The sequence below is a fragment of the Nocardioides islandensis genome (assembly GCF_015352455.1).
In the GTDB taxonomy this organism is placed as follows: Bacteria; Actinomycetota; Actinomycetes; order Propionibacteriales; family Nocardioidaceae; genus Nocardioides; species Nocardioides islandensis.
In genome coordinates, this window is the sequence record NZ_JADKPN010000007.1 from 168845 (window position 1) to 225283 (window position 56439).

Genomic DNA, 56439 nt, shown 5'->3' on the forward strand with positions numbered 1-56439 from the left:
CTCGTGGTGGCGACGAAGATCCTCGTCGCGCGTCCCGACCCGGGCGGCAACATCGCCACCATCGGCGGCGCCTATCCTTCTGGCCACACCGCGGTCCTGATGGCCGTCGCGGGCGCCGGTCTCCTGGCGATCATCTCGCGGCCCGCATGGTGGTCCTGGGTGTCCCCGGTCTTGGGCGACGCGATGATGGCCTTCTGCCTGGTCGTGCAGACCACGCACTGGCTCAGCGACGTCGTGGGGGGCATGCTGGCCGCCTTCACCGTGCTCGGGCTCAGCGCGTGGGTGAGCTCGCAGTGGGATGTCCGCCGGCTCGGGTGGCAGCGACGGCGCCAGTCGCCGAGCCGCCAGAACCCCGCAGCCTCGTCCGGGCGGCGCTGACCAGCCAGCCCGCGACCTCCGCCAAGCACACCCACCTTTCGCGGGTGGACAGCGGTGCGGCCAACACCGCGCGCACGAAGCCGGCGGCGTACTCGACGTACATGCGGGCCATCGGGTGAACCAGAGGGTTGCTTCGGCCGACCCCCATCTTGGTGGCCCTCGCGCGCCGGGAGCCGTGCGAGGCCTGGGCTTCGTGCTGGCGGTTGGAGAACAGCACTCGCGGGACCTGGACGAACGGTCCGGCCAGGGCCAGCTCCGCCACGAAGGTGCGGTCGGAGTTGTAGTAGTCCTGCTGCGGTCGGACGCTGCGGAGGACCTCGGTGCGCACGATGCCGTAGAAGTCGGTGCCGCCGGGCGAGACGCGCAGCACGCTGCGCAGCCGCGCGCGAGGCGAGGGGTTCGCGGTGTCCAGCGGGTAGGGGTCGGCGGAGATCACCTCACCCTGCCCGTCGATGGTGCGGTGCCAGCTGTGCGCCAGCACGGCCTCCGGGTGTGCCTCGAGCGCCTCGACGCAGGCCCGGAGCAGGTCCGGGTCGTAGCGGTCGTCGTGGGAGGCGAACTTGAAGTACGGCGCGCGGGCCAGCGCCACCACCGCCCTGTGGTTGCCCACGGCACCGAGGTTGCGGGCCTGGCGGACGTAGCGGATGCGGGGATCCCGGGCGGCGTACTCCTGGCAGATGGCGGCCGTGGCGTCGGTGGACGCGTTGTCGGAGATGATCAGCTCGAAGTCCGTGAGCGTCTGCGCGAGCAGGTCGTCCAAGGACTGCCGCAGGTAGCGCTCGGCGTTGTAGACGGGCAGCCCGATGCTGACCCGGGCTGCCGACGTCATGTCGCCCGCGCCTTCAGGTGCACCCACAGGTGCCATCCGAGGCGCCCCGCACCGGGCAGGCCGTGCACCGGCAGGGGTGGCGCGTGCATGTAGGTCTGGTGAGCACGCTCCACGACGAAGTCGGGGAAGTCGCGTTCCACGTCGCGGAGGTCGTAGACGCGGGCGAACGGGTTCAACGGCCCGTCGGTGCTGCGGTGCACGAAGTTGTCCAGGGCCAGGTAGTGCCCCAGCCCGGCCTCCTCGGCGTTGGCGAGGTGCCGTCCGAGCATGGTGTCCGGCGCGACCCGGCTGCGCACCGGGTAGGCGGCGAGCAGCGCGGCCCGGCGGACCAGGCGGATGCTCACCTGGTAGTTGAGGGACCGGCGCGCGTAGAGCATGACCACCAGACGGCCACCGGGCTTCAGCACGCGGTGGATCTCGGCCTGCGCCTGGCGGATGTCCGGCACGTGGTGCAGCACCCCGTGGGAGAAGACGATGTCGAAGCTGTCGTCGGGCCACGGTGTGGCGAGCACGCTGCCTTGCCGGAGGTCGTCGTACGCCAGGTCCCGCAGCGCCAGCCGGGTGCGCACCCGGGCGACGGACTCGGGGGTCAGGTCCAGGCCCGACCAGCGGGCACCCCGCTTGATGAGCTGCTCGGACTCGGCCCCCTGGCCCAGGCCGACCTCCAGCACCCGCTGCCCGCGCCAGTCGACCTCGTCGAGACACTCGAGGATGTGCCGCTCCTGGCGGTAGCGCCAGTGGTCGTAGCTGGCGAAGAACTTCTCGTAGTCGTCGTCGAAGCCCTCGTGCAACCCGCCGACGATGTCGTCCCCGCACGGATGGGTGTTCCAGAAGTCCTGCACGCGCGCTTCGTCCACGTGGCCCCCTCGGCTGCGGCCCGGCGAGCTCCCCCTGGCGCGCGCACGACCGCAGGTCATTCTAAGCCGGGAGCCACGGCGCGACCCAGTGGTCTGGTCCACGCAGTCGGGGCGCGACCGGCCTGCTGATCAGCTCCGCGTGCTGCCGGCGTCCTGGTGGTAGGGCGCGGACCGCCAGGTCGACCAGGACACCTGCGGCCCGAGCAACCGGATCATGAAGCGCCACGGTCCGTGGTAGGCGTTGGCGCGCCAGACGTTGTCCTGGGCGAGCGAGATGGCATCGGGCACGACGTACTTCAGGTACGGCGCCCACTCGGGCACCGTGCCGTAGGTGGACACCAGGCTCATGAAGCCGCACCCGTGCTCCACCGTGCACCCGGGGATCTTCGTGGGGTCGAACTCGAACGTGTTGCGCACGACGCGCAGGTGCTGGGTCTTCCACCGGCAGTCGTCGATGTAGGGCGCGGTGCCGATGAGGTCGGGGTCACCGCAGCGGGCCACGGTCGCCACCCCGGGGTTGACCAAGGTGCTGTAGTCCGCACTGACGTTGTAGGGCGACCCCGCGAAGCGGCCGGGGTGCTCCCAGGCCATGATCCCGGACCAGTTGTCCACGAACAGGTTCCCGGAGATCCGCAGGTGGCGTCCGTAGAGGCTGCCGGCGCGCTGGTCGCTGCCCGACTCGGAGATGTAGATCGCGGGCGTGCCGTCGAGCGACTCGAGGCCGATCTTCCAGCCGTTGCGGACGAAGGTGTTGCGGCGGATGAGCGCGTTGTAGCTGATCTCGTAGAACAGCCCGACGTCGTCGTTGTTGGCGATGTAGTTGCCCTCGAAGAGGAATCCCACGTTGTCGGTGTCGGCCCATAGGCCCGGGCCGTGGTTGTCGTGAACGTAGTTGTCGACCACGCGGGCGCCACGGGTGTCCCAGAACTTGCCGCCCCCGGCGCAGCCGCAGCCCGGCTGGAGGTTCTCCCAGTCGGCGGTGTTGTTGCCCACGATCTCGTTGCCGCGCAGCACGACGTCGTGCGCCGGCCCGTTGGACTCGTGGGCCGCGAAGCCGTACTCGCCGTTGTCGCGCAGGCAGTTCTTCACCACGCGGGAACCGTCGGCCAGGAAGACCCCGGCGCCGGCGTTCTGCTGGATCGTGCTGTGGTCGACGACCCAGTCGTTCCCCGACCCGCTGTTGACCACCGTCTCGCCCGGGTTGTCCTGCACGCTCTGCCCGAAGTTCTCGATCGTCAGGTGCGAGATCCGTACGTCGTGGGCGCTGCTGCTGAAGGCGTAGCGGTTGACCCGCCGTCCGTCGAGGACGGCGCCCGGCGCACCGATGTAGACGTTCCCGTTCTTGGGCTGGACCTGGTCGAAGGCGCCGCCCGGGATGATGTGCCGGCCGGGCTCGAGCCAGAACGTGGTGCCGGCCGGGGCCCGCGCTGTCAGCCGTTGGAGGCTCTGCGAGGTGCTCACCTTCCTGGCGCCAGCCGGCTTGGACGCCGGGCCGTCCAGCTGTGCCGTCCCGCAGACCGCGCGCGGAGCACCGGCCCCGGCGGACCGAGCCGAGACACCAGCCAGGGGGGCGGCGCGGTGCTGGGTGACCGGAGACGCGACCGCACTCGTCGACAGTGCCCCGAGCGACGGTGCGCCGGCGGCCAGGGCGGGCAGGACACCGAGGAGGCCCACGACCCCGGCCAGGAGCGAGATGGACAGCCGCCCGCGTCGCGGCCCCGTGTGGCGCTCGGTCATGCTGGTCACCTCGGTGCCTGGGAAGCGCGGTCCTCGCGACGCTAACACGCCGGCCGCTCCGAGTGGTCTGGACGTCTCGGGAGGAACCTGCCCGTGGGCCTACCTCGTCCGCGACCCGGGGCCGCACAATGATCCAAGGTCGTCCCGCCAGGGGGGAGGGGATGACCGAGGGGGGCTCATGGAGGTCGTGCTCGTGCGCGGCGGTCTCGGGATGCGGATGCGGTCCGACGCCCGCTTCCTGCCCCGACCGATGACACCCGTCGCCGTGCGGGCCGTGCCGTGGCACGACCTGCGGCGCGGCCCTTCGGCGTACGACCGACGGGTCCGCGTCATCGACCAGCTCTCGCCCGCGACGGTCCACTGACCCTCGCGCACCGATTGGAGACACCCGTGGAGACCAGCGAGCGCAGACACAAGACGATGAACGGCGTCGCCGTCGGCGACGTGGTCCAGGTACGCCCGCCGGAGGAGATCCTCTCGGGGCTCGACGACCGGGGCGAACGGGAGTCGATGCCGTTCATGCCCGAGATGCTGAAGTTCGCGGGGCGTCGGTTCGTTGTCGAGTCGATCTCGCACAAGACCTGCGACACGGTCAACTGGACGGGGATCCGCAAGGTCGAGAACACCGTGCACCTGTCCGGGGTGAGGTGCGACGGGTCCGCGCACGGTGGGTGCCAGGCGGGCTGCCTGATCTTCTGGAAGACCGACTGGCTGACCCGGGTGTCCGGCACCGGAGAGGTCGAGCCGGACTCCGTGGCGAACGCCGAGGTCGCGGCACCGGCCGAGGGGCCGGCGCCGACCGGGTGCACGGCCGAGCGGCTGCAGGAGGTCGCGCACGGGGCGTGCCGGGACGACGTGACGCCGTCCGACGGCCCGGTCTACTCCTGCCAGGCCACCGAGCTGCCGCGCTTCGTCGGCGCGGAGATCCCACGCTGGAACCTGCGTCAGTACGCCGACGACGTGCAGTACGGCAACGCGTCCTCGCGCAGCGTGCTGTGGGGCATCCTGGTCGGCTTGTTCAACCTCGGACAGACTGCCTCCAGCAAGCTCCTGCCCCGGTGGCTGCGGGTCAGGGCCGGGGTCAAGTACCCCTTCATCGTGCCCTCGGCCGAGCGGATGGCGGCGGCCAACCTCGGCCTGGAAGCCGGCGACTGGGTGCGGGTCAGGAGCGCCGAGGAGATCGGGAAGACGCTCGACAAGAACTACCGCAACCGCGGGCTGTACTTCGACCGCGAGATGCTCAAGTACTGCGGCCGGACCGTCCAAGTGCTGCGCAGGGTCGACCACATCATCGAGGAGCCGACCGGACTGATGATCACGATGAAGACCCCGTCGGTCATCCTGGCCGGGGGCATCTGTGCGGCCGACTACCACCGGAGCTGCCCGCGGGCGATCTACGCGTACTGGCGGGAGAGCTGGCTGGAACGCGTCCCCGCACCCGAGCCCGCCGACCGGGCGATCGAGCCGCAGGCTGCTCAGGGCTGAGTGATGCCACGACCCATCGGGGGTCCCCGCGATGGCGACGCGACCACCTCTGGGAGGGTATCCGGGTCGACGCGCTAGGCGTGACCGTCGAACATCGATGTGACCGAGCCGTCCTCGAAGACCTCCTTGATCGCCCGCGAGAGCAACGGGGCGATGGAGAGCACGGTCAGCTTGTCGAAGTGGTTCTCCGGCGGGATCGGGAGGGTGTTGGTGACCACGACCTCGGTCGCCGAGGAGTTCTTCAGCCGGTCGACCGCGGGCCCGGACATCAGGGCGTGGGTGGCGGCGATCACGACGCCCGCGGCGCCGTCGGCCATCAGGGCCTCGGCGGCCTGCACGATCGTGCCGCCGGTGTCGATCATGTCGTCGACCAGCACGCAGATGCGGTCGTCGACGCGGCCGACGACGCGGTTGGCGACGACCTCGTTGGGCCGGTCCTCGCGGCGGGTCTTGTGGATGAAGGCCAGCGGCGCGCCGCCGAGGCGGGCCGACCAGCGCTCCGCGACCTTGATGCGGCCGGCGTCGGGGGAGACGACGGCGAGCTGCTGGCCGGCGTACTTCTCCTTGACGTAGTCGGCCAGGATCGGCAGCGCCATCAGGTGGTCGACCGGTCCGTCGAAGAAGCCCTGGATCTGGTCGGCGTGGAGGTCGACGCAGATCAGCCGGTCGGCACCGGCGGTCTTGAAGAGGTCGGCCATCAGCCGCGCCGAGATGGGCTCGCGGCCGCGGTGCTTCTTGTCCTGGCGGGCGTAGCCGTAGAACGGCTGGACGACGGTGATGCGCTTGGCCGACGCGCGCTTGAGGGCGTCGACCATGATCAGGTGCTCCATGATCCACTCGTTGATCGGAGCCGTGTGGCTCTGGATCACGAAGGCGTCGCAGCCGCGGACCGACTCCTCGTAGCGGACGTAGATCTCGGAGTTCGCGAACTCGTACGCCGACGTCGGCACCAGGCGGGTGCCGAGCTGCTGGGCGACCTCCTCGGCGAGCTCGGGATGCGCTCGACCGCTGAAGACCATCAGGTTCTTCTTGGTGGTCTTCTTCAGTCCGCTCACGCGCATCTCTCCTGGATAGCCAGCCGGACGGGGAAGGTGGGACTAGTGTCCCCCACCCTGGTCGTCGGACGCACGCCCGGGTCCGCGGTGGGCCTCCTCGGCCGCCTCGGCCTGCGGCGTACCGGCCCGTTTGCTCGGCACCCAGCCCGGCAGGTTGCGCTGCGGACCGCCCGAGACGGCGAGCGCGCCGGGCGGGACGTTGCGCCGCACGACGGTGCCGCCACCGGTCGAGGAGCCGTCCCCGAGCTCGACGGGGGCCACGAAGGTGTTGTTGGAGCCGCCGCGGAACCAGCGACCGACCTTGGTCCGGTGCTTGGCGATGCCGTCGTAGTTGGCGAAGATCGTGCCCGCGCCGATGTTGGCCTGCTCGCCGATCTCGGCGTCGCCGACGTACGACAGGTGCGGGACCTTGGCGCCGTCACCGAGGTGGGCGTTCTTGGTCTCCACGAAGGTGCCGATCTTGCTGCGCGTGCCCAGGATCGTTCCCGGCCTCAGCCGCGCGTAGGGACCGACCTCGGCGCCGTCGCCGATGACGGAGAGCTCAGCGTGGGCCCGGACGACGCGGGCACCGGCGCCGACCTCGCAGTCCTTGAGCGTCGTGTCCGGACCGATGACGGCGTCCTCCGCGACCACCGTCGCGCCGAGCAGCTGGGTCCCCGGGAGGATGGTGACGTCCTCGGCCAGCTTCACGTCGGCGTCGATCCAGGTGGTCGCCGGGTCCATGACGGTCACCCCGTCGCGCATCCAGCGGGTGACGATCCGCCGGTTCAGCTCGCGGCCCATCTCGGCCAGCTGCACCCGGTCGTTGGCGCCCTCGGTCTGGGCGACGTCGTCGATCGGGAAGGCCCCGACGGTGAGCCCGTCCTCGCGGGCGATCCGCACGGTGTCGGTCAGGTAGTACTCGCCCTTGGCGTTGTCGTTGGTCAGCCGCGGCAGCGCGCCCACCAGGAACTCGGCGTCGAAGGCGAGGATCCCGGAGCTGATCTCAGCGATCTCGCGCTGCTGGGGCGTCGCGTCCTTCTCCTCGACGATCCCCTCGACGTCGCCCTCGTCGTTGCGCAGGATCCGCCCGTAGCCGAACGGGTCGGCCACGATGCCGCTGAGGATGCTGACCGCCTGCTCGGCGGCCCTGTGGTCGGCCACGAACTTGCGCAGGCTCTCTCCCTCGAGCAGCGGGGTGTCGCCGGTCGCCACGACCACGGTGCCCCGCGACGTACCGCTCGTCTCCATCGCCACCCGCACCGCGCCGCCGGTGCCGTCGAGCACCTCCTGCACCGCCAGCACGACGTCCGGCACCAGCTCGCGCACGTGCGTCGCCACCTGCTCGCGCTGGTGCCCGATGACCGCGACCACCCGATGTGGCTCGAGCGTGCGCACGGCCGCCAGCACGTGACCGATCATCGTGCGTCCCGCGATCGGGTGCAGGACCTTCACGGTCTTGCTCTTCATGCGGGTGCCGCCGCCGGCCGCCAGGACCACGACGGTCAGCTCGTGCTCGTTCATCGGGCGTTCGCTCATGCTCCCCGGGTAGGAGTCGAACCTACGTCGCTAGTCCTGATTCAAAGTCAGGCGGGCCCTGCCGGCAGACCAACCGGGGATTGCTTGCCTCGGCAGAATAGGCCCGCGCCGCCCCGAGCCCCGCCCCGCCCGCCTGGGAGGCGCCTTCCCCAGAGTTGAGTATTGGACGCGACGACCTCCGACCGCCTGCGCACGCCCAACAAGGCTGAGCCCGGCAGATCCGAGGCGGGTCCGCCGACTCTTGAGGGGGGGTGCCGGTGAAGGTCGCCGTCTTCGGGCTGGGCTACGTCGGCACCGTGACCGCCGCCGGGCTGGCGCACGCGGGGCACTCCGTCGTCGGCGTCGACGTCGACGCCGCGAAGGTCGCCGCCATCAACGTCGGCGAGAGCCCCGTGGTCGAACCCGGCATCGTCGAGCTCCTGGCCAGCGGTGCCCGCAACGGCAGCCTGCGCGCGACGACGTCGGTGGCCGAGGCCCTAGCGAACGCCGAGCTGTCGCTGATCTGCGTGGGGACGCCGTCGGGCATCCACGGCAGCACCGACCTCAGGTACGTCGAGCGCGTCGTCGCCGAGATCCGCGCGGCCATGGACGTGGTCGAGCCCCCGGCCGGAGGCTTCCACGCCGTCGTGGTGCGCAGCACCGTCCCGCCCGGCACGGTCGAGCGGCACGTGGCGCCGGTGTTCGCCGACCCGGTGCCCGGCTGGGAGGTCGGGACCGCGATGTGTCCGGAGTTCCTGCGCGAGGGCGTGGGGGTCGAGGACTTCTTCGGACCGCCGTTCGTCGTCGTCGGCACCGCCGACGACCGGGCCCGGGCCGTCATGGCGGAGCTGTTCGCCTTCCTGGGCCTGGAGGTGCGGCACGTCGCCGTCTCGACGGCCGAGTCGCTGAAGTACGCCTGCAACGCCTTCCACGCGACCAAGGTCTCGTTCGCGAACGAGCTCGCGAGGGTGCTTCACCCCTCCGGCGTGGACTCGCGCGAAGTGATGGAGATCTTCTGCGAGGACTTCAAGCTGAACCTCGGCCCGGCCTACCTGCGACCAGGTTTCGCCTACGGCGGCAGCTGCCTGCCCAAGGACCTCCGCTCGCTCCTGCACCTGGCGCGCGTGAACGGCGTCGACGCGCCCCTGCTGGCCGGGACCGCCGTGACCAACGAGATGGTCGTCCGTGACGTCGTCGAGCGCGTCATCGAGACGGGCAAGCGCCGGGTCGCCCTGCTCGGGCTCAGCTTCAAGGCCGACACCGACGACCTGCGGGAAAGCCCGAGCGTCGACCTCGCGGAGCGCCTGATCGGCAAGGGCTTCGACGTCCGCATCTACGACCCGATCATCAATCCGGACAAGCTGGTGGGCGCCAACCTGCGCGATGTCGAGGCGCGGTTCCACCTGAGCCCTCTGCTCGCCAGCACGGCCGAGGAAGCGCTCGAGGGGGCCGAGGTGGTGCTGGTCGCCTCGTCCGCGATCGTGGTCACCGAGGCGCTCCTGACTGCCTCCCCCGCACACCTCATCGACCTGTCCGGCCGGCTCGACGCCGAGATCGAGCGCCTGCCCGGATACAGCGGGGTCGGCTGGTGAGACAACGGCCCCGCGTCCTGATCATCGTCCAGAACCTGCCGGTGCCCTTCGACCGGCGGGTGTGGCTGGAGTGCCAGACCCTGCGTGACGCGGGGTACGACGTCACCGTGGTGTGCCCGCGCGGCAAGGACACCGGCGCCTACCAGGTCGTGGACGGGGTGACGATCCACGCCTACCGCCCGTACGCGCCGGGCGGGAGCGCCATGGGCTTCGTCATCGAGTACGCGTACTCGTTCCTGGCCACGGCGCGCCTGGCGCTGAAAGCCCGCCGGCATGGCCGCTTCGACGTGGTCCAGGCCTGCAACCCGCCGGACATCTTCTGGCCGCTGGCGATGTGGCTCCGGTCCCGGGACGGCTCCCGCTTCGTGTTCGACCACCACGACCTCTGCCCCGAGCTGTTCGAGTCGCGCTTCCCCGACGGTTCGCGGATGGCGCTGCGCGGGCTCAAGCTGTTGGAGCGTGCCACCTTCCGGACCGCCGACCGCGTCACCTCGACCAACGACTCCTACCGCGCCGTGGCGATGCGCCGCGGCGGCAAGGCGCCCGCGCACGTGACCGTCGTGCGGACCGGTCCGGACCCCGACGTCATGCGCCGGGGCGCCCCCGTGCCGTCAGAGCGCCGCGGACGCGCGCACCTCGCGGCCTACCTCGGCGTGATGGGACCGCAGGACGGCGTCGACGTGGTGCTCGCCGCCGCCGACCACATCGTGCACACGCTCGGGCGCACCGACATCGCCTTCACCCTGATGGGAGGCGGCGACTGTCACGACAAGCTCCTTGCAGAGCGCGACCGGCTGGGCCTCCAGGAGTACGTCGAGCTGCCCGGCCGCGTGCCGGACTCGTACGTCGTCGACGTGCTGTCCACCGCCGACGTCGGCCTGTGCCCCGACCCGCTCAACCCGCTCAACGACGTGTCGACGATGAACAAGACCATGGAGTACATGGCCTTCGGGCTTCCCGTGGTCGCCTTCGACCTCCACGAGACCCGGGTGTCGGCGGGAGACGCTGCCGTGTACGCCGAGCCGTCGTCCGGATCCCAAGGCTTCGCCGCGGCCCTCCTGGACCTGCTCGACCACCCCGACTCCCGAGCTGTGATGGGTCTGCTCGGACGCCAGCGCGTGGAGACCACGCTGGCCTGGCACCACCAGGCGCCGACGTACCTCGCCGTGTACGACGACCTCACCGGCCGGGTCCGTACGCCGGTACCCGTCGAGGCGGAGGTCGGCGAGCCCGTCCTGCACCTGGTCGACGGCGTGGTGACACGTCCGGCGGAACATGCGCCCGGACGGGTGGGGAAACACGTCGCGGGGCTCGCCCCGGAGAGGGCGGACGCGTCATGAAGGTGGTGCTCTTCTGCGGCGGCCTCGGGATGCGGATGCGGGCCGACAACCAGTCCCTGCCCAAGCCGATGATGCCGATCGGCAGCCGCCCGGTGCTCTGGCACATCATGCGGTACTTCGCGCACTTCGGTCACACCGAGTTCATCCTCTGCCTCGGCCACGGCGGGCCGGCGGTGAAGGACTACTTCCTGGACTACCGCGAGACGACGTCCAACGACTTCGTGCTGACCAAGGGAGGCCAGCACGTCGACATGCTGAGCACCGACATCAGCGACTGGACGATCACCTTCGTCGACACCGGCATGGACACCGCCATCGGCGAACGTCTACGCCGCATCCGGCCCTACCTCGAGGGCGACGAGTACTTCCTGGCCAACTACGGCGACGTGCTCACCGACGCGCCGATGAACGCCCTCATCGATGAGTTCGTGCGGACAGACGCGGTGGCCCAGTTCCTCGCGGTCAAGCCGCAGGACTCCTTCCACGTCGTCGAGACCGACGAGCAGGGCCGCGTGACCGGCCTGGTCCCCGCCGGCCACCTGCCGTTCCGCATCAACGGCGGCTACTTCGTGCTGCGCCAGGGGATCTTCGACTACCTCGACGAGGGCGACGACCTCGTCATGGACGGCTGCGTCAAGGCCGCCCGGGACGGCCGGACGCGCGCCGTGCCGTATGACGGGTTCTGGGCGCCGATGGACACGCTCAAGGAGCGGACCTACCTCGAGGACCTGTACCGCCGCGGCTGCAGCCCGTGGGCCCTCTGGCGCAACGAGAGCGGCGCCGGCCGGCACTCGGCCTGAGCACTTCCCCCCTGATCCCTTCCGCTGCTCCCTCTCCGGCCGGTCGGCGTCAGCGCGGGCGCGGGTCCTTCTCCAGGTCCGGCCGGCCACCGAAGCTCGCGTCGCGCACGTCGGCGCCGACGAGCATCACGAACTGGACGTCCAGCCCGGCCGTGCGCGCGGCCCTGGCCACGGTGTTCAGCAGCTCCGGCGTGGACCGACCCGCCTTGACGAGCACGACGCACCGCGAGGCCGTGGACCGCACGTGAGCCAGCCCCCGACCCACCTCGAAGGGCACGAGGACGAGCAGCACGTCGGTGACCGCGTCGGTGGTGGGGCCGGCGGTCACGCTCACCCCCGGTGTCGTGGTGCCCAGCTCGTGCGCGAGCCGTCCCGTCCCGGCGAGGTCGACGGCCAGCACGGACCCCGTCGAGCCCAGGCGACGGGCCAGCCCGGCCAGCACCATGGCCCCTTCTCGCTCGCAGTCGACGGTGACGAGCCCGAGCCGGCGCGGCACCTTCCCCCGTGTCGGCACCGCCGATTCCAGGCCGTCGACGAGCAGGTCGAGCGAGGACCCGGGCCGGGCACGCGCGCGGCGTCGGTGGGCCAGCCGGCCGGCACTGAACCGCACCGGCAGGCCCGTCGCCGTGGCGACGTCGACCCGGCTGCGCAACCGGACGGTCGTGATGGCGAACACGACGACCAGCGCGAGCCCCAGCCCGAGGCCGCCGACGAGCCCCGACGCCATGACGAGGACTGCGCGCCGCAGGGGCGACTGGGGCTCGAGGGCCGCCTGGTCGAGCACCCGGCTGGCCGCGACGACGGCGTTCGCCTCGAGCGTCTCGGTCTCGATGTCGTTCTGGAGCCGGGTGATCTCGCTGATCAGCTGCCCCTTCAGGCCGAGGACGTTGGCGGTCTCCTCCGCGCTGCCGCCCCGGGCGGTGATGGCGTCGTACTGCCGGGTGAGCGCGTCGACCTGGCTCTGCAGCGCGTCGACGCGGTCGCGCGACGCCTGCGTGACGTCGTCGGACTGCTGCGTGAGCTGCTCGCGCCGGTAGGCCAGGTAGGTCTCGGCGAGCAGGCGCGCCCGGCGTACGGCGTCGTCCTGGTCGGAGCCCTGGATGTCCACCTGCAGCACGCTGGGCGTCGCCGCCTGGGCCACGATGGTGTCCTGGAGGTCGTCGGGAGGCGTGTCCACGCCGAGCGCCTCGCCCAGCTGCAGGGCGACGGTGCGCGTCTTGAGCAGCCGGACGTCGGTGGCCATGGCCGACTCGGCGTCCGTCCCGGGATCGTGGGCCAGCAACAGGGTCACGGAACCGACGCTCTGGGGCGGGACCACCGCGAGCCACCCCCCGGCGAGGGCCGCACCCACCAGCGTGCTGCCCGCCCAGACGTACCACAGGCGACGGAGGGTGCCGCGGATGAACGCCAGGCTCACCGTCCCACCGGCGGGCGCGAGGTCGCTCTCCCGGACTCCGACGACGTCGTCCTCGACGCGCCACGCCGCGCTCACGACGCTCCCCCGGTCCACGACGACTCACGCAACGAGACCGGTCTCGGGCCGCCGGCCCGCGAGGGCAGCGGGTGCTGCTGCGAACGCTCGTGCGGCAGCAGCCTTCCCGCCGTCTTGTCGAAGGGGTCGGGATCGGCGACCAGCACCCCCGAGATGCGGAAGCCCGACTCGTAGGCGACGACGGCCGTCCGCGCCAGGTCCTCGGAGGAGGCGGAGCGGGCGGAGACGGCCATCACCACGGTGGCCGTCCGCTCCAGGCGAGGCATCCGGGGCGCCCGGCGGTCCAGCACCGCGACGATCACCGTCAGCTCGGCCGGGTGCTTGGTCCGTCGCCGGGACGCGACCCTGAGGTGCGGTCGGACCTGCTCCTCGCTGCCCGGGGTCGAGCAGGCCGCCCAGAGGGCGGCGGTCGAGTCACCCTGCTCGGGGACCAACCGCGTCGAGATCCCGATCGACGCGGCGTACGACGCGATCTGCGGCCCCACCGACAGGGCTCGCACGTCGTCCTGCAGGCTCACCACGCAGAGCAGGTGGCGTTCGGTCGACACCTCACGGTCGTTCTCGGACCGTCCCATGGCGAGGTTCTCCAGCCCGAGGCCGGCCAGCGCCAGCCGGACGTTCCACCCCTCGGCGACGCTCGGGTCGTAGCTGCCCAGCAGCGACCTCCACGCGGCCACGCTGCGGGGGACGTGGCTGCGCAGCGAGGCGATCACCTCACTCCCGACGGCGTCGGCGATCTCGTCCCGTGTTCCGAGCTTGGTGTCGCGGCGCGCCACGTTGACCATCACCACGACCGCGATCGTGGCGGCGAGCAGAGCCATCCCCAGGCCGGCAGCGATGTACCAGAGCAGCAGGTCCGGACGTTCCGCGAACGTCGCCTTCTCGATGATGCGCGCACCGGCCGCGCCGGTCGCCTTGCCCATCTTGGTCTCGAGCTCGTTGATCTGCAGGACGAGGTCGGTCTGCTGGGCGGTCAGCTGGGTCAGCGCGCTCGCGTCGCGACGTCCGATGGCCGACGAGGGGTTCTCGCCCGAGATGCGCTCCTGCGTCGCCACGATCTGGTCGTCGACGGCGTCCTGGGTGCGCTGGAGGGCGTCGCGGCGGTCCCGCAGGGCGGACAGCTCGGCCGCTGACAACGAGCTCGTCACCTCCGCCTGGTAGGCGACCTCGGACTCGGCCACCGCCTGTGCGAGTGCCACGGCCGCTGCACTCGACGTACCGCGGGCGCTGATGGAGACCACGTCGGGCGTCGGAGCGCTCACCCGGACCCGGCTGCGGATCTCGCTGCGCGACAGGGTGGGTGACACCGCCCTGGCCGCCGGACCCAGGACGGCGTCGCTCTCCGCGATGCTCACCTGCGTGCTCGCGTCCCAGGTGGCACGCTCACCGTTGGCCTGCACCGGACGGTCCGGGAGCAGGACCTTGCTGGTGCTCGTGTAGAGCGGCGGGTGCCACGTCACCAGGCCAAGGCCCAGCAGGAGCCCCAGGAGGGCGATGACCGCGAGCAGGCGCAGCCGGCGGCGTACCAGCGAGATCACCGACCGGACGTCGAGCAGCTCAGCCATCAACGCCTCCCGAGGACGTCGAAGTCCAGCGTCGTGACGAGCGGGTGGCCGGAGAGGGTGGCCACTCCACGCAGGGTCGTGGTCGGTTGCCGCACGCCGAAGCGCGGGGAGTACCACCCGAGGACCGGGTCGGTCTCCCCTCGATGGGTCGACCAACGCAGGGAGTCCGGCAGCGACAGCAGTGCGTGGCGGGACACGCCGTCCCGACCGGTCCAGGTGAGCTCGGCCCGCGCCCCGTCGAGCGCGACGGCCACGGCCGGGCCCAGGTGGAAGTGGAGCCGCACCTCGTGCCCGGTGCCCGTGCGGACCCGGTCCTCGATGACCAGCCGGTGCGCGAGCTTGTCCAGCCGCACCGCCCGCTCGTGGACCGGCGAGCCCTCGAGCCGCTCGTACCCCCGGTGCCGCGCCGTCCAGGTCGCGGTGTCGGCGTCGAGGCCCCCCTGGACCACGGGGTCGACGGGCACGGCCGTGCTCCACAGGAACGGGCCGCCCTCGCGGGCCTGCGACGTCCCGTCCAGCTCGAGGGTGTTGTGGGCCCGCGTGGACCGGAAGTAGCTCCGCCACTGCGGCTCACCGTGGTAGCAGTACGTGCCCGGGTCGACGAGGACCTCCACCCCGTCGTGCCGGACCTCGACGGAGAGGGCGTCGGCGTGCCCGTGCGCCGCAATGGACAGGAAACCGAGAGGTCCTCCGTCGCAACGGCACCAGATCTCACGTGCCTCGCCGACGTCTGTGGACAGGATCGTCATCCCGGCGCCGGCGAACGAGCGCGGCCTGGTGGGGGCGCGGTTCGCAACCGTTCGTGGTGCCCCGAGCAGGCCGCTGAGCGCGGCTGCCACGACGGTTGGCCTGTCCTGCGGCCACCACGGCCGGGACCCGACGACCGAGGCCCCCCAGCCGAGCAGCCCGGTCCACGGGGCCTCGTCTGGGTCGTCGACGACCAGTGCGCGACCTTCGTCCCCGTCCCCCTGGCGCGGTGGCCTCCCTGCCACGTCGAGCATCGCAGCCGCCGCGTCGAAGCCACCCGCCAGCCTGTCCCAGACCTCTGGTGGGAGATCGTCCCCCGTCGTGGCCGCCTCGACCGCCGCGACGGTGACCAGCTCGGTGACGAAGCGGTGGTAGTCGGTGGCCAGCTCGCGGTTCAGGCCGTCGGTCCAGGTGTTCTCCAGGAAGTGATGAGTGAGCCTGGCGGCGGCGTCATGGCGCCATCCGTCCGACTCGGCGTACCAGGGGAAGGCGCACGCCGCGACGACACGGCCGGCCTGCTCGGCGACCGCGTGGTTGTTGGCAGAGGAGCCGCGGCTGGGGAATCGGTCGAGGTACTGCTGGTGCCACCAGATCTGGCGGAGTGCGACGTCGTTGGTCTCGAACAGGTCGCCGACCTTGGGCCAGCCGTCGAGCAGCCGTCGCACCCAGGCCCAGGAGACCAAGCGGACGCCGAGCTCGATCCCGCTGGTCCAGTGGACACCGGTCAAGAACGGGTTCGCGTCCCACCAGGAGCGCAGCTGGTCGTCGACCACCTCGGCGTACCGCTCGTCGTCGGTCAGCCAGTACGCCGCAGCGAGCACCGTGAGGTGGTGGTGACGGGAGAGCTCCCACACGGCCTTGACGTTGCCGGTGACCGCCTCGTCCCGATGGTCGATGCCGAAGGCCAGGGCGTCGTCGGGAGCCCGTAGCCCGGTCACCGGGTCCAGGAACCAGTCCGGCGCCGCGATGTCGGATCGGGTGACACCGAGCACGCGCCAGTCACCCGCCAGCAACCGGTCCGCGGACGCGACGACCTCCAGGCAGACCTCCGCCGGGAGCCCCTCCCTGGTCCCGGCGGGCAGGGCGGCCGGCCCGGGACGGGTCGTCCGGAGACCCGGGACGGACCCGGGGTCGTCACCGGCGTGCACCTGACGGTCCGCCCACGCGTGTCGACGTGCGACGTCGAGTGCCCTGCCGGCCACCTCGCTGGCAGACATCCGCCGGAGTCGTCTGAGGTACCAGCCCAGTTCACGGCTCATCGCGAGACCGGCTCCTGCTCGCAGGCGCCGTGCCCGATCGCCAGGGTGGCGCGGGTCGTCGCGACGAGGGAGTCCAGGCTGATGGGCATCTCACGTCCCTGGGCCACGGCCTCCACGAACGCGGCGACCTGGCGACGCTGCCCCTTGTCGGCGCTCATCGCGCGCTTGGTGGTCACCCGACCCCGTCCCCAGACGGACAGCCTCCGGAAGTTGTCCAGGCGGGCGTTGGCGCCCGCTCCGGAGACGTCGAGGACCTCCTTGGGGAAGCGGGCGCTCCCGGTCGTGACGTAGGTGATCGAGCCCGTCGAGCCGTCCGGGTAGGCGAGCAGGGCACTGACATCCTCCCCGTGGACGGCGGCATGCAGGTCCACCGGGTCGGAGCCGACCAGTGCCGACACCGTGTCGATGAAGTGGCCGCCCTCGCCGACGAAGCGTGACCCCTCGGCGGAGTCCAGGTACCAGCTCGTGGCGTCCAACCGCCCCGCGTTGACCAGGTAGCGGACCGCCAGCGGCCCCCGCAGACGGCGGAGGTGCGCGGCCAGCTCGTCGACCATCGGCGCGAACCGGCGGTTGAACCCGACCAGCAGCCGGTCGTTGCCGGTGCGGACGACCGTGTCCAGGACCTGCTGCACCTGCGCCTCGTCGAGCGCCAGCGGCTTCTCCACGAACACGGCCTTGCCGGCCTCGAGCGCGCGGCACACCCAGTCGGCGTGCGAGCGGTGGCGGGTCACCACGAACACCGCGTGCACGGCCGGGTCGGAGAGGACGTCGTCGGCGTGCGTGCTCGCCCGCTGGAAGCCGAACTTGCGCTGGGCGTTGACCGCGGAGAGCGACCGGGTGGTGGCCACGGAGACGAGGTCGACGACGTCGTGCGCGGCCAGGTGGGGCAGCAACATGGACGTGGCGTAGCTGCCGGCCCCGATGAGACCGACGCCGACCTTCCCGCCGGTCCCGATCCGCGCACCCGCGGTGTAGGCCGCCCGCGGCACGCGGGACGTGCTGCCGGGCCGCGCTGCCTGCACCGCCGCCAGCTCGGAGCCGGGGTAGTGCAGGAGGTGCCCGATCCCCTCCAGCGTGCCCTCCCGCAGGCGGGCGTAGACGTCGGCGGCCTCGTCGATGGGGTGCACGCTGGAGACCAGGGTGGCCACGTCCAGCTGGCCACCCGCGACCAGGTCGAGGAACGACGAGAGGTTCCTGCGCTCGGTCCACCGGACGTAGCCGGCGGGGTAGTCGACGCCCTCCAGCTCGTAGCGGTCGTCGTAGCGCCCGGGTCCGTAGGACCGCGAGAAGCGGACGTCGAGCTCCTTCTCGTAGTAGGCGTTCCAGGGCAGGTCCAGGCGCGTCTTCCCGATGTCGACCACCCGGCCCCGGTCCCGGGCGAGCCGTGCTGCGACCTCGACCGGTTGGTTGGACGGGCCGCCGGCGGCCAGGAGGACGTGGTCGCAGCCGAGCCCCTCGCTGGCGTCAAGGGCGACGGTCTCCACCAGGGACACGCCTTCCGGCGTCGGGCTCGCGCAGGCAAGCGCCCCGGCCTTCTCGGCCAGGCGGCACCGCGCCTCCACGCCGTCGAGGCCGACGACCTTGACCCCGGCGGCGACCAGCAGCCGGACGACGAGCTGACCGACCAGACCGAGACCGATCACGCAGGCCACCTCGCCCAGCTGGGGCTCGGCGCGGCGCACGCCCTGCATGGCGATGGCGCCGACCGTCGCGAACGCGGCGTGCTCCGGGAGGACGCCGTCCGGAACCCGCGCGCACAGGTTCACCGGGACCCAGTTCAGCTCGGCGTGCAGGGCGAACTCGTTGCCGGCGGCGGCGACGACGTCCCCGACGGAGAGCTGGTCGACACCCTCGCCCACCTCGACCACGACGCCGCACAGGGAGTAGCCCAGCGGCGTGTAGCTGTCGAGCTTGCTCATCGCCTTCTGGTACGCCGCCAGGGGCCCCTGCTGGGCCACGGCGTCGAGCAGCTTCTTGACCTGGTCGGGCCGGGCGCGTGCCTTGCCGACCAGGGAGAGCCGGGCCTCGGAGACCTTCATCAGCTCGGTCCCCGTGGAGATCAGCGAGAACAGGCTGCGCACCAGCACGCCGCCCGGCCGGCACGCCGGCGCGGGCGCGTCGAGCACCACCAGCTCGCCCGACTTGTAGTTCTGCGCAACCTGCTTCATCGTCCCCCCGACACGTTCCGCTACGCCGTTCGCACGCCGGCCGCCCGGGCCTGCTCGTACCAGACCTCCAGGCTCAACAGCTGCCACACCTGCTTGGAGAAGTCCCGTCGCCCGGAGCGCTGGTCGGCGACCAGCCGCTCCAACGGCTGCCGTTGCAGGACACCGCTCGCGACCAGCTCCCCGCCGAGCAGCACGTCGTCGACGAGCCCGGACAGGTCGTTGTTGACCCAGGCCCGCAACGGGACGCCGAAGGACGCCTTGGGCCGGTCGATGATCTCGTCCGGCAGCCAGTGCCGCGCCACGTCGCGCAACGCCGCCTTCTGGGTGCGGCCCCGGATCCGGTCGTCCTCGGGCAGCGAGAACGCCGCCTCGAAGACCTGCGTGTCGACGAAGGGCACCCGGACCTCACACGACGCCGCCATGCTGGAGCGGTCGGTGTAGGCCAGGTTGAGACCGGGCAGGAACAGCCGGCTGTCTGCCAGGCACATCCGCGCCGTCGGGCCGTCCAGGTCGTTGTCGGTGTAGATCTCCCGATGACCCTCGACCAACCGGTCGACCTGCCGGCCATACGACGGGTCCAGCAGCCCGGCGAGCTCGTCCGGGGCGAACATCGTGTAGCTGCGACGGAAGGCCTCCTCCTCGCCGAGCTCGGCGAAGGACAGGAATCGCTGGGCCCACCGGACCGTGCGGAGTCCCCGGCGCCCCGCGACCACCGGCAGCCGGTTGACCACGCCCGCGACCCCGCGGCGCGCGGGCCGCGGGACCCGCTGGTACCGGAGGGCGAGCAGGCAGGCCAGGTGCTTGCGGTACCCGCCGAACAGCTCGTCGGCGCCCATCCCGGACAGCAGCACCTTCACTCCGGCGGCACGGGCGCTCTCGCACATGAGGAGGGTGTTGATCGCGGCCGGGTCGCCGATCGGCTCGTCGAGCACGTCGACCACGCGCGGCAGCATGTCGACCACGTCCGGCGCGATCTCGATCTCGTGCAGGCGGATCCCGAGGTGCTGGGCCATCACGCGCGCGTACCGGGCGTCGTCGGGCATGGCCTCCAGGCGCTGGTCCTCACCCCGGAAAGCGATCGAGTAGGCCTCGATGCCCGGGGTGTGACGGTGCGCGATCGCCGTGACGAGGCTGGAGTCGAGCCCCCCGCTGAGGAACGACGCCACCGGCACGTCCGACACGAGGTGCGCCTCGACGGACTCCTCGACGACCCGCCGGAGGTCGCGGGGCTCGCCGCGTGCCGCCCTCGCCGACACCTCGGCGGGGTCCCAGTAGGTGCCACTCTCGCTCGTGCCGTCGGGGCGGTAGACGGTCCACGTCCCGGCCGGGTGCTTGGACACGCCCCGGACGGCGCACACCTGCTCGGGCAGCCAGTAGTACAACGCGGAGGCGGCCAGGGCGAGCGGGTCGATCGACAGCTCGTGGCCGACCGCCGCCACGATCGCCTTCAGCTCGGAGGCGAACACGATCCCCGCACCTCTGCGCATCACGTACAGCGGCTTGATCCCGAGGGGGTCCCGGGCCAGGGCCAGCTCGTCGGTGGCGATGTCGTGGACCGCGAACGCGAACATCCCCCGGAACCGCTCGAGACACCCCGGCCCCCACGCGCGCCACGCCTCGAGGACGACCTCGGTGTCCGACGTCGTCACGAACCCGACCCCGGTCCGTTGGAGCTCAGCCCGCAGCTCGCGGTAGTTGTAGAGCTCGCCGTTGTAGGAGATCGTCAGGCCGTTCTTGGTGAACGGTCCGTCCGCGGCCGCCGACAGGTCGATGATCGAGAGCCTCAGGTGGCCGAGCACGACGCTCGCGCGGGGGTTGACGCTCTCCAGGACCGAGGACGCGTCGGGTCCCCGATGCGCGAGGCGCTCCACCATGACCGAGGTGATCAGCTTGCCCTCGGCCTGCTGGTACGTGCCAGCGATGCCACACACGTCGTCATGCCCCTCTCACGCGCGGCGCTACTGGTTCGCGGCCACGGCTCCGTGGAGGCCGGCCCCGTCGTGGGAACGACGCAGGTGCTCGTCCAGCAGCCCCTCGGACTGGAGGCGGTTGATCCGCTCCAGCCTCACGAAGGTGTGCTCGAACTCCTGGGCCGTGAGGCCGTGGCGGTGCATGTCACGCACGAGCTCGTCGACGCCGGCCGAGACGGTCCAGGCCGGTTGGAAGGCGGGGACCAGACTTTGGATCTTGCCGAAGTCGACCCGGTAGTTGCGGGTGTCCGGCGACGCGCCCTCGGCGAACGTGACGGGCGCGCCCGTACGTTCCGACACCAGCTCGGCGACGGTCCGGACCTGGACGACGTCCTCGTCGCGCCCGACGTTGAAGGCCTGGTCGTGCACGACATCACGGTCGGCCGACAGCACGGCCAGGAACGCGCGGGCGATGTCCTCGACGTGCACGAGCGGGCGCCAGGGCAGCCCGTCGCTCTGGAGCCGCACCTCGCCGCGCGTCAGGGCAAGGCCGGTCAGGTTGTTGACCACGATGTCCGCACGCAGTCGCGGGCTCGACCCGTACGCCGTGGCGTTGCGCAGGTAGGTCGGGCTGAAGTGGCTGTCGGCGAACGCGTGGATCCGCTGTTCGGCCATCGCCTTGCTCACGCCGTACGGCGTGACGGGGTGGAAGTCGCTCTTCTCGGTGACGGCATCGTCCCCGGCGTCGCCGTACAGGCTGCAGGATGAGGAGAACAGGTAGCGGGTCACGCCCGCGTCACGCGCCACCCGCGCCAGGTGGGCAGCACCGTGGTCGTTGACCGAGTAGGTCGCGTCCGGGTTGAGGTGCCCCACCGGGTCGTTGGAGATGGCGGCCAGGTTCACGACGGCGTCGAAACCCACCAGGTCCGCCGGTCGCTGGTCGCGGATGTCACCGGTGCGCGACACGTATCCCCGCGGCTGCGGGCCGAAGTCGCACCCGTCGTACCAGCCGGCGTCCAGGCCGACGACCTCGTGACCGGCCGCCATGAACAGCGGCACCAGAACCGCGCCGATGTAGCCGCGGTCACCGGCGACGAGAACACGCATCGACCGAACCTTCCTCTCGGGGGTACGGCGCCGCGCCCGTCTCGGAACGATCACCGGTCCGATCACACCGGACCGTCCCGGCGGCAGGCGGCGCGCGCGGTGCGGATACCTCAGATTGGGGAGGGTCATCAGGCGCCCGGCCCGACCCACGATCGCCGGCGTGTCCCTCATTCCGGGTACGTCGCGGGGCAAAGCGCCGGCAGTGGGACGAAGCGTCGCGACGATGCCGTCGTGAGCTCCCCGAAGTGCCGCCTGTGTGGCAGCGACCTGGCGCAGACGTTCGTCGATCTCGGGATGTCGCCTCCGTGCGAGAGCTACGTGGAGGCAGACGGACTGGACCGCGGCGAGACGTTCTACCCACTGCACGTGCGGGTCTGCTCGACCTGCCTGCTCGTCCAGCTGCCGGCGTACCTGGCGGGCGAGGACATCTTCAGCCACTACGCCTACTTCTCCTCCTACTCAGACTCCTGGGTGGCGCACGCGAAGCGCTACGTGCAGTCCGCGGTCGTTCGCCTCGGCCTCGACCAGAACTCCTTCGTGGTCGAGGTCGCCAGCAACGACGGGTACCTGCTGCAGCACGTCCGCAACCTCGGCATCCGTTGCCTCGGCATCGAGCCGGCCGCGAACATCGCGGAAGTGGCCCGCGCCTCCGGCATCGACACCGTGTCCGAGTTCCTGGGAGAGGCGACGGGGACCGCCGTCGCCGACAAGCACGGCCGGGCCGACCTGGTGGTCGCCAACAACGTCTTCGCGCACGTCCCCGACATCGTCGACTTCGCCCGGGGGCTGCGCGCCCTGCTGAAGGACGACGGCACACTGACCATCGAGATCCCGCACCTGCTGCGGCTGATCGAGGACCGGCTCTACGACACGATCTACCACGAGCACTACTCCTACCTCTCGCTGCACACGACCCAGCGGGTGCTGGCCGAGGCGGGGCTGTCGGTCGTCGACGTGGAGGAGCTTCCCACCCACGGCGGCTCGCTGCGGACCTGGTCGATGCCGGTCGGGCTCGACATCGAGCCCAGCGAGCGGGTCGCCAAGGTGCTCGAGGACGAACGCGCGGCCGGGCTGGACACCGTCGAGGGCCACTCCGGGTTCGCGGAGGTGGTGAGCGCTGCTCGCGACGACCTCGTCGAGTTCCTGATCTCGGCCCGCCGCGAGGGCCGGTCGGTCGTGGGGTACGGCGCCCCGGGGAAGGGGAACACTCTCCTCAATCACGCCGGGGTCCGCGAGGACCTGCTGGCCTACACGGTCGACCGGAGCACCTTCAAGCAGGGCATGTACCTGCCCGGCACGCACATCCCGATCCACGCACCGGAGAAGCTGGCCGAGACACGGCCCGACTACATCCTCGTCCTCCCTTGGAACCTGCGCGAGGAGATCTCCGCCCAGCTGGCCTACACGCGGGAGTGGGGCGCGAAGCTCGTGGTCCCACTTCCGAAGCTGGAGGTCTTCTGACGTACGGCGACCCTGGCTGACCGGCGGGGGGCTGGTCGGTCAGTGGTCGCCGTACACCACCCACGCGTCCGCCAGGGACGGCCAGGCGTCGCGCAGCTCGTCCAGCAGGTCCGGCAGCATCAGCAGGACCTGGGTCGGACGCGCGGCCAGCAAGTCCTCGGGCGAGGTGATCGTGATGGCCGTGCCAGGCATCCGCCGCCCCTGCTTGGCCGGAGCGGCGTCCGCGATGCCGGCGACGGCACCGGGCGGCAGGTCCGCCGCGGCCAGGACGGCGACCGCGCGGGACCCGGCGCCGTAGAGCCACGCCGCGCCGCCCTGGGCGTCCACCCATCGGCGCAGCCGACCCACGTCGCTGTCGACGGCGGCCGCCAGGCCGGAGATGGCGACGGGGTCCAGCACGCCCGCGACGAGCTCGGCACGCTGCAGCGCCTCGACCGCCGCGGTCTCGGCCTCCGGGCCCTCCCCCGTGCGGGAGGCGAGCAGCAGGACCGACCCGCCGTACAGCCCGTAGCTACGGGCCGCGAAGACGGACAGCCCCACGTCGGCCAGCAACCGCCGCGCGGCCGGGACGCTGTGGTAGGCGAAGTGGCCGTGGCGCAGCGCGTTCCACTCCAGGTTCCCCAGGGTGGCGGCGAGGCTGGGGAACTGCAGGACGAGGGTCCCGTCGTCGGTCAGGGCATCCGCGCGTTTCCGCAACGCGGCCGCCTGGTCCCGGTCGTGCATCAGCCCGTACACGTCGACCACCACAGGGGCGCTCGTCCCGGTCGCCGGACGGAAGCCGCGGGCGGTCAGCGCGTCGCTCCAGGAGCTGCCGTGCGGACTCGGGAACTCGACGTACTCGTCCGCGGTCAGCAGGCCGGCCCCGACGAGCTCGTCCACGGCGTCGCGAGCCTGCTGGACGGCGGCGCGCGGCTCGACTGCGCGTGGTTCATCGGGAACCGACGCGTCGGTCATCAGCTGCGCCAGGCCGCAATTCCCGCACCACCACATCGCCAACGGGTGGCGCGGGTCCGGCCCTGGGTCGGAGGCGAGCGGGAAGTGGTCGGCGGCCGGCTGCTCGCCGAGGTCGAGGACGACCTCGCCGTCCACGGAGCCGCACCCCCGGCAGCGGTGCGGCTCCTCAGCCGACATGCTCGGCCGTGAGGTCGAGCCAGCTGCCGGCGGCCTGGTCCCGCGGGCTGAGCACGTCCACCGGGAGTGGCCAGTCGATGGCCAGGTCCGGGTCGTCGTACCGCACCGAGACGTCCTCCGCGGGGTCGTGCGGCCGGTCGATCCGGTAGCAGATGTCGGCGACCTCGGTGAGGACCTGGAACCCGTGCAGGAAGCCCCGCGGCACGTGCAGCATGCACAGCTCGTCGTCGTCGAGCCGGAACGCCTGGTGCCGTCCGAACGTCGGTGATGCTGGGCGGGCGTCGACGACCACGTCGAGGATCGCGCCGCGGGCGCATCGGACCAGCTTGGCCTCGCCGGCCCCCCTGCGGCCGTGCAGGCCACGCAACGTCCCGCACGTCGATCGCGACTGGGAGTCCTGGACGTACGACGCCGGGTCGAGCCCGTGTGCCGTGGCCACCTCGGCGTCGAAGGTACGGCTGAAGAAGCCGCGCTCGTCGCGGTGGGGCACGGGCCGGAACACGAGCACGTCGCAGAGGTCGGTGGTCTCGACGCGCATGCGGCTCACACCTCCAGCAAGGCCTTGGCCACGTAGAAGGCCTCCGCGTAGGGCTGGCGGCACTCCATGCCGCGCAGCCGCATGAGCCCGAGGAACACCTCGTCGTCCCACCAGTCGTGGGTGCGCTGGCTGGGGAAGTGCCGGTCGAGCAGCGCCACCTTGCGCAGGGCGGTGTCACGGGTGAGCCCGACGTAGTGCGAGGGAGATCCCATGTCCCCGTCCCACTTCGGGATCTCGAAGTGCATCACCACCGCGTCCCGCCACACCGTCGTCACCATCTTTCCCACCGTGCGGTGGTCCTGGTGGGCGTCGTCGACGCGGTGGGTCAGCACCAGCCCCGGCCGGCAGTGCCGGGCGAGGTCCTCGAGGTACTCCTTGGCGGCCTCCCAGTGGCTGGGGAGCCGACCGTCCGGGAACTCCGCGAAGTGGGTCTTGACGCCCGGGACGAAGTCCTGGAGTGCGGCGGTCGACTCGCTGACCCGGTCCGGGGTCCCCGTGAGGACGGCCACCGTCAGTCGCAGGTCGAGCCGCTCCGCCAGCCGGAGCAGGGTCCCGCCGCAGCCGATCTCGACGTCGTCGGGATGGGCCCCGACGCAGAGCACGTCGAGGGGTCCCGCGGGAAGTCGCAAGGCGTCCATCACCCGAGATGCTCCCTGGCCGCGCTCTCCCGGTCGCGACCGGCGACCCCGACATACCTCAATTGGGGGACAGCTCTGCTCCCGCGCCGCGGGTGCCCGGGTACCCCGGGCAGGCCCCGAGCGCGAGCAGGTCGTCGAGCGCGGCCACGGCGCCGAGCTGGCTCTTCACCTCGAGCTTGCGCAGGACGCCCTTCACCTGGCTGCGGACGGTGACGGGGGAGATCCCCAGCAGCTGAGCGATCCGGCTGATGCCGTCCCCCGCGTGCAGCATGCTCAGCACCTCGTGCTCGCGCGGTGTCAGGGAGCCGACTCGGAGGCAGAGCTCCTCCTGCCGTGCGAGCAGCTGCGACCACGAGCCGATGAGGAGGGCTCGCCTGCCCGCGAACGGCCGCACCGTCCCCCGCGAGGCCGACGCCAGCGTCCGGCACACCGCTGCGAGGCGCACGCTGCTGGGGAGGACCACGCGAGCACCGGCGTCCAGCGCCGCCCCCCACATCGGTCCCTCGGACGCGCTGGTCACCACCACCCAGGCGAGCGGCTCATCGGCGATCAGCCGCCGGGTCGCGTGCAGGCTCGTCCAGCTGTCCAGACCGGTGATCAGGAGACCGACCAGACCGGAGGGTGATCCGGGGAGGTCCCCTCCGGCCCGGGGATCGGTGGGCCACCTCAACGTCGTGGCAGCCACGCCTCGCCCGGAGAGACCCGCGGCGACAGTCTCGGCGACCAGTGAGTGCTCCGCAGCAACGACGACGGCCGGTCGAACTGACAGCACTGACCCAGCCATCCGACCCCTGTCATGTCCCACGCACGCTGATGCGTCGGGCTGAATCCTGGCCGCTGGCGCCGGCACCAGCCCGGTTGGGCGGAGCGGGCCCCCACTATTGGGGACGCCCCTGGATCGGGCACTCCGTGCGCGGCGCGCCGCCGGCTCCCGTCATCAATATGCGGTAAAGGGTCCACCTGATGCGGTATGCGCCCCAGACACGCTAAATTCCACATTCGAAGACGAGTCGGTCCGGAGGATCGGGGCTGTCGAGGGCGGGGGTCCTTCGATCGCCTGTTGGGGTGGTTCGTCCTGGGGGGTACGACCAATGACACAGTTGCGTGCTTCGAGCGCGCCTACTCACGCGTGCGACACCGCACGCGCGGGTGCGTGCTCGGGCGCCCTGCCAGGGCGCGAGGCATGACCATGGCAGCGCACGACACACGCCCGCGGAGCGCTCGGGCTCAGCTGCGCATCCTGATCGTCGAGGACCACATGCTCTTCGCCGAGTCGCTGGAGCTCGTGCTGTCTGTCGAGGGATACGACGTGCGTCGTATCCCCGTCCCGGACCACCCCAACGCGCCGGGCACGATGCTGTCGTCGATCGTCCGGCTGCGCCCGAGGATCGTGCTCCTCGACCTGGACCTGGGCCGGTTCGGGGACGGAGTACGGCTCATCGCGCCGCTGGCCAAGGTCGGCGTCAACGTGGTGGTGGTGACCGCGTCCACCGACCGCGCCCGGTGGGGGGAGGCGGTCAGGAACGGGGCGCGAGCCGTGCTGTCCAAGGGACAACCGCTCAGCAGCATCCTGGCGACCGCCAGGAGAATCAACGAGGGCAAGCCGGTCATGACCTACGAGGAGCGGGAGGGCCTCCTGCGCGCCTGGCACCAGGGACGCTCGGAGCTGGCCGAGACGATGACCCGGCTCTCGTTGCTCACCGCCCGCGAGTCACAGGTCCTGGGTCGTCTCATGCGCGGCTGCACCGTCCACGACATCGCCGCGCACAGCGTGGTGTCCGAGGCGACGGTGCGGACCCAGGTGAAGTCGATCCTCGCCAAGCTCGAGGTGTCGTCCCAGCTGGCCGCCGTGGGGATGGCCCACCACGTCGGCTGGCAACCGCCGGCCGCCTGACCCGGTCGGGTGACCGGCCACGCGCAACCTCAGCAGTAATGAGGCGAGCGCAGCCCCCGCCAGGCGGTCGTCAGCTCGGCGCGCTCGTCGGAGGGGGTGCTGACGCGATTCTCGGCCACCGCCACGAGAACGTCGCCGATCTCCTCCAACCGGGTCTCCTCACCCAGGATGAGCTCGACCCCCGCCTCCAGCAGGGCTCCCCATGACGGGCCGCGTGGTGAGCCGGTCAGCACGACCCACGGCACGCCGATGCTCCCCACCACCGACGACGCCGTCTGGACCGTCGACCACTGGTCGAGGTCGCAGAGCAGGAGACCGACCCCGTGGTCCTGGATCCCGTGATCCGGCTCCGGCGACGTCTGCTGGTGCTTCGCCGGGTCAGCCGGCCACTCGACGACGGCCACGTCGTGTCCTCCGGCGGCCAGGGCAGCACGGACGGTGTCCGCGATCAGGGCGCGGTCGGACGCGATGAGCACACGCAGCCGCTCGGGCGTCGACGTCGCCATTGCTCTCACACCTTGCGTCGACCGAGAGGTCGCCGCCCCCACCGGCCTCCACTCAGCATCTCCCTCTTCGGGGGCATGGTACCGGGTGACCATGTCCGGGCGAAGGCAGGGCAGCGCTCCGAGGCCTCACCCGTGGGCCGGTCTAGGGCGGGGATTGACGTATTCCGGTGCGTTCCGCACGCTGTGGCTTCAGATCCAGTGGGGGGCCAAGGGATCACCAGGCCTGGGGGGGCCTTGCATGACTTCAGCACGGGTACCGGGCGACGCCTGGTCCTGGCGGCACACGAGCCTGATCGTGGCGGTCGTCCTGACGCCGGTGATCGGGATCGGGATGATCGCCGCCGACGGCGACCTGTTCGTGGCGACGGTGGACCTCGACGCGTTGATCGTGTCGCCGGCGGCGCTGCTGGCGGCGTTCGCCTGCTATGCGACGTGGTGGATCGACCGACGGCAGGGACTCGCGTGGGCGACGATCGGCTTGGCCGCGCTCGGCTTCCAGGAGCTGGTCCGTGGGGCGCTCCAGCGTGTCACGTCCGGGCCGGTCCCCAGCATCCACGTGTTGGCCGCTGACGTCTCCGCGGCCCTCGTGGTCGTGGTGGCCATCGCCCTGGGGCATCAGGTGGGGCGGACCCTGGATCCTGCTGCCGTCGGCTTCGGCGTCGGGGCCCTGGTCGCGGGGTGCCGACTGGCCTGGTTCGGAACCGACCCCGCCGTCGGCCTCCACGTGCAGCGCGGGCTGTCGAGCGCGGCGTACGTCGTGACGGTGGCGCTCGTCGCCGGCCTGCTCTGGTGGGGGGCCGGCCTCACGCCGCGGATCGGCTCGATCCCGCCCTGGGTCCGCCAGCGCACCGCCTTCGCGATCGCGGCGGTCGGCGTGGCGCACCTGGCGCTCTTCATGGGGGACGGCTCGCCGACGGCCCGGACGGTGGTGGTCCTCGGTGACGTCGTCGGCGCCGTCCTTCTCGTGACCACCTACCTCGCGCTGTTCATCCGTGTGGTGGGGACCGCACGACAGAGCTACAGCAACCTCGGGGACGAGCTGCTACGCGCTCGACGCGCCGATCGCAAGCACCGAGCCCGCATGCACGAGATCAACGCGACGATCGCCGGCATCACGTCGGCCAGCCGGCTCCTCCTCTCCACGCACGAGATCAGCGCGGAGCGGCGTACCACGCTCCAGGGGATGGTCACGTCCGAGCTGGCCCGTCTGGAGCGTCTGGTGGCTCCGCCGTCCGCGGACGCGACGAGCTCCCGTTCGACCGATCTGGACGCCACGATCGGCCCGCTGGTGGTCTCCCACCAGGCGCGCGGTCGACGCATCTCCTGGGCGCCGTCCGGGCACCGGGTGCTGGCGAACCGGGACGCGGTGGCCGAGGTGATCAACGTCCTGCTCGACAATGCGGCCACGCACGCACGCTCCGAGGCAGAGGTGCTCGTGACGCCGAAGGGGGGGTACGTCCAGGTCGTGGTCCACGACGACGGTCCTGGCGTCGACCGCTCACTGCTGGGCCGGGTGTTCGACTGGGGTGTCCGGGGCCCGCGGTCGACCGGTCAGGGCATCGGCCTGAACATCGCACGCGAGCTGGCTCGTCAGCAGGGCGGGTCGCTCGACCTGATCGACGACCGGTCGGGGGGTGCGACGTTCGTGCTGGACCTCCCCCGAGACCCCGGCGGTCCAGGAGGTACCGGATCCCAGGTGGAGGACACCCCTCTCACGGCATAGCCGCCGGCGCGCCGACTAGGGTCACCAGCGTGGACCTGCCCGTCATGCCCCCGGTGCAGCCGATGCTGGCGAAGTCGGTCACGGGCATCCCCGACCCGGCCAAGCACGGCGGGCTGAGCTTCGAGCCGAAGTGGGACGGGTTCCGCTGCATCGTGTTCCGCGACGGCGACGAGGTCGAGCTGGCCAGCCGCAACACCAAGCCGCTCACCCGCTACTTCCCCGAGGTCGTGGCGGCGATCAAGGAGCAGCTCCCCGAGCGCTGCGTCCTGGACGGCGAGGTGTTCGTCGCGCTCCGCAGTCCAGGAGGGGGCGACCGGCTGGAGTTCGAGAAGCTCCAGGAGCGCATCCACCCCGCGGCCTCGCGCGTGAAGCTGCTCTCGGAGGAGACGCCGGCGGGGTTCGTGGCGTTCGACCTGCTGGCCCTGGGCGACGAGTCGTACGTCGGCCGGCCGTTCGCCGAGCGCCGCGCCGCGCTCGAGCGGGCGCTGCGCGGCGTCGACGGACCCTGCTACCTGACCCGGACGACCGAGGACCCGGAGGTCGCCGAGCAGTGGTTCAGCCAGTTCGAGGGCGCCGGGCTCGACGGCGTGGTCGCCAAGCCCCTGGGGGCGAGGTACGAGCAGAACGCCCGGACCATGCTGAAGATCAAGCACGAGCGGACCGCGGACTGCGTCGTCGCGGGGTACCGCGAGCACAAGACCTCCACGCCGCAGCGGCCCCTGATCGGCAGCCTGCTGCTCGGGCTGTACACGGACGACGGGCTCCAGCACGTCGGCGTCAGCGCCAGCTTCACCGAGAAGCGGCGGGCCGAGCTGTTCGAGGAGCTGCAGCCCCTCGTCGTCCCGATCGAGGAGCACCCCTGGGGCCGCTGGGCGGAGTTCCTGACCGCGAACCCCGACCGCGTGCCGGGGACGCAGAGCCGGTGGAGCCAGGGCAAGGACCTCAGCTTCACGCCGCTGCGGCCCGAACGGGTCGTCGAGGTGGCCTACGACCACATGGAGGGCCGGAGGTTCCGGCACACTGCGCAGTTCCGCCGCTGGCGCACCGACCGCGACCCCGAGTCGTGCGGCTACGACCAGCTCGAGGAGGTCGTTTCCTACGATCTCGGCCGTATCCTTGGGATCTCGACAGGCTCGACCACCGATCAGGAGTTGTCATGAGCTCATACGACGTCGTGCTGCTGGTCGAGCAGGCGCTGACCTCCGAGGACGCGCGCCAGGTGCGCTCCCTGCACGAGGACCTCGACGACCCGGTGGTCTACCACGTGCTGTTCCCGGTCGAGGACGCCGCCGCCCGGATCGAGGCGTCGATGGGCACGCTCTCGGGCGGCGAGCTGATGGGCAACCCCACGCTCGGCATGCCGGAGGTCGACGTGGCCGCGGTCCGCAAGGACGCCGAGGAGCGCTCGCACGCCGACCTCACCGCGACCCTGGCCGCGCTGCGGGGCGCGGGCGCGACCGCCCACGGCAAGACGGTCGGCGACGACCCCATCCGGGCCCTGGCCGCCGAGGTCTCCGAGGTCGACGGCCGGGAGGCCATCATCCTGACCCGGCCGCACGTCGTGGCCGAGTTCTTCCACGTCGACTGGACCTCCCGCGCCCGCCGCAAGATCGGCGTGCCAGTGCTGCACCTGCTCGAGCACGAGAACTTCGACGAGCAGGCCGGCGGCGGCGAGGGCATCAGCGGCCTCTGACGTGAACCTGACCCGCACCTGACCAGGAGCTGACACTAACCTCGGCCCATGCGCGTCGCGGTCGCCGGTGGCGCGGGGGACCTGGGCTCGGCGGTCGTCCGCACGTTCGCCGCGCTCGGCGTGCCCACGACCGCCCTGGTGCACCCGCGCACCGACGCCTGGCGGCTGGACGGCGTCCCGGGCGCCGACGTCGCGCGCGTCGACCTGCTCGACACGTCCTCGGTCACCGCCGCGCTGGCTCCGTACGCCGACCTGCTGGTCGTCGACGCGGCGGGCCGGGCCGGTCATCCCGACACGACCGGAGGTCCGTCGCGGGTCGCGCTGTGGCGCGACACCGTGCTCACCACCGTCTCCCTGCTCGACGCCCTGGACCCCGACCGGGTCCGGGGCGTCGTGCACCTGGGCAGCTCGCTGGGCTACGCGCCCTCCGACCGGCCACTCGTCGAGACCGGGCCGTTCGCGCCGATCACTGCGCGGGGCGTCGCCAAGCGCGCCGCCGCAGCGGCGCTGTGGCACTGGGCCGGTGAGACGGCCGTGCCCTGCAGCGAGCTGATCGTCTTCCGTTCCTACGGACCGCACGAACCGCCCGGTCGGCTGGTCCCGACCCTGGTCGCGGCCGCGCGGTCCGGGGACGTCGTGCCGCTCGTCGACGCCGAGACCCGCCGCGACATGGTCTACGTCGACGACGTCGCCGAGGCGGTCGTGCGGGTCGCCGGGACCTCGGCGTACGGCCTCCCCATCAACGTGGGCAGCGGGGTCGCCTCGACCGTCCCCGAGATCGTCGCGGCCTTCGAGGCGGCCAGCGGCACCCGCCTGCGCACGGCGCCCGGCGCTCGCGCAGCCCGCCCGTACGACGTCCCGCAGTGGTCCGCGGACACGACCCGGTGCCGCCACCTGCTCGGCTGGGTCCCGTCGACCTCCCTCGCCGAGGGCATGGAGCGGGTCTGGGCGGCGGTCGCGTGACCACACATGCCGAGCGGCTCGCTCCCCTCGAGCAGCAGCACTTCTGGTTCGCCGGACGCGACCGGCTGGTGCGCAAGCTGCTCGACCACCACGCCGCGCCGGAGCCGGTGCTGGACCTGGGCTGCGGGACCGGCCGGTTCGCGACGTCGCTGGCCGCGGACGGACGCCGGGTGCTGGCGATCGACCGGGCGCCCGACGTGCTCCTCGCGCCCGCCGGCGCGACGGTCGTCGGCAGCGCCGAACGGGTGCCGCTGGCCGACGGCTCGGTCGGCACGGTGATGGTCCGCGACGTCATCGAGCACCTCGACGACGTGGCGGCCCTGGCCGAGTGCCACCGCGTGCTGCGCCCCGGCGGGCTGCTGCTGGTGCTGGTGCCTGCGTGGCCGTCGCTGTGGAGCGTGCGCGACGAGCGCGCGGGGCACCTGCGCCGCTACACCCGACGTACCCTGCGCCGGGTGGTCGAGGGGGCGGGGTTCGACGTGGTGACGCTGCGCGGGTACCAGCTCACGCTGCTGCCCGCCGTCGCGGCCGCCCGCTGGTACGCCGCCCGCCGGCCCACCCCCGACGCCGCGGCGTCGCTGCACCAGGAGGAGCACCCGCCCGGACCGCTCAACACCGTGCTCGGCTGGGTGAACCGGGTCGAGGCGAGCATGGTCACCTGGCCGGTCGCCGTCCCCCCGACGGGCACCTCGCTGGTGCTGGTGGGGAGGTGCGGATGAGCGTGCAGCCGATCCTGATGTCCAGCGACGTCGCCCTGCTCACGAGGCTGGCCGCCGCGTCCGAGGACGCCCAACCCGCCGCGGTCGCGGTCGACTGGGAGCGACCCGACGATCGGGGCGAGCGGGACCGCCGGCCGACCGCGGCCCAGCTCACCGCGCTGGCCGAGGTGCGCGAGGTGAGCCCCTGGCCGGTCGTGTGCCGGGTCAACCAGGTCGGTCCCGGCACCGAGGAGGAGGTCGAGCGGGCGGTCGACCTCGGCGCCGACGAGGTGCTGGTCCCGATGGTGCGCCGCGAGGCCGAGGTCGAGCGGGTGCTCCACGCGGTGCGGGACCGGGTCGGCGTCGGGATCATGGTCGAGACGCCCGAGGCCGCCGCGCGCGCCGCGTCCCTGGCGGACCTCGGGATCTGCCGGGCCTTCGTCGGTCTCCTCGACCTCGCGCTCGAGCGGGAGACGCCGTCGGTCTTCACCGCCCTCGCCGACGGGACGGTCGACCGGCTGGTCGCGGAGCTGGCCTCGACGGCGTACGGGTTCGGCGGGCTCACCGACCCGGCCCGCGGCTACCCGCTGCCCGCCCGGCTGCTGATGGGCGACATCGTCCGCAGCGGCTGCGCCTTCGCGATGATGCGCAACGCGTTCGTGGCCGACGCCGCGCTGAGCTCGCCCGAGTCCGTGCTGGCGGCCATCCACCGCGCGCTGGCGCGGCTCGCCGGTCGTCAGGCCGGCGAGGTGGACGCCGACCGGGAGGCGCTGCTCGCACGGATCGCGGAGATCGACGCCGGCCGGTTCGAGCCGCAGGTACGCCGATGAACCGGCCACCGCTCTCGATCGTGCTGCCGCTGCACCGCACCGCGGCCACGCTCGACGAGCTGCTGGGCCGGCTCGGGGCCGCGTGCCCGCCCGGGGCCGAGTACGTGCTGGTGGACGACCGCTGCCCCGACGGCAGCGGCGACGCCGTGCTCGCACGATGGGCCCACGTGCCCGGCCGGCTGGTCCGGCTCCGGGACAACGCCGGCCAGCACGCCGCCGTGCAGGCCGGGCTGCGGCACGCGCGCGGCGAGCGCGTCGTGGTGATGGACGCCGACCTCCAGGACGCCCCGGAGGACGTGCCCCGCCTGCTGGCCGCCCTGGACTCGGGCACTGCCGACGTGGTGTGCGCCGGCCGTCGAGGCCACTACGCCGACCCCGGCCAGGAGCGCACCGCCCGGCTCTACCGCCGCGTGGCGCGCCTGCTCTCCGGCGGCCGGATCCCGGTCGACGCCGGGATGTTCAGCGCCTGGCGCCGCGACGCCGCCGCACGGGTGGTGGCCCTGGACGACCACGCCGCGCCGCTCGTCCCCGCAGCCGCCCTCGCCCGCCTGCGCATCACGACCGTCCCGGTCGACCGGCACACGCGCCCGCGCGGCCGCTCCGCCACCGGGTCGCTGCGCCGGGTCCGGGTCGCCGTGCGGGGCCTGGTGACCCTGACCCCGCTGCACCCCGTGGTGCGTCGGCTGCAACCCGTACGCCGCCGTCCACCCACCGCCGAGGTCGTCGAGCTCGGTCTCGTCAGAAGTGAGGAACCGTGACCCACCAGCACCACAACGAGCAGCAGATCGCCTACTTCACCGGCCGCGACCTGCCCCGGATGGACCCGCGGCGCCGTGCGGACACGCCGTACACCCGGCGCCACCTGGACGCGGTGGTCGCCGCCGCCCGGCTCCAGCCCGGCGACCAGGTTGTCGACGTGGGCTGCGGCCCGGGCAAGTACACCGTCGGCCTCGCCGCCCGTGGCTTCGACACCACCGGGCTGGACCTCACGCCCGGTCTGGTCGAGCAGCTGCGCGAAGTCGCCCCGGAGGTGACCGCGGTCGAGGGCGACATGGTCCACCCGCCGGCCGAGCTGCACGGCAGGTTCGACGCCGTGACCGGGTTCTTCGTGCTGCACCACCTCGACGAGATCGAGGGCGCCTTCGCGGGCTCGCGCCGGCTGGCCAGGCCCGGAGGTCGCGTGGTGTTCATCGAGCCCAACGCGTACTTCCCGGGCTTCTACGTGCAGGTGACCCTCACACCCGGCATGAGCTGGAAGGGCGACAAGGGGATCGTGCACATGCGCGCCGGCAAGCTGCGGCGGGCCGCGACCGCGGCCGGGCTGACGGACGTCGAGGTGACGACGTTCGGGGCGTTCCCGCCCGCGCTGGCCAACAAGCGGTGGGGCCGCCGGCTGGAGTCCCGTCTGGAGTCCGTGCCCGGCTGGGACCGCGCCAAGGCGTTCGTCGTGGTCAGCGCCACGGCGTGACGCTCCCCCACCAGCCGGCGGTCCTCGCGGCGGCCGTCGCCGTGGTCGTGGCGGCGCTCGGCTGGTGGACGGTGCCCCGGCTGCCCACGAACCCCGACGAGTGCTGGCCGCTGGTCGTCGTCCGCCGGGTCCGGGCCGGCCGTCGCCTGTACCGCGGCGTGTTCTTCGGCGCCGGACCCTGGAGCGTGTGGGTCGACCGGCTGCTGGTGCGCTGGTGGGGCGAACGACTGCTCGTCATGCGCCGGGCCGTCGTCGTGCTCTCGGTCGCGGTCGCCGGCGCCGCGTGGGCGTGGACCGCGGCGCTCGGCGCCCCGCCGTACGCCGGCCTGACCGTCGCCGCGGGGGCCGTGCTGATGTCGACGGCCCTCTGGACGTCGGACAACCACTACGGGCTCTGGTCGCGCGTCGGGGTGCTGGTCGCCCTGGCCGCACCGCTGGGCATCGACACCCCCTGGATGGCGGCCGCGCTCGGCGGGACGGGACTCGCGCTCGCGCTGCTGAACAAGTACACCCTCGGCCTGGCCGCCGTGCCGGGCGTCCTCGCGGCCGGCGAGCTCTCGGCGGTCTGGGCCGTGGGGGTGGCCGCGGTCCTGGTCGTGGCCGGGTACGGCGTGGCCGCCCGCGGCGGCGTCGGCCCCTCGATCGTGCAGCGGCTGCTGCACAACAAGCGCACGTTCGTGGCGACGGGGGGCTCCGGTTTCGTGTCCGCCTGGCGGACGATGCTCCACCGACCGCCGGACCAGTCGCTGAAGGAGGTGCGGCTGACGTGGGGGGCCTACGCCCTCACCGTGCTCGCCGCCGGCCTCGTCGCCGCGGACCTGGTCGCGTCCGTGGTCGGCGACCGCGCCGTCTCCTGGCCGGTCCTCGGGCTGGTGGTCGTCGCCCTGGCCGCCCTCTGGCCACGGGCCGACGGCGTGCACGTGCGCTGCTCGCTGCCGCTGTGGACCGCCCCCGGACTGGTCGCCGCGGACCGGCTCGCCCCGTCACTGGCGGTCGCGTGGGCCGTCCTGCTGGGCCTGGCGGGCGGGGTCTCGGCGGTGGTCGCCGTCGTCGAGCGGCGAGGTACGAGGCTGCCGGACGCGACGGGGACGCCGTTCGCGGGCGTGAACCCGTGGCCGTGGGACCTCGCCGAGGTCCTCGGCGGTGGCGAGGAGCTCCGCGGCCTGACCCGGGGCACCGTCCTGCTGCTCCGGCCGGACGCGGCCGTCTGGTACCTGGCGACCGGCCTGCGCAACCCCACGCCGTACGACTACCCGCTCGCCTCGCCGTTCGGCCCGGACGGCCAGCAGGTGCTCGTGGAGAACCTGCGCAACGGGCGGGTCCGCTACTGCTGCTGGAAGCCCGCCGATGCCGGCGCGCTCACCCCGGTGGTGCTGGAGGAGTACGTCGCGAGCCTGCCCGTCCTGGCGACCACCCGCGCGGGAACCCTGGTCAGCGCTCGCTGATCGTCGCCGCGCCCTCGCTACGATCGCTGGGTGAAGCTCTCCCGGCGCCTCCAGTCCGTGGCGCGTGAGGCAGCCGATCAGGCCCGCGACCGGCTGGGCGACCGACTGGGCGACCGGCTGGGCCGTGCCGAAGGCCCGGCGGAGGCTCGGGTCGGGGGATCCGCTCCGGACGCCCCGGGCCGTCGCCCGCGCTCGGCGTTCGCCGGGGTGCTCGACGGGCGGCACCTCTGGCTGGCGGTCGACGCGACGCCCGGGACACTTGCGCTGCGTCCCGTCGGCACCGAGAAGGTCGTGCCGCTGACCAGCGACCTGGCCGAGGACGACCCGCGCTTCCGCTCGGTACGGGCGGACCTGCGCGGCGTGCCCGGCGGCCCCGGCCGCTTCGAGGTCGTCATCACCGCACCGGGCGGCAAGGTGCACCGGGTGTGGACGCCCCCGCTGCTGCGCGGCGAGCCCGTCCTCACCCCGGCCGTCGACGGCGTGCAGTGGCAGGTCGAGCGCGCCGAGGACGGGACGCTGCTGCTGGCCCGCGAGGACGCCCCCGCCGCGGCGTACCTGCTCTCGATCACCGCGGACGACGACGACGTGGTCACGATGCGGCTCGAGGGCGCGCCCGAGGGAGCCGAGCTCCGGATCGTGGACGACGAGAGTGGTGCCCTGCTGCTCACCCGACCGCTCACGCGCGAGGGCGACGTGGCCGTCGCGACCCTCGACCACCGCGACGTGCCCGAGCAGGTCGGGGTCACGGCCACCGTGCACGCCGGCGACCTACCCGTACGGCGCCGTCACAACGAGCTCGTCCGTCCCGACCACGCGGCGCAGCTCCCCCACGTGCAGAACGAGGACGGCGACGGACCCGTGTTCAGCCTGGTGTACCGCTGGCTGTCCGACGGCGTGCTGCGCGTCCGCCGTCCCGAGGGTGGCCCGGCGTGAAGATCACCTACCTCGTCTTCAACCTCGACGGCATGGGCGGCACCAGCCGCTCGGCGATCACCCAGGCCAACGCGCTGGCCGGCGACCACCGCGTCCGGCTGCTGTCGGTGACCCGAAGCGGTGAGCGGCCCCACTACGACATCGACGAGCGCGTGGACGTGCGGTACCTCGTCGACGTCCGCGAGGGACAGGACCCCGCGGCCATCGGCGTCGAGCTGCCGGCCGCGCAGGCCCGTGCGCTCCACGAGCGGGAGTCCCTGCTGGTCCCCGAGCGCTGGGACTGGCAGTTCACCGCCCTGTGCGACCTCGGCCTCGAGCACGCCCTGCCGCACCTGGACACCGACGTGCTGGTCACCGTCACCCCCGGGCTGCTGGCCGCGGCGGTGCAGCTGCTGCCGCCCGAGGTGGTCGTGGTGCACCAGGAGCACCGCTCCAGCTCCGACCGCAGCTCCGGTCTGGAGCCCCTGCTGTACTTCGCGCCGCGCGCCGATGTGGTGGCGGTGTTCACCCCGGCCATGGCCGACTGGGTGCGCGAGCAGCTCGGCGACGCCACGCCGGAGATCGCGATCGTGCCCAACCCGCTGCCACTGGGCTTCACGCCGCGCTCGCGCCTGGACTCCCCGCTCATCCTGACGGCGGGCCGGCTGGTGAACGAGAAGGGGTACTCCCGGCTCATCGACGCCTTCGCCCTGGTCGCCGACCAGCTGCCCGACTGGCGGCTGCGCATCCTCGGCCTCGGGCCCAAGCGCACCGAGCTGGTGCGTCAGATCCGCCGGCTCGGGCTCTACGACCGGGTCGAGCTGCCCGGCGCCGTGTCGGACATGCGCGGCGAGTGGGCGAAGGCGTCCATCTGCGCGCTCACGTCGCGGGCCGAGGCCTTCCCGCTGGTGGTGCAGGAAGCGATGGCGGCCGGCGTCCCGGTGGCGTCGTACGACTGCGCGTCCGGCCCGCGGGAGATCATCGAGCACGAGGTCAACGGCCTGCTGGTCTCGCCGGAGTCGATCGCGGGCATGGCGGCGGCCCTGCTCCGGCTGGCCGCTGACACCGACCTACGGCGCACCCTCGGCGAGGGCGCCTACCGGACGTCGCGCCAGTACGACGCCTACGCCATCGCCGAGCGCTGGGTGGGCGTCTTCAGCGCCGCCCGTGCGCGACGTACCGTCGCCGGCCGGCTGGCCCCGCGCGTCACCGCCCTGGCGTCGGCCAAGCCGGTCGCCACGTCCGCCGCGGCGGCCCGCGCGGCCGAGGGCGTCACGCCCGTCGAGGCGCGCGAGGCGACCCTGGCCTGGGCCGTGCGCTGCGCCGTCGCCGCCAGCCACGAGTGGCTGGTCATCCCCGCCCACGAGGCCGGCGCCCCGGTCGTCGTGCTGCCGATCGCCGACCGCGACGCCTTCCTGAAGTCGCTCGGCGACACCGGCGCCCCGGCGTACCTCTCCGTGCGCGACCCCGAGCAGCACGGCTGGCCGGAGCGCCGCGGCTCGGTGCACACCCTCGGCGACGAGCTGCGCCGCGGCATGACGCCGCGGCTGTTCCTCGAGCCGTGGCCGGTCGTCGACGGCACGTCGCAGCTGGTCGGGCAGGGCTGCTCGGTCGAGGTGCAGTTCTGGGAGCGGCACGTCGACGGCGGCCTGGTGTCACCCACGCGCAACCGCTACACCACCAAGATTCCGGCCGGCGCGTCGCTGGTGCCGGCGACCATCGAGGGCGTCGAGGTGCGCACCCTGCCGCTGATGGCCACCCCGACGGTCAACGAGTGCCGGTTCCCCGTCGACGTCGTCTACACCTGGGTCGACGGCAACGACCCCGAGTGGGACGCGGCCCGCGAGCAGCGGATCGCCGGCATCGAGGGCGGGGCGCAACAGACGGCGCAGACGCGCGAGGCGAGTGGCCGGGCGCGGTTCATCTCCCGCGACGAGCTGCGCTACTCCCTGCGGTCGGTGCATCTGTTCGCCCCGTGGGTGCGCAACATCTACGTCGTCACCAGCGGCCAGGTGCCGCCGTGGCTCGACCTCGACCATCCGGGCGTGCGGGTGGTGCGACACGACGAGATCCTGCCCGCCGACGCGCTGCCGACCTTCAACTCGCACGCGATCGAGACCTCGCTGCACCACATCCCGGGCCTGGCCGAGCACTGGCTGTACTTCAACGACGACTTCTTCCTCGGCCGCCCGCTGCGCCCGGAGGCGCTGTTCAGCCCGGCGGGGCTGACGTCGGTGTTCTTCGCCCCGTCCACCATCGGCCTCAGCGACCTGCCCGGCTCGCCCCCGTGGCTGAAGGCCGCGTGGAACAACCGCCGCATCCTCCAGGACACCTTCGGCGCGGGGACGACCAACGCGCTGGCCCACGCGCCGTACGCCGTCCGCACGTCCGTGCTGCGCGAGATCGAAGAGCGGTTCAAGGACGACGTCGAGCGGACCGCCCGGTCACCGTTCCGGTCCGACACCGACATCTCGATGCTGAGCTCGTTCGTCCAGCACTACGCGGTGCTCACCGGCACGGCCTACGTCGCCGAGGCCGACACCGAGTTCGTGAACATCGCCAACCCCGACCTGGACTGGCAGCTCTCGCTGCTCATGAAGCGCGAGCAGGACTTCTTCTGCCTCGGCGACCACCACGACCACGGGTTCCGGCTCGACCGGCTGGACGCGCTGCTCGCGGGGTTCCTGCAGGAGTACTTCCCCGTCGCCGCGCCGTGGGAGAAGGACGAGACCCGCTAGCCGCCGGTCTTCAGGCGCTCGATCTCCGCCTCGGCCTTGGCCAGCCGGGCCTTCAGCTTCCGGCGTACCTTGGCCACCTGCGCCGTGGTCTCGTCCAGGGCGATGGCGGCCGAGGACTCGTACAGCTCGCGGTACTCCCGCCGCAGGCCGTCGATCCGCTTCATCACCACGTCGTCGTCGGGCGTCTCCACCAGCCCGTTCATGGCGTCCCACGCGCGGTCGGCGAGGTCGACCAGCGTCGGGGACACCTCGAGCCCCTCCCAGTCGGGCTTGGACCGGTTGAGGCCGGCGTCGATGAAGTCGTCGACGGGGTGGTGGCCGCTCGTGTCGTTGTACCTGAGGCCGAGCTGGGCGCCGGCCCGCGCCATCGCGGCCCGCCAGTCGCCGATCAGGTCGTAGTACGGCACGAACGCCCGGGGGTTCCCCCGTGTCGCGCGCTCGGTCTCGAACGCCGCGTTGATCCACGCCGCGACGTTCGTCGTCTCGCGCTTCTGCCGGAACGACCGGTCCATGTCGGTGAGGTACGCCGTGTCACGCGACCGCACGACCTGCGCGGGGTGGCGCAGCATCGTCAGGCTGGTGAGCTGGGTGTCGAGCTGGGTGGAGACGCGCTGCCACAGGTCGTAGACCCAGTAGGCGCGGGTGTCCTTGAGCAGGATCTGCTTCTCCCCCGTGGCGAGCTGCTCGACCAGCCAGCTCTTGAGGCGCTGCTCGACCTCGGGCGTGACGGCCTTCTTCGCGATGCGGCCGGCGGTCGGACGGGAGTCGATCGTGCGGACCGGGATGGGGTTCAGCAGCCACTTGTGGAACTCCGCGACCCACAACGGCTCGTAGTACCCGCGCGGGTTCCGCTCGTCGGTCTCCACCTCCGGCTGGGGGATGTAGAGCCCGAGCCGTTTGAGCGTGCCCGCGACGCTGCTCGTGCCGCTGCGCCCCGAGCCCGTCACCACGACGAGCTTCACCTGATCCGTCACCAGGTCAGGATATTGGGGTGCAGGTGATGCCCACGCACTCGTACCGTCACCGTCATGGGAATCACGGAGTGACCGCAGCCAGGCCCCGTTCGGCGGCCTGACGACCGACGTACGTTCGCGCGCGGGGAGTAGCGCCCCCAACCGGTAGATCCGGCGTGCGCCGGTCAGGCGACCACTCCCGCCTCCGGAGCCATCCCATGCCCGCCCTCAACCCCGCCGCGCGCCTCTACTCCCAGGCCCGCCGCAACCTGCTTCCTCGTCACGAGAGCCTCGTCGCCGTCGCCGGCCGCTGGCAGCACGAGCACCTCGCCCGGCTCGGCGTCCGCCCCGAGGTGACGCTGCGCTGCGGCGCCGACCCGTACGTCGGGGCCCTCGACATCTCCGAGAAGACCCTCGCCCGCATCCACCCCGGCCTCTCGGCACCGGCCCTGCTGTCGGTCGTCCGGCTACCGCGCTGGACACCCGCCGACGTGTTCCGCCCGGAGGCCCGGCTGGTACTCGTGGCCGACGGGATCGAGTACGCCGGCAACCTCGGCACCCTCGTCCGCACGGCCGACGCCGCCGGTGCCGACGGTCTGGTCCTCACCAACGCCACCTGCCGGCTGACGCACCCGAAGGTGTTCGAGGCCAGCCGCGGCACGGTGCTCACGACGCCCGTGCTGACCTACGACACCGTGGCCGACGCCCGTCGGGACCTCAGCGGCGCCGGCTTCACGGCGTACGTCGCCGATCCCGCGGCCGCCCACTCCTACCTGGACGTGGACTACCGGCACCGCAAGGTGGCGCTCGTCGTCGGCTCCGAAGGTGACGGTGTGGCCGCCGAGTGGCGCACGCCCGACCTCACCCGCGTCTCGATCCCGATGCGCGGCCTCGCCGACTCCCTGAACGTCGCGGCCTCGGCCTCAGTCCTGCTCTTCGACGCCCGGGCGCGGTTGGGCTGACACCGATTCGTCAGCGATCCTCCGGGTGGTCGCGGCGGGGAAACTGCTGACGAATCGGCTGAGTGGCCTCAGGCCGGACCGATCCAGTTGCCGTCCTCGTCCCAGTGCTCGGCGACCTTCTTCGAGGGCTGCACGCGCGGCGGCTCGCCGGGCATCTTCGGGTAGTCGGGCGGGAAGTTCATCTCGACCGAGCCCTGCTCCTCGTACAAGGCCAGCAGCGGCGTGATGTCGTGGTGCACGTCGTCGATGCTCGCCCAGGGGTCGCCGTCCGCGACGCGGTCCGGGACGGTGAACAGGTTGTACTCGCCCGGGTCGGTGACCCCGGCCAGCTCCTCCCACGTCATCGGCGTGGAGACGGGGGCACCGACGATGGGGCGGAGGGAGTACGCCGAGGCGATGGTGCGGTCGCGGTTGTTCTGGTTGAAGTCCACGAAGATCCGCTCCCCGCGCTCCTCCTTCCACCAGTTCATCGTCACGCCCTCGTCGCGCGCGGCCAGCTCGCGGCCGAAGCCGATCGCCGCGTGCCGCACGTCGGTGAACTCCCAGCGCGGCTCGATCCGCACGTAGATGTGCACGCCGCGGTTGCCGGACGTCTTCGGGTACCCGCGCAGCCCCTTCTCCTCGAGCAGCTCGCGGGCCACACCGGCCACCCGCACCGCGTCGCCGAACGTCGTGCCCGGCTGCGGGTCCAGGTCGATGCGCAGCTCGTCGGGTCGGTCGACGTCCGCGCGGCGTACCGGCCAGGGGTGGAACGTCAGCGTGCCCATGTGCGCGCACCAGACGGGGACGGCGATCTCGGTGGGACAGATCTCGTCGGCGGTCCGCCCCGAGGGGAACGTGATGGTCGCGGTCTCGAGGTAGTCGGGCGCGCCCTTGGGCACGCGCTTCTGGTAGAACGCGTCGGCATCCTTGTCCTGCGGGCCGGTCGCCAGCTTCATCCCCGGGCGTACGCCGCTGGTCCACCGCTCGAGTGCGGTCGGCCGCTCGCGCAGGGCGCGCATCAGGCCGTCCCCGACCGACGCGAAGTACTCCGCCACCATCAGCTTGGTGACCTCCGGCGTCCGGTCGGTCGCCTCGTAGATCACCCGGTCCGGGCTCGAGACCCGGACCGAGCGGTCGCCCGCCTGCACCTCGACCGCCGCCGCCTTCGCCATGGCCACACCGTAACCGCGCCGTAAGCCCGGCCGCCCGGGTGCCGTGGGGAGCCCGACTACCGTTGCGGTCATGGCGTACAACGTGGAGAAGACCGACGAGCAGTGGCGCGAGGAGCTCAGCCCCGCCGAGTACCAGGTGCTGCGCCAGGCCGGCACCGAGCGCGCGTTCACCGGTGAGTACACCGACACCGAGACCACCGGCGTCTACCGCTGCAAGGCCTGCCAGGCCAAGCTCTTCGAGTCCGACACCAAGTTCCACTCCGGCTGCGGGTGGCCGAGCTTCTACCAGCCGATCAGCGACACCATCCAGTACATCGAGGACACCTCGCACGGCATGAAGCGGGTCGAGGTCCGGTGCGCCAACTGCGGCTCGCACCTGGGCCACGTGTTCCCCGACGGCTACGGCACGCCGACCGGTGACCGCTACTGCATCAACTCGATCAGCCTCACCCTGGAGCCCGCGGACCAGCCCGTCGACCAGTAGGTCCCGACGCGGGGGCACACCCTAGGGTGTGCCCTCATGAGCCAGAGCGACTCTCGGACGCCCGCGTCGTACCTGAAGCGGCGTCCGAGCCCGCCGGTCGTCACGCTGGCGGTGGGCATCCTGGCCTCGACGGTCGTGCTGCTCTGGCACGCCCGCAAGCTGTGGTTCTTCGGCGACGAGTGGGAGTTCCTCTACCAACGGGGACTGACCGGTGGGAACGGCCCCGGCCCGTTCGAGCCCCACAACGAGCACTGGTCGACGATCCCGCTCGTCCTGTACCGCGTGATGTGGCAGGTGGTCGGCCTCCAGCACTACCAGCTCTGGGACCTCATGCCGATCGCCGCCTTGATGGTCGGCAGCGTCGGCCTCTTCGTCCTGCTGCGCCGCGCGGGGGCAGCCGACTGGGTGGCCGTCGCCTGCGCGGTGGTACTGGCCTGGAACGGCGCGGGCGAGGACACGCTGTGGGCGTTCCAGATCGGGTTCCTCGGGTCCCTGACGGCCGGCATCCTGGCCTGCCTGGCGGTGCTCTCAGCGACGTCGTGGCGCGGGCTGGTGCTGGCCAACGTGCTGCTGGTCGCCGGCCTGATGTGCTCGGGCCTCGGCATCCCGATGGTCGCGTGGGCGGCCCTCTTCACGCTGATGCTGCGCGGCTGGCGCACGACCCTGGCCGTCGCGGTCGTCCCCACGCTCGTCTACCTGGCCTGGTACGCCGCGTACGGATCCTCGGCAGTGCCGGACGACGAGGACCCGTACGTCTCGTGGATGCAGTTCGTCACCTACGTGTGGGCCGGCATCGGCCACGTCTGGGACGTGACGACCGGGGCACCGGTCGGCACGGTGATGTTCGTGGCGCTGGTCGCGGTCGCGCTCTTCGCCCGGGTGACCGACGAGCTGCACGCCCTCGCGGTCTCGGGCGTCGTCACCACGGTCTTCGCGTACGGCATGCTGGCGAGCTCGCGCGCGGACCTCGGGCCCGAGCAGGCGCAGTCGCTGCGGTACGTGCCCCTCGGCCTGGTCCTGACCCTCCCCGCCTTCGCCATCCTGGTCGGCCTGGTGGTGGCGGTGCTGCCGGGGCGCAGGATCGAGCGGTACGCCGTCGCGGCCGGCCTCGTCCTGGTGCTGGTCGGCTCGTCGTACGCCAGCACCCAGACCTTCGCCCACGACCGGGCGAACTTCATGCAGGGCGTCGAGCAGCGGGTGCTCACCGGCGTCTACCTGGAGGAGAAGGGCGAGCCCCTCCTCAGGACGACCGTCGAGGCCAACAGCCAGACCATCGACGTCGGGCTGCTGACGGCTCCGGGCCAGCGCGACCACGTGCCTGTCGTCACGCCGGACGACGACGAGCTCTGGACCGGCCGCGCACAGTTCCGGGTCGCGGCGATGGCCGCGCCGGCGGACATCCCCTTCGCCCACCACGTGTCCGGCGTCGGCGTGGGTGGCGACCTCGACCTCTCCGACTGTGCGGAGGTGGCCACCAACGTGCTCCCGCTGGGGTATGTCGAGGTGCCGGCCGGCGTGAAGGGCACGCAGATCGGGCTGCGCAACCCCGGGACCGCGCTCAGCGTCCAGCTGGTCCACGACGGGGAGGTGTCCGAGGCCGCCACCATCACCACGGGGGCCGGCCAGACCGTGTACGTCGCGAGCAACGTGCCGGACGCCGACCTGCGGATCACGTTGACCACCGACACGTTCGGGGTCTGCGACCACGGCTGACCGGCGTGGTCGGCGTGGTCGGCGGACCGGGGGCTGCTAGGCCGGTTGCAGGGCGGAGTGCACGAACACCAGCCCCTCGCCGTACGTATGGTCCGCCCAGTCCTGGATCGACCCGTCGTCGTGGACGACGTCGACGACGACGAGGTTGTCGCCCGGCATCGTGGAGAGCGCGCCCGGGAGCTCGCGGAGGTCCTGGGCGATCGCCTCGAGCTCGGCCTCCGAGTGCTGATCGCCGGCCCCGCTGGTGGGCTCGGGCGTCGGCATCGGGTCGTAGAGCGCACCCGACACCGCCGACCGGTAGGTCAGCGTCTCCCCGTCGAAGGTGCCGGTGATCGCGAAGCTGCCGAACTTGACCCCGCCCGCGTTGTCGAAGTCGCCGCGGTGCTCGGCCCAGCTCCACCCGGTCATCGGCAGCCCGGTGCACTGCGGCGGGTAGGACTCCGCGACGGGCCCGAGGCAGAAGCCCGGCTCGCCGCCGGACGACGCGTCGAGGACCAGGCCGAGACCGACGACCGGACCGTCGGCGGGTGGGATGGCGGTCGGCATCGGCGGTGCCGAGCTGCCGGGGTCCTGCGCGGTGTCCCCGCTGTCGGTGCCACAGGCCGTCGCGGACAGGGCGACGAGCAGCATGGACGCGGCGGCGACGAGGACGCGCATGGGGGTACGACGGGTGGTCGCCGACCCCGGTTCCGTCACGGCAGGCGGTGGACCAGGTCGGTCGCAGAGACGCGGGGGCCGGTGTAGAACGGCACCTCCTCGCGGACGTGGCGCCGTGTCTCGGACCCCCGGAGGTGTCGCATCAGGTCGACGATCCGGTGCAGCTCGTCGGCCTCGAAGGCGAGGATCCACTCGTAGTCGCCCAGCGCGAAGCTGGACACGGTGTTGGCCCGCACGTCGGGGAAGTCGCGAGCCATCTGACCGTGCTCGGCCAGCAGCCCCCGGCGCTCGGACTCCTCGAGGAGGTACCACTCGTAGGACCGCACGAAGGGGTAGACGCAGACGTAGGCCCGCGGCTCCTCGTCGGCCAGGAACGCCGGCACGTGGCTCTTGTTGAACTCGGCGGGCCGGTGCAGGGCGACCTGCGACCACACGGGCTCGAGCCGGGCGCCGAAGGCCGTCCGGCGCAGCCGCTGGTAGGCGTCCTGGAGCCGCTCCACGGTCTCGGCGTGCCACCACACCAGCACGTCGGCGTCGGCGCGCAGACCGCTCAGCTCGTAGAGCCCGCGCACCACCACGTCCTGGGTCGCCAGCTTGGCCACCAGGTCGCCGAGCTCGGCGGCCTCGTCGGCGCGGCGGTCGTCGCCGCCGTAGGGACGGGAGAGTCGGAACACCGACCACATCGTGTAGCGGACGGTGTCGTTGATCTCGCGGGTCCGCGCGGCCTTGGTCATGTCCTGCTGGCTCACCCCCTCATTGTGCCGGGGCGAGGTCTGCGACGGCCCGGCGGGCCGAGGCGATCACGGCCGGGATGCCCACGCCGTCGTACGCCGCGCCGCAGACGCCGAGCCCCGGCACCTCGGCCACGGCGGCGCGGACCCGGGCGACCCGGTCGAGGTGGCCGACGGCGTACTGCGGCAACCCGCCGCCCCACCGCTGCACGTGGGTGTCCACCGGGCGGGCCGCCAGCCCGGTGGCGTCGCGCAGGTCGGCCAGCGACGCGGCGACGAGGTCCTCGTCGGCGACCTGGAGCACCGACTCCTCGCGGTGCCGGCCGATGCTGGTGCGCAGCAGGAGCAGACCGCCGCCGGCCTCGCGGACCCACTCCCACTTGTTGAACGAGAACGTCGAGGCCTTGATCGTCCGGCCGTCCACGGGAGGTACGAGGAAGCCGGAGCCGCCCAGCCCACCGACGTCCTGGGCCGGGAACGCGAGGGTGACCACGGCCATCGACGCGGACTCGATCTCGGCCAGCTCGGCGGCGGCGACCGGCGCGACCATCTGCAGCAGCCGGGCCGTGGGGGCGGCCGGCGTCGCGAGCACGACCTCGTCCGCGACCAGCTCCTGCTCGGCCGTCGTGGGGCCGACGACGAGGGCGAAGCCGTCCGGGGTACGTCGCAGGGCGCGGACGGTGGCGTCGGTGCGGACGTCGAGGCCCGATGCCACCGCTCGGGGGAGGCGGCCCATGCCGCCGGCGATGCCGGCGAAGACCGGGGCGCCCGTGGATGCGGCGAGTGCGTCCGCCGCGCCGGCGACGAGCGAGCCACGGCTCCAGGCGACGAGCTGAGGAACGGTGGCGCGCGCGGAGAGCAGGCGCGCATGGCCGGCGTACACACCACCGAGCAGCGGCTCGACGAGCCGGTCGACGACCTCGCCGCCGAGACGGTCGGCGACCAGGTCGCCCACGGAGACGTCCTCGTCGCCGATGTCCGGACCCGTCCGCTCGTGGCGGAGCCGGTCGACGCCGGCGTCGTCGAGGATGCCGGACGCGGCCACCTGGTCCGGGTCGACGGGGACACCCATCACCGAGCGTGGCAGCGGTCGCAGCGCGCCGCGGGTCCAGACCGCCGACGCGGTGCTCGCCGGGTGCACGAGACCGAGCCCCACCTCGCGGGCGAGGCCCATCCCCTCCGGGCGGCGGGCGAGCATCGACTCCGCACCGACGTCGACGGAGACGCCGGCCACCTCGGCGGTGAGCAGCTTGCCGCCGATGCGCGGGGAGCCCTCGAGCACGACGACCTCGCGTCCCGCCGCCGCCAGCTCACGCGCCGCGGTCAGCCCGGCGATGCCTCCGCCGACGACGACGGCGCGGCGGGGCGGTGCGGGCACGTGACCACCTTGTCACCCGATCGAGACGTGACCGCGTCCGGGGCGGGGAACCTCGGGCCATGACGCGGCGTCCCACACCCATGCAGACTCCTGGGCGCACCACTCACCTGCTGGCGGCGGTCGCCGCCGCGGCCCTGCTCTCGCTGACGGCCTGCTCCGGAGGCGGATCCGACTCCGGAACTGCCACGACCGCCGACGGCGGCGGGGCCGGTGGGTCGGCCGGTGACGTCGCCGCCCCCGAGATGGCCGACGGGGCGGTCGCCTCTGACTCCGACGCGAGCAAGGCCGGATCGGCGCGCAACGCCGTCGACCTCGTCGAGCAGCAGGCGGTGATCCGCAACGGCGCCGTGTCGCTGCGCAGCGACGACGTCGGGAAGACGCGCTTCGACGTGCAGGCACTGGTGGACCAGCACAACGGCACGATCGCCGACGACAAGACCGAGACCGACAAGACCGGCAAGCCGCTGCGCTCGCGGATGGTGCTGCGGGTGCCGAGCGACGACTTCGACGCCGTCATGACCGCGCTCGGCAACGGCGAGCTGGCCGACCTCGCGTCCACCAGCAGCAGCGCCGAGGACGTCACCACCCAGGTCATCGACGTCGAGGCCCGCATCAAGGCCCAGCAGGCCAGCGTCGACCGGGTCCGCCAGCTGCTCGCCCGCGCCGAGTCGATCCGCGACATCATGTCGATCGAGGCCGAGCTCTCGAACCGCCAGGCCCAGCTGGACTCGCTCACGCAGCAGCAGGCGTACCTGGCCGACCAGACCTCGCTGGCGACCATCAAGGTCAGCATCGAGCGCAAGCCGTCCGCGACGCCGGCGCCCGAGAAGGACGACGACCACGGCTTCCTCGCCGGCCTCACCGCCGGCTGGGACGGTCTCCGCGCCACCGTCGTCGCCGTGCTCACCGTCGTCGGTGCCGTCCTGCCGTTCGCCGTCGTCGGCCTGCTGGTCGGCGTCCCGGTCTGGCTCCTCATCCGTCGCCTGCGCCGCGAGCCCGCCGCCGTCGCCGCGCCCGTGTCCGGCGGTGAGTGAGGGTCGGTTCTACAGGGGTAGCGGCGTCACGACACCGGGATCGACTGCACGAACCGGGTGAGCTCCTCGAGCTGACCGGGGTCGGTGTCCGGGATGACGCCGTGGCCGAGGTTGAAGACGTGCCCGCGGGCGGCCCGGCCGGCCTCGACGATCGCGGCGGCCCGCGAGGTCATCACCGAGGTCGGCGCGAACACCAGCGTCGGGTCGAGGTTGCCCTGCACCGCGCGGTCGCCGACGGCCGGGATCGCCGTACCGAGCGGCGTACGCCAGTCGACGCCCACGACGTCCGCGCCGGCCTCGGCCATCAGCGGCAGCAGGCTGCCGGTGTTCACGCCGAAGTGGATGCGCGGCACGCCGAGCTCACCCGCGGCCGACAGCACCCGCGCGGAGTAGGGCTGCACGTACGTGGCGTAGTCCTCCGGCGTGCAGGCCCCCGCCCACGAGTCGAACAGCTGGACGGCCGACGCGCCCGCCGACACCTGCACCGAGAGGTACGCCGCGGCGATCCCGGCGATCTTGGACATCAGGGCGTCCCAGACCTCCGGAGCGCCGAACATCATCGCCTTGGTGCGGGCATGCTCCTTGGAGGGACCGCCCTCGACCAGGTACGACGCGACGGTGAACGGCGCGCCGGCGAACCCGATCAGCGGCGTGCCGCCGAGCTCGGCCACCAGCCGCTGCACGGACTCGGTGATGAAGGGGACGTGCTCGGGCGTCAGGTCGGGTATCGCGGCGACGTCCTCGAGGGTGCGCACCGGAGACGCCACCACCGGGCCGACCCCCGGCTTGATGTCGAGGTCGACGCCCACCGCCTTGAGCGGCAGCACGATGTCGCTGAAGAAGATGGCGGCGTCGACGCCGTACCGGCGCACCGGCTGCATCGTGATCTCGACGACCACGTCGGGCGTCATGCAGGACTCGAGCATGCCCACGCCGGCGCGCAGGGCGCGGTACTCCGGGAGGGAGCGGCCGGCCTGCCGCATGTACCAGACCGGCGTGTGCGGCACCGGCAGCCCACGCGTCGCGCGGATGAAAGCACTGTCCTGGGGGGTGGACTGGACATCTGGCACGGGCGAATCGTCCCAGGTCAGTCGGCGTGTTCGCACATCGGCACTGGACGACCGACCTACTGTTGAACCCATGGTGGTCCGTCAAGAGACCCACCCGGGGACGGGTGCGGACTCGAGCCCCCCCGAGTTCCGGGCGGCGGTGGCCTCCATGCGCGCGGCGCGGTTGCGTCCCGAGGTCTTCTGCGAGGAGATGCCGGCGCCGCAGCGGATCGCGCCGTACGCCGCCGCGCTCACCGCCGACGTGACCGTGGACGGCACGGACCTGGGCACCGGGCGGATCATCCTGCTGCACGACCCGGCGGGCAACGACGCCTGGGACGGCACCTACCGCTGCGTGGCCTACGCCCGCGCGGAGATCGACCTGGACCTGGTCACCGACCCGATGCTGGCGGCGGTCGGCTGGTCGTGGCTGACCGAGGCCCTGGACGCGCACGGCGCGGAGTACACCGCCGCGTCCGGCACCGTCACCCGCGTGGCCACCGAGAGCTTCGGCGGCATGTCCGACGAGGGCGGCTCCGCCCAGCTCGAGCTGCGGGCCTCGTGGACGCCCATCGGCTCGGCCGCGGGTCTCGACGTCGCTCCCCACGTGGAGGCCTGGGGCGAGCTCCTGTGCACGGCCGTCGGCCTCGAACCAGTCCCTGAAGGGGTCACCGCCATCCCGAGCAGGCGAGGGCAGCGCGGTCGCTGATGCCGCCCGCCGAGAAACTTCCCCACGACGACCCCGAGATCGACGCCGAGATCGACCCCGAGACGGACTCAGGCGCTCCCGCCGACGAGCCGCCGGCCGACGTCCCCCTCCTCCCGCTGCGTGACGGCCTGCCGCGCATCGTGGACACCGACGCCGGGCTGGCCGAGGTGTGCGCGGCCCTCGCCGCCGGCACGGGACCGGTGGCGATCGACGCCGAACGGGCGTCCGGCTACCGGTACTCCGCCCGCGCGTACCTCATCCAGCTGCGTCGCGAGGGTGCCGGCACGGCGCTGGTCGACCCGATCGCCTTCGACTCGTTGGCGCCGCTCCAGAAGGTGCTCGAGGGCACCGAGTGGATCCTGCACGCCGCCACCCAGGACCTGCCGTGCCTCACCGAGCTGGGGCTCTACCCGACCCGGCTGTTCGACACCGAGCTCGCGGGCCGGCTGCTCGGGTACCCCCGCGTCGGTCTCGCCTCACTCGTCGAGACCCTGCTCGGGCAGCGGATGGCCAAGGAGCACTCCGCCGTCGACTGGTCGACGCGGCCGCTGCCCGAGCCGTGGCTCGAGTACGCCGCGCTGGACGTCGAGATGCTGATCGAGCTGCGCGAGGTGCTGGCGCGCGAGCTGGTCGCGTCCGGCAAGGAGTTCTGGGCCGCGGAGGAGTTCGACTGGCTGCGCGGGTTCACCCAGCAGGCCCGCGTGGACCAGTGGCGGCGCACGTCCGGGCTGCACAAGGTCCGCGGCCGCCGCGCGCTCGGCGCCGTCCGGGCGCTCTGGACGACGCGCGACCAGATCGCCGCCGAGCGGGACGTCACGCCGACCCGGATCATCCCGGACTCCGCGATCATCGCCGCGGCGCTGGCCATGCCGACCACGCGGGCGGCGCTCAAGGCCACCAAGGGCTTCTACGGGCGAGGAGCCGACCGGTACGCCGGCCGGTGGGTCGCCGTGCTGGCGCAGGTCCGTGACCTGCCCGAGAGCCAGCTGCCCACGCGCTCCCCGCGTGCCGAGGGCCCGCCTCCGCCGCGTGCCTGGGCCGACAAGGACCCGGTCGCGGCGCGGCGGCTCCAGCTCGCCCGCGAGGCCATCACCGCGCTGGCCGAGCAGCAGGACGTGCCGGCCGAGAACCTGCTGACCCCCGACTTCGTCCGGCGGGTGCTCTGGACCCCTCCGCACACGCGTGAGGAGGAGCCGCTGACCCGCGCGATGGCCATGACGTTGCGCGACTTCGGAGCCCGGGCCTGGCAGGTACGACTGACCGCTCCCCTGCTCGCCGAGGCCGTGCTGGCCGCCGACCGCGAGGTCGCGGAGGGCAAGGTCGTCGTGGAGCCGACCCAGGCGACAGACGCGGACGAGCCGGCTAGTACCCCGACGGAGACCCCGTAGGACTCCCGGTCGTCGCGTCGCTCGGGCTCTGCGTCCCGTCGGTCGGGCTGGGCGTGGCCGTCTCGGGGTTGAGGATCGGCTGCGAGGCCAGGTCGATGTCCTGACCCACCGCGGCCAGGTCGAGGATCGGGGCACCGTAGAAGAGCTGCTGGAGGTACGGCGCCACCACGTCGTCGAGGTCGTCCCACGTGTCCAGCAGCGGCGGGATCGCCATCTTGCCGAGCGCGTCGTTGAAGACCGTGGCCGAGAGCGGCGCCTGGTCGGGCTGGAGGAAGTCGTCGGAGTACGCGACCTCCTGGTTGGCCGGTTGGAGGTAGCCGCGTTTGGCGACCTCGGTGACCGCGTCGGTGCTGGTGGCGTACACCAGGAAGTCCGCGGCGGTCGCCGGGCTCACGGCGGTCGCGGAGATGCAGAGCGCCGAGATCTCGCCGGTCGTCGCCTGGCTGTCGATCGTCGGGATCGGCATCACGTCCCAGTGGAGCGCAGGCACCTTGCGCAGCTGCGGCACGAGCGCACGGCTGCCGGTGATCATCCCGAGCTTGCCCGCCTCGAACCACTCCAGCGCCGGCTTCTCGGCCAGCTGCTCCTCGGTGAGGGTCAGCTTCGGGTCGCGGAACAGGGTGAGCATCGTCTGCAGTGCCGCCTGGGTGCCCTCACCGCTGAACGCCAGCGAGGTCGGGTCGCTGTCGTCGTCGAAGAGGTCGCCGCCGCCGGAGTACACGAACGGCGCGATGCCCGGCAGCGTCGGCTCGACCGAGACACCCTTGGTGCCCTTGCTGGGTCTCGCAGCGAACTCGGCGGCCGCCACGAACTCGTCCCAGCTCCACCGCTTGTGGTCGTTCGGGACCTCGAGCCCGCGCAGCTCCATCCGCTCGAAGTCGACCAGGTCCTCGTTGTAGAAGACGACCTGAGGGGCGACGCCGTACGGCATGCACTGCAGGCGGTTGTCGGCACTGAACGCGGTCAGCGCGTCTCGGCTGTAGACGTCGCCGAAGTCCACGCCCCGCTCGTCGAGCAGCGAGTCGACGGGCCGGGTCAGCTGGTTGTCGAGGTACCAGCGCATGTCGCGGCGCGACACCAGGAACACGTCCGGGAGCGGGTCGCCGCGCTCGACCGCGGTGCGCAGGCCGTCGTGGCCCTTCCAGTGCTCGACGTCCACCTCGGCCCGCTCGGTGGTCGAGTCGAAGTGCCGGGCCATGTCGGTGTACGCCGCCACCTCGTCGGGCGAGCCGTAGACCCCGAAGGTCAGCTTCACCGGCTCGGACGGGGAGGACGGCGCGCTGCTGGTCTCCGGCGGAGGGTTCGGTGAGCTGCTGGAGTCGGTCGTGCACGCGGCCAACGAGAGGACCAGCGCCGTCGTCACCGCCACCACCGTGAGGCCCGCCCCGAGCACGCGCGTGACCGCCGACCTCACCCGCTGCTCCTCCTCTGCCCCTCTGCCGGGGGCTCACTGTAGTGCCCGCGACGGACGGTACGACACCGACGGTTGCCGCCCCGGAAGCCCGTGTCGTGACGGGCTGGAGGCGCCCACGGCTCCTACGATCAGCGCGTGCTGACTTCCCCCAGTACGTTCCGGATGACCTTGCTCACCTGCCTGGTCGTCGCCGTGACGGTGCTCACCTCCTGCGGCGACGAGGCGCACCCCTCCTCCGCGATCGCCCAGGTGCCGAAGCGCAAGATCGGCCCGGCAGCCCACCTCCTCGCGACCGACAAGATGCCGACGGCCGGCGCCGACTGGACCGGTGTGGACACGACCGACGCCGACGAGGTGCTCGGTCCCTGCCACCTCACCTCGCTGGTCGACATCGGGGCGCTGTCCGCCGCCCGACGTACGTGGAGCTCGTCGGCCTCCTCGCCCAAGGCCGTGCAGGTGGTGGCGAAGTTCGCCGACAACAAGTCCGCCTGGCGCGCCCACCAGGTCCTCGACTCCTGGCAGGCCGACTGTGCCGGCCGGGTCGACGGCACGGTCGGCGACCGACGTGCCGTCGAGGTGGCCACCGGCTCCGCGGAGGCCTACCGCGTCGCCCAGGGCGACCGGGCCACCGACCTCGGCATCGTCCGCAAGGGCGAGTACCTCAGCGTCGTCTCGTTCACCAGCCCCGCCTCCTCCGACCCCGCCCCCACCAAGGCCGCCCTCAAGCGGATCGCCGCGACGTTCTGACCCGCTGGTCGAGGAAGGCGCGCTAGCGCCTGTCACGAGACCCCGTGAGCGAGCTGCCCACGTCCAGGGGTCTCGTGACGGGACTTCGTCCCTCCTCGACCAGCGGTCAGAGGGCGTGGTGCTCGCGCGCAGCCGCGACGACCGCCTCGAACGTCGCCCGGTCCAGCGCCGCTCCCTCGCGGCGGATGGCGGAGTCGTCGAGGACGAGGAGACGGTCCAGCCGTACCTCGCTGGGCCGGCCCTCGTGGTCCCAGGCGCCCGTACCGACGTCCATCCAGTACCTGCCCCAGTGCGCCTCGTCCTCGGCGTCTCGGTCGTGGTCCTTGCTGGTGAGCATCAGGCCGAGCCAGGTGCCAGGTTCGGTACCCCGCGCGAGCAGCAGCACGGGCCGGTCCTTGCCCTGGGACGGGTCCTCCTCGTAGGGGACCCAGCCCCACACGACCTCGCCGGGGTCCGGTTCGCCGTCGACCTCGGGCGCGTAGACGATCCCGGGCTCATCCATGGGGACAGCCTAGGGAACCACCGGGATCAGAGTGTGTGTGCCGGACCGGGAGCGCCTCACGGCGCAAGGCCGCTCGTAGCGGCTGAAGTTGGGACCCGGGGCTGCCGCGGCCCGGCACACGCCAAGAGTTTAGTGCTTCGTGGGTGACCGCGGGGAATTTGTGACCAGGCGCGAGTTTCAGGCCAGCGAGTGGTCCAGCTCGAGCCGTGCGGCCGACTCCAGCTGGTCGGCCAGGGTCTGCATCCGCGACGCCTCCTCGGCCGGTACGTCGAGGGCCGCCCGCCCGGTCGCGACCACGCGCGCGAACGCCGCGGCGCGGAACAGCACGTCCACGAACTCCGACATCGCGATCCCGCGCAGCACGTGGTCGACCATCGTCTTCAACTCCTCCGGCCCGGGAGGGTCGGCCACGCCGGCGACCGCGCCCGCGACCGGCGCGTGCAGCCGTCCGGCCTCGAACTGGCGCGCGACGCCCGCCGGGTCGGCGTACACCCACTGCCGCAGCAGGAACAACCGCCACAGGCAACCGGCCAGCGAGTCCGCCGCGGCGCGCGACCACAGCTCGGCGATCGTCTCGATCCCCTCGGTCTCGGCCAGGTGCGTCAGCCGCTCGCCGATCTCGGCCTGCTCCGGACCGCGCGCCCCGCGCACGATGAGCTGGGCAGCGCGGTCTGCGGCCTCCGCGACCAGGGCCGGGTCACTGCCGCCCTCGATGGCCTCGAAGAACCGGTCGCCGGGCGTCAGCGGCTTGTGATGGGGTCGCTCTGTCATCACGCAGCAGGCTACGACCGCGAGGTGCTCTTGTCTGCGAGGGCCCGCCGGATGCGTTGGTCCGAGATCGAGTACGCCGTCCCGAGCTGTTGCGCCCACAGCGAGACGCGGTACTCCTCGAGCATCCACCGCACCCGCCGCAGGGCTGCCCCGGGAGGACGTCCTGCGGGCAGCGCGGCAACGTGGTTGAGGTAGGACGCCTGCACGTCGGCGACCTGCGCCATCAGCTGGGCGTCCTTCGCCACCTGGGAGTCCAGCCGCTCGCGGCGGTGGTCGACGGCCATCAGGTAGACCGGGTACCGGCGCAGCTGCTCGGGACCGGCCTCCCCCACGAACC

The 56439-nt window shown here is 72.4% G+C and carries 52 protein-coding genes and 1 tRNA gene (2 of these 53 only partly in view); 26 read left to right on the forward strand and 27 right to left on the reverse strand.

Annotation, left to right across the window (positions count from 1 at the left end; translation table 11 throughout):
* Positions 1 to 378: the 3' portion of a phosphatase PAP2 family protein gene (locus ISU07_RS13325; protein WP_194707281.1), read on the forward strand. Its footprint begins 213 nt before the window's first position; only the last 378 of its 591 coding nucleotides appear in the window; its start codon lies beyond the left edge, outside the window; it ends in the stop codon at positions 376 to 378.
* Here the strand turns inward: ISU07_RS13325 and ISU07_RS13330 are convergent.
* The 3 genes from ISU07_RS13330 to ISU07_RS13340 all read right to left on the reverse strand — a co-directional run bounded on the left by ISU07_RS13330 (position 272) and on the right by ISU07_RS13340 (position 3801).
* Positions 272 to 1207 (reverse strand): glycosyltransferase family 2 protein, encoded by a 936-nt coding sequence (locus ISU07_RS13330; protein ID WP_194707282.1) that lies wholly within the window; start codon positions 1205 to 1207, stop codon positions 272 to 274. The two genes, ISU07_RS13325 and ISU07_RS13330, sit on opposite strands and share 107 nt — an antisense overlap.
* Positions 1204 to 2064: a class I SAM-dependent methyltransferase gene (locus tag ISU07_RS13335; RefSeq protein ID WP_194707283.1), complete on the reverse strand. Its 861-nt coding sequence runs from the start codon at positions 2062 to 2064 to the stop codon at positions 1204 to 1206. Before ISU07_RS13335 ends, ISU07_RS13330 begins: the two co-directional genes overlap by 4 nt.
* A gap of 129 nt (positions 2065 to 2193) precedes the next feature.
* Positions 2194 to 3801: a right-handed parallel beta-helix repeat-containing protein gene (locus tag ISU07_RS13340; protein ID WP_194707284.1), complete on the reverse strand. Its 1608-nt coding sequence runs from the start codon at positions 3799 to 3801 to the stop codon at positions 2194 to 2196.
* A 178-nt stretch (positions 3802 to 3979) separates the two neighbouring features.
* Between ISU07_RS13340 and ISU07_RS13345 the strand changes: the two genes are divergently transcribed.
* Both ISU07_RS13345 and ISU07_RS13350 read left to right on the forward strand, forming a co-directional pair.
* Positions 3980 to 4165, forward strand: a complete 186-nt coding sequence (locus tag ISU07_RS13345) for a hypothetical protein (protein WP_194707285.1) — start codon at positions 3980 to 3982, stop codon at positions 4163 to 4165.
* 26 nt (positions 4166 to 4191) lie between these two features.
* Positions 4192 to 5286, forward strand: a complete 1095-nt coding sequence (locus ISU07_RS13350; RefSeq protein WP_228521830.1) for a hypothetical protein — start codon at positions 4192 to 4194, stop codon at positions 5284 to 5286.
* 74 nt (positions 5287 to 5360) lie between these two features.
* Here ISU07_RS13350 and ISU07_RS13355 read toward each other — a convergent pair whose 3' ends face one another.
* The 3 genes from ISU07_RS13355 to ISU07_RS13365 all read right to left on the reverse strand — a co-directional run bounded on the left by ISU07_RS13355 (position 5361) and on the right by ISU07_RS13365 (position 7939).
* Complete coding sequence (locus ISU07_RS13355; protein WP_323742596.1) at positions 5361 to 6341, reverse strand: ribose-phosphate diphosphokinase; 981 nt, start codon at positions 6339 to 6341, stop codon at positions 5361 to 5363.
* A gap of 42 nt (positions 6342 to 6383) precedes the next feature.
* Positions 6384 to 7859 (reverse strand): bifunctional UDP-N-acetylglucosamine diphosphorylase/glucosamine-1-phosphate N-acetyltransferase GlmU, encoded by a 1476-nt coding sequence (glmU, locus tag ISU07_RS13360; protein WP_228521831.1) that lies wholly within the window; start codon positions 7857 to 7859, stop codon positions 6384 to 6386.
* Position 7860: 1 nt separating this feature from the next.
* Positions 7861 to 7939: transfer RNA gene (locus ISU07_RS13365), tRNA-Gln, on the reverse strand.
* Positions 7940 to 8116: 177 nt separating this feature from the next.
* On the opposite strand from ISU07_RS13365, the gene ISU07_RS13370 reads away from it, so the two are divergent.
* Genes ISU07_RS13370 through ISU07_RS13380 form a run of 3 tightly spaced genes read left to right on the forward strand, consistent with a single transcriptional unit; the run spans position 8117 to position 11570 of the window.
* A complete protein-coding gene (locus ISU07_RS13370) occupies positions 8117 to 9430 on the forward strand; it encodes a UDP-glucose dehydrogenase family protein (protein ID WP_194707287.1) in 1314 nt (437 codons plus the stop codon).
* Positions 9427 to 10770, forward strand: a complete 1344-nt coding sequence (locus ISU07_RS13375) for a glycosyltransferase family 4 protein (protein ID WP_323742597.1) — start codon at positions 9427 to 9429, stop codon at positions 10768 to 10770. The genes ISU07_RS13370 and ISU07_RS13375 overlap by 4 nt, the downstream gene beginning before the upstream one ends.
* Entirely contained in the window at positions 10767 to 11570 is an 804-nt protein-coding gene (locus ISU07_RS13380; RefSeq protein ID WP_194707288.1) for a sugar phosphate nucleotidyltransferase, read from the forward strand. The genes ISU07_RS13375 and ISU07_RS13380 overlap by 4 nt, the downstream gene beginning before the upstream one ends.
* A 49-nt stretch (positions 11571 to 11619) precedes the next feature.
* Here the strand turns inward: ISU07_RS13380 and ISU07_RS13385 are convergent, their stop codons facing one another.
* From ISU07_RS13385 to ISU07_RS13410, 6 genes are read right to left on the reverse strand one after another with little or no spacing between them, the layout of a single operon-like run.
* Positions 11620 to 13080: a GumC domain-containing protein gene (locus tag ISU07_RS13385; protein ID WP_194707289.1), complete on the reverse strand. Its 1461-nt coding sequence runs from the start codon at positions 13078 to 13080 to the stop codon at positions 11620 to 11622.
* Positions 13059 to 14627, reverse strand: coding sequence for a hypothetical protein (locus ISU07_RS13390; protein ID WP_194707290.1), 1569 nt, complete (start codon positions 14625 to 14627; stop codon positions 13059 to 13061). The genes ISU07_RS13385 and ISU07_RS13390 overlap by 22 nt, the downstream gene beginning before the upstream one ends.
* Complete coding sequence (locus ISU07_RS13395; protein WP_194707291.1) at positions 14627 to 16633, reverse strand: heparinase II/III family protein; 2007 nt, start codon at positions 16631 to 16633, stop codon at positions 14627 to 14629. Before ISU07_RS13395 ends, ISU07_RS13390 begins: the two co-directional genes overlap by 1 nt.
* Positions 16630 to 18801 carry a bi-domain-containing oxidoreductase gene (locus ISU07_RS13400; RefSeq protein ID WP_194707292.1) on the reverse strand — a complete coding sequence of 724 codons (2172 nt, stop codon included), beginning with the start codon at positions 18799 to 18801 and terminating at the stop codon, positions 16630 to 16632. Before ISU07_RS13400 ends, ISU07_RS13395 begins: the two co-directional genes overlap by 4 nt.
* 20 nt (positions 18802 to 18821) lie before the next feature.
* Positions 18822 to 20732, reverse strand: a complete 1911-nt coding sequence (gene asnB, locus ISU07_RS13405) for an asparagine synthase (glutamine-hydrolyzing) (RefSeq protein WP_194707293.1) — start codon at positions 20730 to 20732, stop codon at positions 18822 to 18824.
* A gap of 27 nt (positions 20733 to 20759) precedes the next feature.
* On the reverse strand, positions 20760 to 21818 hold the full coding sequence (locus ISU07_RS13410) for an NAD-dependent epimerase/dehydratase family protein (RefSeq protein WP_194707294.1): 1059 nt from the start codon (positions 21816 to 21818) through the stop codon (positions 20760 to 20762).
* Positions 21819 to 22049: 231 nt separating this feature from the next.
* On the opposite strand from ISU07_RS13410, the gene ISU07_RS13415 reads away from it, so the two are divergent.
* Positions 22050 to 23279, forward strand: coding sequence for a methyltransferase domain-containing protein (locus ISU07_RS13415; RefSeq protein ID WP_194707295.1), 1230 nt, complete (start codon positions 22050 to 22052; stop codon positions 23277 to 23279).
* 39 nt (positions 23280 to 23318) lie between these two features.
* On the opposite strand, the gene ISU07_RS13420 is transcribed toward ISU07_RS13415, so the two are convergent.
* From ISU07_RS13420 to ISU07_RS13435, 4 genes are read right to left on the reverse strand one after another with little or no spacing between them, the layout of a single operon-like run.
* Positions 23319 to 24410: a class I SAM-dependent methyltransferase gene (locus ISU07_RS13420; RefSeq protein ID WP_194707296.1), complete on the reverse strand. Its 1092-nt coding sequence runs from the start codon at positions 24408 to 24410 to the stop codon at positions 23319 to 23321.
* Positions 24400 to 24948, reverse strand: a complete 549-nt coding sequence (locus ISU07_RS13425) for a dTDP-4-dehydrorhamnose 3,5-epimerase family protein (RefSeq protein WP_194707297.1) — start codon at positions 24946 to 24948, stop codon at positions 24400 to 24402. Before ISU07_RS13425 ends, ISU07_RS13420 begins: the two co-directional genes overlap by 11 nt.
* A gap of 5 nt (positions 24949 to 24953) precedes the next feature.
* A complete protein-coding gene (locus ISU07_RS13430) occupies positions 24954 to 25586 on the reverse strand; it encodes a PIG-L deacetylase family protein (RefSeq protein ID WP_194707298.1) in 633 nt (210 codons plus the stop codon).
* Between the two features lie 58 nt (positions 25587 to 25644).
* Positions 25645 to 26271 (reverse strand): helix-turn-helix transcriptional regulator, encoded by a 627-nt coding sequence (locus ISU07_RS13435; RefSeq protein WP_194707299.1) that lies wholly within the window; start codon positions 26269 to 26271, stop codon positions 25645 to 25647.
* 498 nt (positions 26272 to 26769) lie between these two features.
* On the opposite strand from ISU07_RS13435, the gene ISU07_RS13440 reads away from it, so the two are divergent.
* On the forward strand, positions 26770 to 27480 hold the full coding sequence (locus ISU07_RS13440) for a response regulator transcription factor (protein ID WP_228521832.1): 711 nt from the start codon (positions 26770 to 26772) through the stop codon (positions 27478 to 27480).
* Positions 27481 to 27509: 29 nt separating this feature from the next.
* Here the strand turns inward: ISU07_RS13440 and ISU07_RS13445 are convergent, their stop codons facing one another.
* A complete protein-coding gene (locus ISU07_RS13445; protein WP_194707300.1) occupies positions 27510 to 27986 on the reverse strand; it encodes an ANTAR domain-containing protein in 477 nt (158 codons plus the stop codon).
* Positions 27987 to 28224: 238 nt separating this feature from the next.
* Between ISU07_RS13445 and ISU07_RS13450 the strand changes: the two genes are divergently transcribed.
* From ISU07_RS13450 to ISU07_RS13500, 11 genes are read left to right on the forward strand one after another with little or no spacing between them, the layout of a single operon-like run.
* Complete coding sequence (locus tag ISU07_RS13450; protein WP_194707301.1) at positions 28225 to 29709, forward strand: sensor histidine kinase; 1485 nt, start codon at positions 28225 to 28227, stop codon at positions 29707 to 29709.
* A 29-nt stretch (positions 29710 to 29738) separates the two neighbouring features.
* Entirely contained in the window at positions 29739 to 30869 is a 1131-nt protein-coding gene (locus ISU07_RS13455) for an ATP-dependent DNA ligase (RefSeq protein WP_194707302.1), read from the forward strand.
* Positions 30866 to 31402 (forward strand): hypothetical protein, encoded by a 537-nt coding sequence (locus ISU07_RS13460; protein WP_194707303.1) that lies wholly within the window; start codon positions 30866 to 30868, stop codon positions 31400 to 31402. The genes ISU07_RS13455 and ISU07_RS13460 overlap by 4 nt, the downstream gene beginning before the upstream one ends.
* A 48-nt stretch (positions 31403 to 31450) precedes the next feature.
* Positions 31451 to 32365: an NAD-dependent epimerase/dehydratase family protein gene (locus ISU07_RS13465; RefSeq protein ID WP_194707304.1), complete on the forward strand. Its 915-nt coding sequence runs from the start codon at positions 31451 to 31453 to the stop codon at positions 32363 to 32365.
* Entirely contained in the window at positions 32362 to 33084 is a 723-nt protein-coding gene (locus ISU07_RS13470) for a class I SAM-dependent methyltransferase (RefSeq protein WP_194707305.1), read from the forward strand. The genes ISU07_RS13465 and ISU07_RS13470 overlap by 4 nt, the downstream gene beginning before the upstream one ends.
* On the forward strand, positions 33081 to 33893 hold the full coding sequence (locus ISU07_RS13475) for an aldolase/citrate lyase family protein (protein ID WP_194707306.1): 813 nt from the start codon (positions 33081 to 33083) through the stop codon (positions 33891 to 33893). The genes ISU07_RS13470 and ISU07_RS13475 overlap by 4 nt, the downstream gene beginning before the upstream one ends.
* On the forward strand, positions 33890 to 34651 hold the full coding sequence (locus ISU07_RS13480; RefSeq protein ID WP_194707307.1) for a glycosyltransferase: 762 nt from the start codon (positions 33890 to 33892) through the stop codon (positions 34649 to 34651). The genes ISU07_RS13475 and ISU07_RS13480 overlap by 4 nt, the downstream gene beginning before the upstream one ends.
* The gene (locus ISU07_RS13485; RefSeq protein ID WP_194707308.1) at positions 34648 to 35361 is read left to right on the forward strand and encodes a class I SAM-dependent methyltransferase; all 714 of its coding nucleotides are present in this window, start codon (positions 34648 to 34650) and stop codon (positions 35359 to 35361) included. The genes ISU07_RS13480 and ISU07_RS13485 overlap by 4 nt, the downstream gene beginning before the upstream one ends.
* Positions 35358 to 36806 (forward strand): hypothetical protein, encoded by a 1449-nt coding sequence (locus ISU07_RS13490; protein WP_194707309.1) that lies wholly within the window; start codon positions 35358 to 35360, stop codon positions 36804 to 36806. The genes ISU07_RS13485 and ISU07_RS13490 overlap by 4 nt, the downstream gene beginning before the upstream one ends.
* A gap of 30 nt (positions 36807 to 36836) precedes the next feature.
* Positions 36837 to 37739 (forward strand): hypothetical protein, encoded by a 903-nt coding sequence (locus ISU07_RS13495; protein WP_194707310.1) that lies wholly within the window; start codon positions 36837 to 36839, stop codon positions 37737 to 37739.
* Entirely contained in the window at positions 37736 to 40456 is a 2721-nt protein-coding gene (locus ISU07_RS13500; RefSeq protein ID WP_194707311.1) for a stealth conserved region 3 domain-containing protein, read from the forward strand. The genes ISU07_RS13495 and ISU07_RS13500 overlap by 4 nt, the downstream gene beginning before the upstream one ends.
* Here ISU07_RS13500 and ISU07_RS13505 read toward each other — a convergent pair.
* Complete coding sequence (locus ISU07_RS13505; protein ID WP_194707312.1) at positions 40453 to 41430, reverse strand: sulfotransferase family protein; 978 nt, start codon at positions 41428 to 41430, stop codon at positions 40453 to 40455. The two genes, ISU07_RS13500 and ISU07_RS13505, sit on opposite strands and share 4 nt — an antisense overlap.
* A 197-nt stretch (positions 41431 to 41627) precedes the next feature.
* Between ISU07_RS13505 and ISU07_RS13510 the strand changes: the two genes are divergently transcribed.
* Complete coding sequence (locus ISU07_RS13510; protein WP_194707313.1) at positions 41628 to 42371, forward strand: TrmH family RNA methyltransferase; 744 nt, start codon at positions 41628 to 41630, stop codon at positions 42369 to 42371.
* Between the two features lie 68 nt (positions 42372 to 42439).
* Here the strand turns inward: ISU07_RS13510 and ISU07_RS13515 are convergent, their stop codons facing one another.
* The gene (locus tag ISU07_RS13515) at positions 42440 to 43525 is read right to left on the reverse strand and encodes a DNA polymerase domain-containing protein (protein ID WP_194707314.1); all 1086 of its coding nucleotides are present in this window, start codon (positions 43523 to 43525) and stop codon (positions 42440 to 42442) included.
* A gap of 70 nt (positions 43526 to 43595) precedes the next feature.
* On the opposite strand from ISU07_RS13515, the gene msrB reads away from it, so the two are divergent.
* Both msrB and ISU07_RS13525 read left to right on the forward strand, forming a co-directional pair.
* Positions 43596 to 44009: a peptide-methionine (R)-S-oxide reductase MsrB gene (msrB, locus tag ISU07_RS13520; RefSeq protein WP_194707315.1), complete on the forward strand. Its 414-nt coding sequence runs from the start codon at positions 43596 to 43598 to the stop codon at positions 44007 to 44009.
* Between the two features lie 36 nt (positions 44010 to 44045).
* A complete protein-coding gene (locus ISU07_RS13525) occupies positions 44046 to 45722 on the forward strand; it encodes a hypothetical protein (RefSeq protein WP_194707316.1) in 1677 nt (558 codons plus the stop codon).
* Between the two features lie 36 nt (positions 45723 to 45758).
* Here the strand turns inward: ISU07_RS13525 and ISU07_RS13530 are convergent, their stop codons facing one another.
* Genes ISU07_RS13530 through hemG form a run of 3 tightly spaced genes read right to left on the reverse strand, consistent with a single transcriptional unit; the run spans position 45759 to position 48488 of the window.
* Entirely contained in the window at positions 45759 to 46379 is a 621-nt protein-coding gene (locus tag ISU07_RS13530; RefSeq protein ID WP_194707317.1) for a hypothetical protein, read from the reverse strand.
* 35 nt (positions 46380 to 46414) lie between these two features.
* Positions 46415 to 47113: a hydrogen peroxide-dependent heme synthase gene (hemQ, locus tag ISU07_RS13535; RefSeq protein ID WP_194707359.1), complete on the reverse strand. Its 699-nt coding sequence runs from the start codon at positions 47111 to 47113 to the stop codon at positions 46415 to 46417.
* Between the two features lie 19 nt (positions 47114 to 47132).
* The gene (hemG, locus tag ISU07_RS13540; RefSeq protein WP_194707318.1) at positions 47133 to 48488 is read right to left on the reverse strand and encodes a protoporphyrinogen oxidase; all 1356 of its coding nucleotides are present in this window, start codon (positions 48486 to 48488) and stop codon (positions 47133 to 47135) included.
* Between the two features lie 59 nt (positions 48489 to 48547).
* Between hemG and ISU07_RS13545 the strand changes: the two genes are divergently transcribed.
* Complete coding sequence (locus ISU07_RS13545) at positions 48548 to 49522, forward strand: DUF4349 domain-containing protein (RefSeq protein WP_194707319.1); 975 nt, start codon at positions 48548 to 48550, stop codon at positions 49520 to 49522.
* Positions 49523 to 49548: 26 nt separating this feature from the next.
* On the opposite strand, the gene hemE is transcribed toward ISU07_RS13545, so the two are convergent.
* Complete coding sequence (gene hemE, locus ISU07_RS13550) at positions 49549 to 50592, reverse strand: uroporphyrinogen decarboxylase (protein ID WP_323742598.1); 1044 nt, start codon at positions 50590 to 50592, stop codon at positions 49549 to 49551.
* Between the two features lie 70 nt (positions 50593 to 50662).
* On the opposite strand from hemE, the gene ISU07_RS13555 reads away from it, so the two are divergent.
* Entirely contained in the window at positions 50663 to 51280 is a 618-nt protein-coding gene (locus ISU07_RS13555; RefSeq protein ID WP_194707321.1) for a DUF3000 domain-containing protein, read from the forward strand.
* Positions 51280 to 52668: a ribonuclease D gene (locus ISU07_RS13560; RefSeq protein WP_194707322.1), complete on the forward strand. Its 1389-nt coding sequence runs from the start codon at positions 51280 to 51282 to the stop codon at positions 52666 to 52668. The genes ISU07_RS13555 and ISU07_RS13560 overlap by 1 nt, the downstream gene beginning before the upstream one ends.
* Here ISU07_RS13560 and ISU07_RS13565 read toward each other — a convergent pair.
* Positions 52643 to 54082 carry an extracellular solute-binding protein gene (locus ISU07_RS13565; protein ID WP_194707323.1) on the reverse strand — a complete coding sequence of 480 codons (1440 nt, stop codon included), beginning with the start codon at positions 54080 to 54082 and terminating at the stop codon, positions 52643 to 52645. The genes ISU07_RS13560 and ISU07_RS13565 overlap by 26 nt on opposite strands.
* Positions 54083 to 54217: 135 nt before the next feature.
* Between ISU07_RS13565 and ISU07_RS13570 the strand changes: the two genes are divergently transcribed.
* Positions 54218 to 54829 carry a hypothetical protein gene (locus tag ISU07_RS13570; RefSeq protein ID WP_194707324.1) on the forward strand — a complete coding sequence of 204 codons (612 nt, stop codon included), beginning with the start codon at positions 54218 to 54220 and terminating at the stop codon, positions 54827 to 54829.
* A gap of 106 nt (positions 54830 to 54935) precedes the next feature.
* Here the strand turns inward: ISU07_RS13570 and ISU07_RS13575 are convergent, their stop codons facing one another.
* From ISU07_RS13575 to hrpA, 3 genes are all read right to left on the reverse strand, one after another.
* Positions 54936 to 55331, reverse strand: coding sequence for a type II toxin-antitoxin system PemK/MazF family toxin (locus ISU07_RS13575; RefSeq protein WP_194707325.1), 396 nt, complete (start codon positions 55329 to 55331; stop codon positions 54936 to 54938).
* A 177-nt stretch (positions 55332 to 55508) separates the two neighbouring features.
* Positions 55509 to 56102: a hypothetical protein gene (locus ISU07_RS13580; protein ID WP_194707326.1), complete on the reverse strand. Its 594-nt coding sequence runs from the start codon at positions 56100 to 56102 to the stop codon at positions 55509 to 55511.
* An 11-nt stretch (positions 56103 to 56113) separates the two neighbouring features.
* Positions 56114 to 56439, reverse strand: partial view of an ATP-dependent RNA helicase HrpA gene (gene hrpA / locus ISU07_RS13585; protein ID WP_194707327.1) — the end only. Its footprint extends 3463 nt past the window's final position; the window shows 326 of its 3789 coding nt (coding positions 3464-3789); its start codon lies off the right edge, out of view — the gene reads right to left on this strand; it ends in the stop codon at positions 56114 to 56116.

Excerpts from the sequence above, each read along its gene's own strand:
- msrB (WP_194707315.1), top strand. The coding sequence starts at position 43,596 with ATGGCGTACAACGTGGAGAAGACCGACGAGCAGTGGCGCGAGGAGCTC.
- ISU07_RS13330 (WP_194707282.1), bottom strand. The coding sequence starts at position 1,207 with ATGACGTCGGCAGCCCGGGTCAGCATCGGGCTGCCCGTCTACAACGCC.
- ISU07_RS13530 (WP_194707317.1), bottom strand. The coding sequence starts at position 46,379 with ATGCGCGTCCTCGTCGCCGCCGCGTCCATGCTGCTCGTCGCCCTGTCC.
- ISU07_RS13515 (WP_194707314.1), bottom strand. The coding sequence starts at position 43,525 with ATGGCGAAGGCGGCGGCGGTCGAGGTGCAGGCGGGCGACCGCTCGGTC.
- ISU07_RS13410 (WP_194707294.1), bottom strand. The coding sequence starts at position 21,818 with ATGCGTGTTCTCGTCGCCGGTGACCGCGGCTACATCGGCGCGGTTCTG.
- ISU07_RS13390 (WP_194707290.1), bottom strand. The coding sequence starts at position 14,627 with ATGGCTGAGCTGCTCGACGTCCGGTCGGTGATCTCGCTGGTACGCCGC.
- ISU07_RS13525 (WP_194707316.1), top strand. The coding sequence starts at position 44,046 with ATGAGCCAGAGCGACTCTCGGACGCCCGCGTCGTACCTGAAGCGGCGT.
- ISU07_RS13555 (WP_194707321.1), top strand. The coding sequence starts at position 50,663 with ATGGTGGTCCGTCAAGAGACCCACCCGGGGACGGGTGCGGACTCGAGC.
- ISU07_RS13430 (WP_194707298.1), bottom strand. The coding sequence starts at position 25,586 with ATGGACGCCTTGCGACTTCCCGCGGGACCCCTCGACGTGCTCTGCGTC.
- ISU07_RS13510 (WP_194707313.1), top strand. The coding sequence starts at position 41,628 with ATGCCCGCCCTCAACCCCGCCGCGCGCCTCTACTCCCAGGCCCGCCGC.
- ISU07_RS13440 (WP_228521832.1), top strand. The coding sequence starts at position 26,770 with ATGACCATGGCAGCGCACGACACACGCCCGCGGAGCGCTCGGGCTCAG.
- ISU07_RS13445 (WP_194707300.1), bottom strand. The coding sequence starts at position 27,986 with ATGGCGACGTCGACGCCCGAGCGGCTGCGTGTGCTCATCGCGTCCGAC.
- ISU07_RS13560 (WP_194707322.1), top strand. The coding sequence starts at position 51,280 with ATGCCGCCCGCCGAGAAACTTCCCCACGACGACCCCGAGATCGACGCC.
- ISU07_RS13420 (WP_194707296.1), bottom strand. The coding sequence starts at position 24,410 with ATGTCGGCTGAGGAGCCGCACCGCTGCCGGGGGTGCGGCTCCGTGGAC.
- ISU07_RS13475 (WP_194707306.1), top strand. The coding sequence starts at position 33,081 with ATGAGCGTGCAGCCGATCCTGATGTCCAGCGACGTCGCCCTGCTCACG.
- glmU (WP_228521831.1), bottom strand. The coding sequence starts at position 7,859 with ATGAGCGAACGCCCGATGAACGAGCACGAGCTGACCGTCGTGGTCCTG.
- ISU07_RS13480 (WP_194707307.1), top strand. The coding sequence starts at position 33,890 with ATGAACCGGCCACCGCTCTCGATCGTGCTGCCGCTGCACCGCACCGCG.
- ISU07_RS13460 (WP_194707303.1), top strand. The coding sequence starts at position 30,866 with ATGAGCTCATACGACGTCGTGCTGCTGGTCGAGCAGGCGCTGACCTCC.
- ISU07_RS13395 (WP_194707291.1), bottom strand. The coding sequence starts at position 16,633 with ATGAGCCGTGAACTGGGCTGGTACCTCAGACGACTCCGGCGGATGTCT.
- ISU07_RS13450 (WP_194707301.1), top strand. The coding sequence starts at position 28,225 with ATGACTTCAGCACGGGTACCGGGCGACGCCTGGTCCTGGCGGCACACG.
- ISU07_RS13400 (WP_194707292.1), bottom strand. The coding sequence starts at position 18,801 with ATGAAGCAGGTTGCGCAGAACTACAAGTCGGGCGAGCTGGTGGTGCTC.
- ISU07_RS13580 (WP_194707326.1), bottom strand. The coding sequence starts at position 56,102 with ATGACAGAGCGACCCCATCACAAGCCGCTGACGCCCGGCGACCGGTTC.
- ISU07_RS13545 (WP_194707319.1), top strand. The coding sequence starts at position 48,548 with ATGACGCGGCGTCCCACACCCATGCAGACTCCTGGGCGCACCACTCAC.
- ISU07_RS13345 (WP_194707285.1), top strand. The coding sequence starts at position 3,980 with ATGGAGGTCGTGCTCGTGCGCGGCGGTCTCGGGATGCGGATGCGGTCC.
- ISU07_RS13575 (WP_194707325.1), bottom strand. The coding sequence starts at position 55,331 with ATGGATGAGCCCGGGATCGTCTACGCGCCCGAGGTCGACGGCGAACCG.
- ISU07_RS13425 (WP_194707297.1), bottom strand. The coding sequence starts at position 24,948 with ATGCGCGTCGAGACCACCGACCTCTGCGACGTGCTCGTGTTCCGGCCC.
- ISU07_RS13340 (WP_194707284.1), bottom strand. The coding sequence starts at position 3,801 with ATGACCGAGCGCCACACGGGGCCGCGACGCGGGCGGCTGTCCATCTCG.
- ISU07_RS13380 (WP_194707288.1), top strand. The coding sequence starts at position 10,767 with ATGAAGGTGGTGCTCTTCTGCGGCGGCCTCGGGATGCGGATGCGGGCC.
- hemQ (WP_194707359.1), bottom strand. The coding sequence starts at position 47,113 with ATGACCAAGGCCGCGCGGACCCGCGAGATCAACGACACCGTCCGCTAC.
- ISU07_RS13465 (WP_194707304.1), top strand. The coding sequence starts at position 31,451 with ATGCGCGTCGCGGTCGCCGGTGGCGCGGGGGACCTGGGCTCGGCGGTC.